Origin of the sequence: Chitinophaga barathri (assembly GCF_003807585.1) — a bacterium.
Classification (GTDB): Bacteria; Bacteroidota; Bacteroidia; order Chitinophagales; family Chitinophagaceae; genus Chitinophaga; species Chitinophaga barathri.
This window is the reverse complement of sequence record NZ_RMBX01000006.1, coordinates 343,797-401,467: the sequence shown is the minus strand read 5'-3', so window position 1 is coordinate 401,467 and position 57,671 is coordinate 343,797. Positions and strand designations below refer to the sequence as shown.

The following is a 57,671-nucleotide window of genomic DNA, read 5'->3' as shown; positions in this document are numbered from 1 at the left end:
CGTGCGCAAATCCACAGAATACGCCATCCTGAACGCGAACTACATGAAGGCGCGCCTGGAGAATGCATATGAGATACTTTATACCGGCGTAAGCGGCACCTGCGCCCACGAGTTCATCGTGGACCTGCGCCCTTTCAAAAACACCGCCGGCGTTGAAGCGGAAGATATCGCCAAACGCCTGATGGACTATGGCTTCCACGCTCCTACGATGAGTTTCCCCGTACCGGGCACCATCATGATCGAGCCGACCGAAAGCGAGGACAAAGCCGAACTGGACCGCTTCTGCGACGCGATGCTGGCCATCCGCGAAGAGATCCGCGCAGTGGAAGAAGGCAAGGCGGATAAGGCGAACAATGTGCTGAAACACGCCCCCCATACCCAGGCAGTGATCACCGCCGACGAATGGACGCGCCCTTACAGCCGCCAGCAGGCAGCATTCCCGCTGGAATATGTAAGCCTGAACAAATTCTGGCCTTCCGTAAGCCGCATCAACAACACTTTCGGAGACCGCAACCTCATCTGCACCTGCGAGCCCGCAAGCTCCTATGCAGAAGCGGAAGCATAATCTGGCATTCACTATTGAAAACATAAAAGGACCGTCGTGGAGACGGTCCTTTTTTTATTTATACCTGGATGGCTATTATAACGAATACCAGGAGCCACGCCCCATTCCATGTTGCTGCAAATGTCTTTTGGCAACAAGGTTTTCGAGATGTTTTTTGACCGTATTGCGGTTCGCGTTTGTAAGGACCACCAGTTCACCGATGGTCACCCTGCCTCTGAATTTCGCCAGTTCGAGTATCTGCAGGGATAACGGCGATAATTGCCCCAGCAGGTACATATCCTGGTCAATCCTGGCTTGAAGGCGGTTCTTTTGCTGCTGCAAAGCACGAAGGAAGTAGATGATCCACGGCGTCCATTCAGGCATATCTTTTTTGAGCGAGCTCTGCGTGCGTCTAAGAGCAAGATAATAAGCCTCCTTGCTTTGCTCAATTACAGCTTCCAGAGAACTGTACGGAACATAGGCATAACCCGCCCTCAGTAACAATAAGGTAGTCAATATCCTGCTCAGTCTCCCATTGCCATCCTGGAAAGGATGGATAGCCAGGAATACCACAATAAAAACACTGATCACCAGTAAAGGATGCAATTCTTTATTGCTTAAAAACCTGTTTGCCCAGTTCACCAATGCTTCCATCTGGCGAGGGGTTTCAAACGGGCTGGTGGTTTCAAAGATTACACCCAGATTTCCCCCGTCCGGGTCAAATGCCTGCACGTGGTTGGAGGAAGTTTTATAATTACCCCTGTGCCAATAATCCTTCTCACTATGTCGTAGCAGGTCACGGTGAAGTTGCCTGATGTGGTTTTCGGTAAGCGGAATATCCTCATAACTTTCAAATATGAGGTTCATAACATCAGCATACCCGGCTACCTCCTGCTCATCACGGGATTCAAATTTCTGAACATCCAGGTTGTTGAGCAGCGACTCGATCTCTTTGTCGCTCAACCTGGCTCCTTCGATACGGGTGGAAGACCCTATGCTCTCCACGGTAGCCACCCGTTTCAGGCCCGACAACTGCTCCGGCGCAAGCCTGCCCAAAGCACGCCACGCGCCCTTAAACTCATCTGTTTCCGAGATCAGGGTCAGCATTTCAGCAGTAATACCTATGGTATGTCTATCCATCATGGGAGAAGCGCTTATGGAATGGCTGTAATATGGTGAATATACCCATATCGATACCCAAATATACCCATTTAATATAACTATACCCAATTATACCCATAAATACTGCAACCTCTCATTTAACCTGGGGTGGCATTGTGAAACTTCAGCCGCCCAACCCTTTTTTCCTCCATTCGACCAGTTTTTAACTATAAAACTCGTCTTTCTACGAAACTTTCGTATTTTGATGTCTGAAACAAATACCCTCCATGTTACGTAATGCAATTCTACTCCTCCTTGTATGTATGACCGGCAGCGCCGCCACCGCGCAGCAGCGCACCCAGCTCAGGGGCACTGTGGCGGATTCCGCCAGTAAAGAAATGCTGGAAATGGCCACCGTTTCCGTGCAGGACAGTAAAGACAGCAGCCTCATTACCTACACCCTTACCAACAACAAAGGCGCCTTCCGCCTCGACGGACTGCCCGCCAACAAACCTGTGCGCCTGCTCATCTCCTATACCGGCTACCGTACCTATACGAAGATATTGGGCACAGACCGGCCGGAAGACCTGGGCAACATCACCCTGGCGGCAGCCGCCACCGAGCTGAATACCGTAGTGGTGGAAGGAGACCGCCCGCCGATCGCTATCAGGAAAGATACCATCGAGTTTAATGCGGCTTCCTTCAAGACCCGGCCGAATGCCGTGGTGGAAGACCTCCTCAAAAAACTCCCCGGTGTGGACATAGACGAGAACGGTAATATTAAAGTGAACGGCAAAACCGTTTCCCGCGTGCTGGTGGACGGGAAAGAGTTTTTTGGCAACGACCCCAAGCTGGCCACCAAAAACCTTCCTACCTCCATTGTGGACAAAGTGCAGGTGATGGATACCAAAACCAAACAGGAAGCCAAACTGGGCATTGAAAAAGACGGGGAAGACCGCACCATCAACCTCACGCTCAAAGCCGATAAAAAACAAGGTTATTTCGGCAGGCTTTCCGCCGGGAGCGGTACAGACAGCCGCTTTGAAACCAGCGGGATGCTGAACGCATTTAGCGGCAAACGCCAGATCAGCGTGCTGGGCTCGTCGAACAACCTGAACAAGATCGGGTTCACACAAAATGAAATGATGACCGCGGCCGAAAGAAAAAGCGGCGGCATGTATATGTCCGTTTCCTCAGACGGCAGTTTTAATATGAACGGCATCAGTTTCGGCGCCAGCGGCGAAGGCATCCGCACCGCTTCCATGGCGGGTTATAATTATGCGGATGAATGGGGCAAAAAAGTGGACGTAAGCAACAGCTACTTTTTTAACAATACAGACGCGCGTTTCACTACCCTTACGAACAACCAGTACAACGACGGGCGAAACGTCATCGGAAAACGCAGCGGCTTCGGGCGAAACTACAGCCACGGCCTGAACCTCGCGATGGATATTGAACTGGATTCCATGACCACCCTGAGCCTTACGCCCCGCTTCAGCTATACCCGCCAGACCTCCAATACCAGCAGTACAGACACCACGTATTTAGGCCCCGGCGATCTAGGCAACACCAATCAAAGCAATAACCTGCTTCGCAGCAACCGTGTGAACTTTGAGAATACCCTCACCCTGAACCGTATCCTCAACAAAAACGGCCAGGCCATCGGCTTCACGTTCGGCAACCTGTACAACACACAGGACGGGAATGCCTTTAATAATTCCACCCAGCAGTTCTTCGAAAACAACCTGCTGGATTCCACGCAGGTACTGGACCAGAAAAATATCATGAACAGCCGCAACGAACGTTACGATATCAGCGTTTATTACGGCCAGCCGCTGACCAGGACCTGGAAGATGCACCTGGACTACAAATATTCCTACGGCATCAGCACGTCCAACCGCGATACGTATAATTTCGATGAGGACATGAAAGGATACACGGACCTGGACAGCCTGTATTCCAACCGCTTCCGCACCATCACCACTACGCAGCAGCCTTCCATACGTTTTGTGCACAACAACAGCAATAAAAAACTGACCGCTACCGTGGGCGCGAACTTATTCTTCACCACGCTGGACAACCGCTCGTACATGGACAATACCAGCCTGCGGCAGAACCAGACGAACTTTTCGCCGAACAGCCGCATTGCCTATACGCTCAAAAACAAAGGCCAGCTGTCTTTTAACTACAACGGCTATATGCAGCAGCCCAGCCTGGAACAATTGCAACCCGTCCGCGATAACACGAACCCGCTGAACATCCGCATCGGCAACGCGGACCTGAGACCACAGTTCACCCACAACCTCGGCCTGCAATATTCCAAATTCTCCCCCACCGGGTTCGGCACCTATTCTTCCATCGGTTTTTCTCCAACCGTGAACAGGTTTTCCACTATCACCCGCGTGAACGAAAGAGGCGGGCAAACCGTGCAGACCGTGAACGTGGATGGCGCTTACAGCGCTTATGCCAACATCAACGCCAGCTACAATAAAAAAGCAAAGGACTGGCAGATGCGCGTGAACGGCAGCCTGTATGCGAACTTCGGGCGGCAGGTGAATTTCTCCAACATCAACAACACGAAGGGAGATACCACGGTGCGCAAAAACGTATCGCAGAACCTGATGTTGGCCCCATTCTTCACTATCTCGTATGCCTATAAAGAAATGGTGGATGTGAATATCATGTACAGGCCCGGCTACAACCAGGTAAAAAGCCAGTTGAATGATGTGACTACAAGCAATTTCACGCAGCGTTTACAGCTGGGCGCAACAGTATATCTGCCGCTCAACTTCTTCGTGGAAAACGACATGCAGTACAACTACAATTCGCAGACAGCGCCCGGTTTCAAAAAAGGCGTCGTATTGTACAACGCCGCCCTTGGCTTCGACTTCCTGAAGGAAAAACGCGCGCAGGTGAAACTTTACGCCTATGACCTCCTGCGCCAGAACAGCAACATCCGCAGGAACGTGACCGAGCTGGGCACATTCGACACACAAACCGACCTGGTAGAACAATATTTTATGGTCACCCTCAGCTACAACATCTCCAAATTCGGCAAGGTGAAACAGTCCAGGCGCTTCAACGGCGGCGGCGTGATGATCTATTAAATTTCGTCTGGAAACAAAAAAGCGGAAGACCCTGTAAAGAGTCTTCCGCTTTTTGTTTCCGCGCAACGCCCGCTGATAGTATATTGTTTTAAAGATATCGTTCCTTTACAATCCCCATGTGATGAATGGCGTGGCCGATCAGGATATAACCGAGGCTGAGCACGCTCACCGGTACGCCGCTGGCAATACCGCTGCGTTTCAGCTCCTCTTCGTTCAGCGATTTGAACAGGTGTTCGGACGAAAGACGCACCAGTTGGAACTCTTCCACCATATCGATCCATTCGCGGTGATCCACCCGCGCTTCCACGGCATATTCATTTTCATCGAAAGGAGACAGCGGGGTATAATCTTTACGGGCAAAACGCAGCGCGCGGTAAGCGAATATCCTTTCCGCGTCTATCAGGTGCTGCAGCACCTGCCTGATGGTCCATTTGCCGGTACCGTAGGCATAGTTCAGCTTCTGATGGGGAATGTTCTCGAAGAAGTCAAGCACCTCCGCCGAATGTCGTTTGAATGCATCGTAAATATCATCTTCCTTTACCTTGCTTACGTAGGTTTCGTAGAATGCGCCATAGTCGCCTTGTGATGGTCTGGCCATAGGTTTATAAATTTACCGGAAGTTAGGATAAATCCCGTTTATCGGCTCAATGGCTTATATTTATCTTCTGATTTGTGAAACCCGGTTTACCTGCTTAACCAAAAGACATGCATAAACAAGTACTCGCCCTGATGCTATTGCTGGCAGGCTGTTTCAGCACATACGCCCAACAAGCGGACTGGTTTTCCGCGCATTACACGAAAAAAGAAATAATGATCCCGATGCGGGACGGCGTGAAACTCTTCACCGCTGTGTACCAGCCGAAGAACAATGCGGAGAAACACGCCATCCTGATGAGCCGTACGCCTTATTCCTGCGCGCCATACGGAACGGATTCGTTCCCTTCGCTGAAAGGATACTTCCACAGCTATGCCGATGAAGGATATATCATTGTATTCCAGGACGTACGCGGCCGCTGGATGAGCGAAGGCCAGTTCGTGGACGTGCGGCCCTTTAACCCAAACAAGACCGGCAAAACAACGGACGAAGCCAGCGATACGTACGACACCATCGACTGGCTCGTGAAAAACCTGGAGAACAACAGCGGCAACGTGGGCGTGCTGGGCACGTCCTATCCCGGTTTTTATTCCACCATGGCAGCGCTGAGCGGTCATCCCGCGCTAAAAGCCGTGAGCCCGCAGGCGCCGGTGACGGACTGGTTCATCGGGGACGACTTTCATCACAACGGGGCGTTTATGCTGAACGATGCCTTCGCGTTTTATTCATCCTTTGGAAAGCCGCGCCCTGCCCCTACCACCAAAGCCCCTACAGAATACGTATATCCCACGCAGGACAACTATAAATTTTATCTCGAAGCGGGTTCCCTGCCCGATATCGCCAAACTGATGGGAGACAGTATCGCCTTCTGGAAAGACCTGTACGCGCATCCCAATTACGACGCCTGGTGGAAAGCCCGCAACGTGCGGAACTTCCTCAAACAGGTGAAACCCGCCGTACTCACCGTGGGCGGCACTTTCGACGCGGAGGACTGTTTTGGCGCCTGGGCCACTTACCAGGCTTTTGAAAAACAAAACCCGGGCGCGGACAACCGCATCGTGATGGGCCCCTGGTATCATGGCCAGTGGGGCACGGCAGATGGCACTTACATGGGGCATATAAAGTTCGGCAGCAATACATCCACCTGGTACCAGCAGAATATCGAAGTGCCGTTTTTTAACTATTACCTGAAAGGAAAAGGCCCGGCGCCGGATATCAGCGAAGCGACCATATTTTTCACCGGTGAAAATCAGTGGAAAAAATTCCCCGCCTGGCCTCCGGCCGACATGCAGGCCCGCGCGATCTATCTTCAGCCCAAAGGCGGCCTGTCCTTTTCCGCGCCCGCGGCCGCAAAAGCGTCCAGCAGTTACACCAGCGATCCTTCCAGGCCGGTGCCCTATACGGAGGACGTGCATCATACCCGCACCATCAGCTATATGACGGACGATCAGCGGTTTGCCAGCCGCAGGCCGGACGTACTTGTGTTCCAGACGGACATATTGCAGGAAGACCTGCGGCTGGCTGGCCCCGTGATAGCGGACCTGCTGGTTAGCATCAGCACCACAGATGCGGATTTTGTGGTGAAAGTGATAGATGTGTTCCCGGACGATTTCAGCTACGGCCCTGATACCGCGCAGGTTGCGCACCGCCGTTATACCTCCTCCAGCTATCCCATGGGCGGCTACCAGATGCTGGTGCGCGGGGAGATCATGCGGGGCAAATACCGGAACAGCTTTGAAACGCCCGTTCCTTTTGTGCCCGGCAAGGTCACGCCGGTGAAATTCACCCTGCCCGACGTGGCACATACTTTTCAGAAGGGCCACCGGCTGATGATACAGGTACAAAGCAGCTGGTTCCCGCTGGCTGACCGTAATCCGCAGGTTTTTACGGATATTTACAAAGCGGCAAAAGAGACATTCATCAGATCAGACATCCGGATATATCACGACGCAGCACATCCGTCGAAGATCATGCTGCCGGTCATACCATAAAAATTCCACCACCACGTAAAACATACGCAAACATGAAAACACTTATTTCCGCAGCGCTGTTGCTGCTCACGCAGTACGGCCTTGCGCAGCAAAACCTGAATGGCGCATGGAAACTCTCGCCTGCCAACGGAGAACCGCAAACCGTGAGGATCATCGAAGACAGTTATTTTATGCAGACCCACTTCGACGAAAAGGGCAAACAATTCCTCAGCACCCATGGCGGCAAACTGGAAGCCTCCGGCAGCAGCGGCCTGAAAGAAACCATCGAGTTTCATACGGCTGATAAAGAAAAAGTGGGCACGGTGAGGGACTGTACTTACCAGTTGAACAACAATCAGCTGGTGATCACCTGCAACGGTCAGGCCAGTACCTGGCAGCGCGTGGACGATGGCAAAGCTCCCCTTGCGGGCGCCTGGCGCATCACCGCGAGGGAAAACGGCGGCTCCATGGTACCCATGCGCCCCGGGCCGCGTAAAACGCTGAAGATCCTTTCCGGCACACGTTTCCAGTGGGCGGCCATCAATACCGAAACCAAAGAGTTCTTCGGCACCGGGGGCGGCACCTACACGTTTGAAAACGGGAAATACACGGAGAATATCACCTTCTTTTCCCGGGACAGTACCCGCGTGGGCGCCGCGCTTTCCTTTGACGGGAAAGTAGATGGCAAACAATGGCATCACAGCGGCAAAAGTTCCAAAGGCGACCCGATCAGCGAAATATGGAGCAGGATTGAATAATATACTATATTGCAGCTCAAATTTTACATATCTGTATGACATTCACAAAATGCCTGTTTATCTGCACATTGAGCCTGCTCAGCCTGCAAACTGCCTATAGCCAGAGAAAAAAGAGCAAAACGCCGCCACCGCCCGCCGGGCCGGTGATAGCCACCACCCTCGATTCCGTAAGCTACGCCATCGGCAACGACATGGGACAGATGATGAAAGGCCAGGGCCTTGACTCCCTGAACCTGAAGCTGTTCACCGCCGCGCTGGAAGACGTATTTAAGGGCAATAAACCCCTTATTTCCGCCGAACAGGGCACACCCGTGGTAAGCTCTTACATCCAGAAAATAAAGGCCGAAAAAGCCGCAAAAAATAAAGCCGAAGGGGAAGCATTCCTGGCGGCGAATAAAACCAAGCCGGGTGTGGCCGTATTGCCCAGCGGCCTGCAATTCCAGATCCTGAAAGAAGGCACCGGGCCCAAACCCACCCTCCAGGACAAAGTGAAAGTGCACTACCACGGTATGCTGATAGACGGCACCACCTTCGACAGCAGCGTTGACCGCGGCGAGCCCATCACCCTGCCCATCACCGGCGTGATCGCCGGCTGGACGGAAGCATTACAGCTGATGCCCGTAGGCTCAAAATGGAAACTCTTCATCCCGGCCAGCCTCGCCTATGGCGAACGCCAGGCCGGCGCGAAGATCACGCCGAACAGCACGCTGGTATTCGATGTGGAACTGCTGGAAATCGTACCCAACACGCCCGCGCAATAAAAACATTTAACAACATTATAACAGGGGGCTGTCTGAATAAGACGGCCCTTGTTGTTTTGTAACTGGCAGGGATATTGCGACCCTTTCCCCAAAACCATTTATCATGGGCAAACTAACACTGCATATGAATACAATGCTCGACGGCGTTGCAAGCATTGAAAGATTGGGTAATAATATGGTCATGAATGCGGAGCTCAGCGAGTACCTGGTCCGCAACCTGGAAGGGAAAGACTATATCCTGCTGGGCAGCAAAACGGCTGAGGAGCTGATCCCTTATTGGGCCAAAGTAGCCGCCAACACCGGGGATCCCTACCACGCCCTTGGCAAGCTGATCACCGATACTCCCAAGATCGTTTTCTCCAACCACCTGCGTAACAGCAAATGGGATAACACTACTTTGGAGAATGGTGATATTACCGAGAAGATAAATGCGCTGAAAGTAAAGAACGACCTGCTCGTATACGGTGGTATTTCTTTCGTCAGGTCATTGATCGGCCACGGCCTTGTGGATGAATATATCATACTGGTACAACCCGCGGCCGGCGGAGGCGGGGATAATATCTTCACTGAAATAAAAGACGCCCTGCCCCTGCAGTTCAAAGAATCCAAAGTGTTCCCCGGAGGCCTGGTTTCATTGAACTATACCAACAAATAAGGAAACCTAACATATGACATGTTAATACAAGTTAATACGAAACTTAATTTTAGAGAAAACCCTATATTTAAAGGAAAGAGTCATGTCATAAACCACTCCAATGCCGAACAAATTATCAGAAGGAGAGGATACCTATATTCAAAAAGCATTGCAGATTGCACCTATTGGAGCCTTCCTGGCGGATATGGAAGGGAATTGTTTTTTCGTCAACAAGGAATGGGAAAAGATCTCCGGTCTTTCTTTCAAAGAGTCGCAGGGAAAAGGGTGGTTGAAGATCATCCTCGAGGAAGACATCCCTGAGGTGGCCGCCATTATGCAGAATGCCTTGCTTTCGCCTCCCAGCGAGCCGCTCAGCTATTCCTACCGCGTTGTAAACGCTGACACAGGTTTGCGTTATTTCAAAGCAAACGTCCGCTCCGTAACGGATACACCCGGCTATAAAGATTATTTTCTCGGTTATGTGCAGGACATTACCGCGGAGAAGCTAACCGAAAGCAAACAGCTGGAACTTACCACCCACCTCCAGGCGCTGATCGCATCATTGGAGGACATCGTATTTGAGATCAATGCGAACCAGGTATTCCTGAATGTATGGGTACAGGATGAAAGCACGCTGTTCATGCCGAAGGAAGCCTTTCTCGGCAAAAAGGTAAGTGAGGTAATGGGCCCGCAGGCCGCTCTGTTCAGCCAGATCATAGAAGAAGTGGTCATGCTGGGTGAAGAACGGGAGATCGTCTACAAACACCTGGATGAATCCGTGGACCAATGGTTCAAAACAAGGATCAAACCGGTGATCAGGTCCGCCGACCGTGATAAATACATCATGATCATCAGCGTAAAGGATTTTACCGCGCAGCGAAGGGCGGAGCAGGAACTGATAGCCGCCAAAAACGCGGCGGAAGAGGCCGCCAAAGCCAAGTCCGACTTCCTCTCCATCATGAGCCACGAGATACGCACGCCGCTGAACGGCATCATCGGCATAGCGAACCTGCTCAAACTGAATTACTCCGAAGAGCAGGAAGAATACGTGACCAACCTGATGTTCTCCGCAGATCACCTGCTGCAGCTGCTCAACGACATCCTCGATCTCAACAAGATCGAAAAGGACCAGTTCGAACTGTCTTTTTCCGTTGTGAACCTGCACGAGCTGCTGAGGAATATCCATAACCAGTTCAAGTCCCTGGCCGATGCAAAAGGCCTCACGCTCATCACGGACATTGATGCGGACATCCCGAAAAAAATACTGGCGGACGTAATCCGGCTAAGCCAGATACTGAACAACCTCGTGAGCAATGCTATTCACTACACGGAGACCGGCGAGGTGATCATATCCGCTCATCTTATCAAAAAACAAACGGAGAAAGTGCTCATTCATTTTTCCATAAAAGATACCGGCATCGGCATTCCGGAAAAATACCACGAAGCCGTGTTTGAAAGTTTCCGGCAGGTGGAGCAACCGCCCGTCAGGAAACAATCCGGTACGGGGCTGGGCCTCACGATCACGCAGAAACTGATAGACCTGCACAGCAGCAGGATATTCCTGAAAAGCAAGCCGGGCGAGGGTACGGAGTTTTATTTCGACATCACCTTCGGCCTGCCCACCAAAAAGAACACTCCTCCCAAACGCTCGCAGATATCGGAGCTTTCCGCGTATGAAAAGAAATTCAAAGGCCTCCGCCTGCTGTTCGTGGAAGACAATCCCATCAACGTAATGGTAGCTAAAAGACAGCTGGAATATTTCGGTATACAGCCGGATTGTGCGCTGAATGGCACGGAAGCGGTAGAGCTGCTGAAAGAGAACAGATACGATATCGCATTTGTGGACCTGCATATGCCCGAAATAGACGGCTACGCCCTCTCTGAGATCATCCGCAACGAATACCCCGAAACACATATCGTGATCTTCACGGCGGACATTATGCCCGAGGTCAGGAGGAAGTTTGCCCGTAAAGGGATTTTCGATATCCTGAACAAACCGTTCTTTCCCCGTGAAATGCTCAGTACCCTGCTGAAGATCGCGCAGGTACGGAAGATGGACATCAAATAAAAAAGGGCTGCTCATTGCTGAACAACCCTTTTAATTATTTTCCGCGGTATCCGCGCATTCAATTCTTCCGTTTCAATACTGCATGCAGTTCATTATTGCTGCCACACTCTCGGCACCCGCATTTCCAGCAGCATAAAGTCCGCCAGCACCATGGCCGTAACGGCTTCCAGCACCACCGGCACGCGCAGCGCAATACAGAGATCGTGGCGGCCTTTTACGGAGAAGGTTTCCACCTGGCCGCTGGCAATGTTTAAGGTTTGCTGTTCTTTTGGTGTGCTGGACGTGGGTTTCACCGCTACGCGGAATACCAGCTGGTTCCCGTTGGTGATCCCTCCCACTATTCCGCCCGCGTGATTGGTAGCCGTTTTACCGGTAGCATCCACGATCGGGTCGTTGTGTTCGAGCCCTTTCATTTTAGCCGCCGCAAAACCCGCTCCAAACTCGATGCCTTTGATGGCTGGAATGGCAAAAGCCGCATGGGCCAGCGCTGATTCCACGGAGTCAAAGAAGGGTTCGCCGAGGCCGATAGGCAGGCCGTCCACCGTACATTCCACGATGCCGCCCACGGAATCTTTCGCTTTAATGGCTTCTTCCAGCCCTTCTTCCGCGTCCGCAAAACCGCCCACCTCTTTGATCACCGCATTTATTTTGATGCCCTCTCCGAGGATCTTTTTGGCGATTACGCCTGCCGCTACGAGATTAAGCGTAAGCCTGCCGCTGAAATGACCACCACCCCGGTAGTCTTCAAAACCGCCAAACTTTTTGGCCGCTACAAAATCGGCATGCCCGGGCCTCGGGAATTCGCGTAGCTTGGCATAATCCGCGCTGCGGGTATTGTTATTTTCAAAAAGGATGGTGATCGGCGCACCGGTGGTACGGTCGTTGAAAACGCCGGACTTCAGGAAAGGCAGATCTTCTTCCTTTCGCGGCGTGGTGCCTCTTGCGCCTCCCTTCCGGCGTTCCAGGTCAGGCAAAAAGTCTTCCTGTTTCAAAGGGATACCGGCGGGGGTGCCGTCTATATTCACTCCTACGCTTTCCCCGTGAGATTCACCGAAAACATTCACCCTGAATATTCTGCCAAAGCTGTTCATGTTACTGTTTTTTACACCGTTTGTTCCACCCGTTGCACGGCCACACCCAGCAATTCCAGGTGATCGTAGAACTCGGGATATGATTTGTTGATGGCTTCCGCATTTTCGATGGTAACGGCTCCGCTGGCGTTCAGCGCCGCCACGGCGCAGGCCATGGCAATGCGGTGATCGTTGTGCGAATGCACCGTAGCGCCTTTGATGCCGGTGCCGCCATGTACGTACATGTAGTCGCCGTCCAGGTCGATCTTAATGCCCATTTTGCCAAACTCCTGCTGCAAGGTGATGCCGCGGTCGCTTTCTTTATGGGCCAGGCGGCTTACGCCTTTGATCTTCGTTACACCCCCGCAGTTGGCGGCCAGGGCCACCAGTGGCGGGAACAGGTCCGGGCAGTCCGTGGCATCCAGCTCAAAAGCTTTCAGCCCGTTTTTCTGCACAATGATGGTATACACGCCCGGCAGTATTTCCGCGCCTGCTTTTTCCAGCGCTTCCATGATCACTTTGTCCGACTGGGCGGACTGTGTGTTCAGGTGATGCACCTCCGCTTTTCCGGCTACAGCCGCTGCTACCAGCAGAAAGGCCGCGCCGCTCCAGTCGCCTTCCACGGTGTATTCCACCGCTTTGTACTGCTGGGGAGCATCGAAATGGAACACTTCGAAATTCTCGTTGCGCACCTTTACGCCAAACAGTTCCATCAGCTGCAACGTGAGTGCTATGTAGGGTTTGCTTTTGAGGTCCTTTACGGTGATGGCCGCTTTGTCCGCCACGCTTCCAAAGGCCATCAGCAGGCCGGTGAGGAATTGGGAGGAAAGGCTGCCGTCTATCGTGATGTTCTTCGCCTGCAAAGGCCCTTTGATCTCCAGGGGCAGCTTGCCGTCCTGGCTTTTGATCTCCACGCCCAGCTGCGGTAGTACTTCTTCAAAGAAGTGCATGGGGCGCGTTACGAGGCTGCCATGACCGTTGATGATGATGGGCGTTTCGGCCAGTGCGGCAATGGGCGTGAACATACGGATGCCCAGGCCGGATTCACCGCAATTGATCTCATCGTAAAAAGGTTTTACGCCATTGCTGGTGATGTGTATCTCCTCATCCACCCGTTTTACCATCGCGCCGAGGTTTTCGGCTACTTCGAGGGCGGCAAGACAATCGTTGCTAAGCCCCGGGTTACGGATGATGGTTTTACCTTTGGCCAGCAGCGCCGCCGCCACCGCGCGCTGCATCGCGCTTTTGGATGGGTTGGCGGTAACGGTGCCGCTTACCGGCGCAGGCAGTATGGTTACTTGCATCATAATTCTTGTAAGATTTGTTTCAACTCATCGAGCAGTATCGGCTGTGTTTTAGCCTGGCCGATCTTTTCGAGCAGCACAAAGTGAATGTGATCCTTCTCCCTTTTTTTGTCCAGTTTGAAGATGGAAAATACCGCCTCTTTGTCCGAGGTCATGGTTACCGGCAGGCGGTAATCATTGATCAAACGGATCAACCGGTTGGTTTGTTCGGCCGGCAGCAAATTGTATTTTTCGGAGATCTTAGCAGCTGCTACCATCCCGATGGCCACCGCTTGTCCGTGTGCAATACTCTCCAGCTTTTCAACGGCATGCCCGAGGGTATGACCGAAGTTCAGCCAGCGGCGTACACCGCTTTCAAACTCATCTTCCAGTACAAATTTTGTTTTGATCTCCACGGAACGCTCCACCAGGAATTGCAGGATATCAACATCCTTGGCCATTGCCTTGTCCTTATTGGTTTCCAGGTAATCGAACAGCGGTGCGTCGTAGATGCAGGCATATTTGATGATCTCCGCAAACCCGTTGCACCATTCGCCGTCCGGCATGGTGGCGGGCAGGGAATAATCGAACAGGATGAAGTGCGGCTGGTTGATGGTGCCCAGCATGTTTTTGTGCATACCGTGGCTGACGCCATTTTTCCCGCCGATAGAAGCGTCCACCTGGGCCAGCAGCGTGGAAGGCACAAACCCGAAGGGAATACCGCGCATATAAATACTTGCGGCAAAACCTGTCATGTCCGTGAGCATACCTCCTCCAATGCCTACCAGCATGGTTTTGCGATCCGCCTCCAGTTCAATCAGCCCGTTTATGATCTGATCCATCACGTCCATGTTCTTGTTCTCTTCCCCATCGGGAACCACGAGCTTTTTCCAGCCCGGGAACATATCTCCATAATGCTGATCGACATTTTCGTCCACCAGCAGGATGGTGCGCGATTTGTCTACAATGTTGCCAAGGCTGGCAAGGCTTTCACCGAGATAATACTCGGTGGTGGCGGTTTGAAAACGGTGCGTCTGTTTGATCATATATTGTACTGAAAAATTGGGCTTAGTCGTTCATCACTTTGTTCTGGCGGTTGATGGATTCCAGGTGCACCGCATCAAAATATTTCAGGATGAAATCTTTGGTGAGGCCCAGCTTTTCGCCGGCGCGGATGCCGCGGTCCAGTATCTCGTTCCAGCGGTTAGTCTGCAGGATCGTGATGTTGTTGTCTTTTTTATACTGCCCGATCTTTTCAGCGATCTTCATACGGTTGCCCAGCAGCAGCAGAATTTCATCATCGATGCCGTTGATCTGGTTACGCAGTTTTTCCAGCGCGGTATTGAAGTCTTTCTGATCGGTACGTTCGTGCCTCCAGGTGATATTGTCCAGCATTTCGCCGAATTTCTCGGGAGTGATCTGCTGTTTGGCATCGCTCCATGCATTGTCCGGGTCCACGTGCGTTTCCAGCATGAGGCCGTCGTAATCCAGGTCGATAGCTTCCTGCGCTACTGCCTGCAGGATGTCGCGGCGGCCGCTGATGTGGCTCGGGTCGCAGATCATGGGCAGTTCAGGATGGCGGCGTTTCAGCTCGATGGCCAGGTGCCACATGGGAGCGTTGCGGTATTCGGTATTACCGTAGCTGGAGAAGCCGCGATGGATCAGGCCGATCTTTTCGATACCTGCTTTGGCGATACGCTCAACGGCGCCGATCCAAAGTTCCAGGTCCGGGTTGATCGGGTTTTTGATCAGCACGGGGATCTTCACGCCTTTCAGCGCATCGGCTACGTCCTGTACGGAGAACGGGTTCACGGTAGTGCGTGCACCGATCCACAGGATGTCCACACCAAAGTGCAGCGCGTCTTCCACCTGTTTGGCGGTAGCTACTTCCACGGTAGTGGGCATACCGGTCAGTTCTCTGGCTTTCTGCAGCCAGGGCAGGCCTTTTGCACCAATCCCCTCAAAAGAACCGGGGCGGGTGCGGGGCTTCCAGATACCGGCGCGGAGCACATCCACTTTACCTGTTTTTGCGAGCGCCAATGCGGTGGCAAGTGTTTGCTCTTCAGTTTCGGCAGAGCAGGGGCCGGAAATGATCAGCGGCTTTTTGTCTGAAGCCGGATCGGCGAATTTTGTTTTTGCTAAGATCTGTTCCATTGTTATCGTGACGTGTTAAGAGTTTACAAATGAATTTTTATTTCAGGATCTTCCTGATCTTATTGCTTTTCTGGATGAGTTTGTAGAAGGTGTCATAATCTTCGGCCTGCAGCAGTTGTTTCATCTGCTGCAGCTGGTTGATATGTTCCTCCAGTACATCCAGTACATTGTTCCGGTTATGTTTAAAGATCGGCACCCACATGTCCGGCGAACTTTTGGCAAGCCTTACGGTAGATTCAAAACCACCGCTGGCCAGTTCAAAGATGCGGCCCTGCTCCTTTTCTTTCTTCAGCACCGTCAATGCCAGCGCGAAGGAAGTGATGTGGGAGATGTGGCTCACATAAGCGGTGTGCAGGTCATGCTCCTCCGCGTTCATGTACACGATGCGCATGCTCAGTTTGTCCACCATCATTTCCACCAGTTCCAGCGCATCTTCGTCGCTGTTCTTTACATCACAGAGCACCATCGTTTTTTGTGCGAACAGGTTGCGCACGGCGGCTTCAGGCCCGGAGTACTCGGTGCCGGCCATCGGGTGGGCGGCTACGAAGCGTCCTCTCTTGGGATGACCGGCAACGAGTTGCAGCAACTTTTGTTTGGTGGAGCCTACGTCCATGACCACATGATGCGGCTTCACTTTGTCAAGAATCGACGTGAGCGTTTGCAGCAGCGCATCCACGGGGATGGCCAGTACAATAAGCTGACTGCGTTCCAGCGCATCTTCCAGCGTGGAGCCTTCGTCTATTATTTTCAGTTCCTGCGCTTTCGCCAGGTTTTCCGTATTGTAATCCACACCAATGATCCAGTTGGCTACCCCTTTTTCCTTGAGGCTGAGTGCCAGGGAGCCGCCTATCAGGCCTACTCCTACTACGGCTGCTATCATATGGCGGCGGTTTGAGGTTGAACAATCGTTTTCCTCACCCGCTCTATCGCTTCGGCGAACACCTGTTCGTCGCGGCAAAGGCTTACGCGGATGTATTGCTGCCCGTTGGCACCGAAGATGCCTCCGGGCGTGATAAACACCTGCGCTTTCTGCAATACCGCGTCGCTCACGGCATAACCGTCAGCATATCCCGCGGGTATCTTCGCCCATACGAACATGCCTACCTGGTTCTGATCAAATTCAGCGCCCAGCAGGTTCAGCAGCTCAAATACTTTTTTGCGGCGGCCGGCATAAATGGTGTTCAGTTGTGCGTACCATTCGGGGCCTAGCTCCAGTGCCGCTACCGCGGCCATCTGCACAGGCTGGAACATGCCCGAGTCCATATTGCTCTTAAAGCGCAGGATGTCGTTCAGGAATTCCGCCTTGCCCACGAGCATGCCTACACGCCACCCGGCCATGTTGCCGCTTTTGCTGAGGGAATTCAGTTCCAGCGCCACTTCCCTTGCGCCCGGCGTAGCCATGAGGCTGGCGGGGTTGTCGTTCAGGATGAAGCTGTAGGGGTTATCATGACAAAGGAGGATATTATGCCTGGTTGCAAAAGCCACCAGTTTTTCGAAAGTTCCTTTTTTAGCCTCAGCGCCGGTGGGCATATGCGGGTAGTTCACCCACATGAGCTTTACTTTGGAGAGGTCGCGTTTTTCCAGCGCGTCCAGGTCCGGCTGCCATTCGTTGGCGGCGTCCAGCGCGTAGGTTACCGGCGTGGCGCCCGAGAGCTGCACGGCGGAGCGGTATGTGGGGTAACCCGGGTCCGGGATGAGCGCTTCGTCGCCTTCCTGGAGAAAGGTCATGCAGATATGCATGATGCCTTCTTTGGAGCCGATGAGCGGCAGCACTTCGGTGTCCGGGTTCAGCGTTACATTGTAGTAGCGGCCATACCAGCCGGCAATGGCCTGCCTGAGGGCGGGAATGCCTTTGTAGCCCTGGTAGGCGTGCGTGTTAGGTTTCGCGGCATGTTCGTTGAGCGCTGCGGTTACAGAGGGGTGCGGGGGAAGGTCCGGGCTGCCTATGCCCAGGTTGATCACGTTTGCGCCCGCTTTGTTCATATCATCTATCTCACGGAGTTTCCGCGAAAAGTAATATTCTTCGGTGTGTTGTAATCGTTTGGCTACGGATGGTTGCATTTGGTTTATGATTTCAGGTATCAGGTATGCGTATTGCCTTTTTTGTAAATGCCCAGCACGGTAAGATGCTCCGTAAGCGGTGTGATCTTTTTCAGCGCCTGCTGGAAATGATCCAGGGATTCAAATTCCATGTCCGCATGGAAGTAATAATGCCACTCTTTCGCCGGGATCGGAAAGCTCTGGATCTTGCTGAGGTTGATGCCTTCGGCTGCTATCCGGGTAAGCACCTTTGCCAGGCTTCCGCTCTCGTTGGAAGTTTGGAAATATACGGAAGATTTGTTTGCATCCGCGGGCGGCTGTACGCCATTTTTGGAAATGGCGAGAAAGCGGGTGTAATTGTTCTTGGCCGTATGAATGTTCCGGGCGATGATATCGAGCTCATAGATCTCCGCTGCAAGGTCTCCCGCAATAGCTGCGGTGGTTTTCAGCTTCTTCTGGCGCACATGTTTCGCACTGAGCGCGGTATCTTCCGTTTCCACCAGTTTGATCTGCGGGTATTTGGCCAGGAAGTCCATGCATTGCAGGAGCGCCATAGGATGGCTGTGCACCTCTTTGATGTCTTCGATGGACTGGCCGGGCATTACCATCAGTTGCTGGTTGATCTGGAGGTAGATCTCGCCGATCACGTGCAGTCCTGAGTTTTTCAGCAGGCTGTAGTTTGGCAGGATGCTGCCGGCGATAGAATTTTCGATGGCCATCATGCCGGCATCAGCGTTTTCGGCATTTTTCACTTTCCTGACCAGTTCGGGGAACGAGGCACAGGCTTCAATTTCGGCTTGTTTCCCGAAGTAGTTCCTTGCGGCGATCTGGTGAAAACATCCTTCAAATCCTTGTATGGCAATACGCATGAGCTGTGAATATGAATAACTGAGTCAATAAAAAAGGGTCCCCTTTTGAGCGGGACCCTTCATTTGTTCGTTTGTGATAAACTGTTGTTACAAGAGAGTCCCGCTTTCCTTCTGGTAAAAGAAAAAGTAAAAGAAATACAGGCTAAAGCTCTTTTGTGACATATAATTTGTTGATCGGATTTCATGTTAATAAGAAAGGCCCCCTTTTCCAGGAGGCCCGTTATATTTTTAAGCATTTTCAGCAAAAACGAACCTCCTATTCCTGGTACCAGAAAAAGTAAAAGCCGTAAAAGTAACCGAAAGTGCGTTGTTGCATTGTTGTTTGTTTGATAGAACAAAAGTAAGTCAGGATTCCAATTATTCAAAGAGGAGCATAAAAATATAAAAAAAATCAAACAAACTAGTCATTATCATAGATTTTATTCAAAAACGAAAGAAAAAAGGTGGAATATTGGCAGCAAAGGGGCTTATTGTGTGCTATAGCAAATAATTTCCGGAAAGAAATTTGATAGTAAGGAAACAGCATTGGACGGAGTTAATCCGTTTTAAATTGGAAGGAAAGCTGTGCCGGCTCCCGGAAGGGAATAAAAAAAGCCTTCCGTTTGCACGGAAGGCTCGGATTTAATATCCTTGCTTGCCTATTAATTAGTGTTTGGCAGAATCAACAGCAGGAGCAGTAGTTGAGTCTACAGGCAGAGCTGTAGTGTCAACGGGAACTACAGTGGTAGTATCAACACCAGAGTTGATAGTGCTGTCGAGAGCGGTAGAGTCGCCAGAGCCAGAAGTACCAGCATTGTTACAAGCTGCAACGAACAGACCGAGGGCGAGTGCTAAGAAACCAACTTTTTTCATTTTGAATGTTTTTAAGGTTTATTTGAAATGAGATTTATACTTTATTCCGGGAATACCGAAAAGGTAACCCGTGATTTAAAAAAAATATTTTTTCCTACTTTGGGTTACTAAAAGCCGCTAATTGTATTAATAAGTGAATAATCTTTTGCACATAGAACGGGATCAGGAATTACTGCACGGACTGGCCGCTAATGACGATAAGTCACTGGAAACGATCTATTTAGAGAATTTCCCGATGATCGCCAAAATGGTCATGCAGAACAACGGATCGGAGGACGATGCCAAAGACATCTTCCAGGAAGCGATGATTGTGCTGTATGAAAAGGTCCAGGAGGGGGGATTTGTGCTCAGTTCACGTTTAAAGACCTTCCTCTATGCCGTTTGCAGAAGGCTGTGGCTCAAGAAGTTACAAAGCTCTGCGCTGAACGGGCCCATTTTCGAGGAACTGGAGGAAACCACCGCCGCGGAAGATGCCCTGGAGGCACACCTGGAGCGGGACCAGCAGTTCAGGCAGATGGAAGAGGCCATGGGGAAGATCGGGGAGCCTTGTAAAACGATCCTTGAAGATTATTACATCCACCGGCAGAGTATGCAGGAAATAGCGGAAAGGTTTGGGTATACCAATGCCGAAAACGCCAAGAACCAGAAGTACAAATGCCTGATGAGACTGAAGAAATTATTCTTTGCACCATATAAATAATAGCCTGGGAGGCTGATGTGATGAACGATATACATTTAATACAGGAAATTGAGCGCTACCTTGACGGTGAGATGAGCGCCCCTGAAAAGGAGGCTTTCGAGTCCCTCCGCCGCAGGGATTCCGCCATAGACCGGCAGGTGACCGAGCACCGGCTGCTGTTGCAGCAGCTCAGGGCAAACGGTATGCGAAAAGACCTGCTCCGCCGCATGGAAGCCATCCATGCAAAAGCTGAGGTCCCTGTCATAACACCCGCCAAAACCCCGGTCGTGCAAATGCGCAACCGCCGTACCTGGCTGAATGTGGCCGCCGCAGCTTCCATCGCCCTGATCACTTCCCTGGCTACCATGGCCATTATGCAGAATAATGCCAAAAGATCCTACACATCTAAATATGAAGACGTCCGCCGGGTGCTGAACAACATCCAGCGCTCACAGAACGCCCTCATCCGTGATATCAACAGTAAAAACAATCCTCCCCTCAACCCCGGTACTTATGGCGGCACCTGCTTTGCCATCAGCCGGAACGGCTACATGGTCACCAATTACCACGTCATAGCCGGGGCGGATTCCATTTATATCCAGAACAATAAAGGAGAAGCCTTCAAAGCTGTCAGCATCTTCGAAGATGTATCCAGCGACCTTGCAGTGCTCCGTGTAGCGGATTCCGGGTTCCGGACCTCCCCGCTTCCTTATTCCCTGAAGCTGCATCCTTCCCGCCTTGGCCAGGAAGTGTTCAGCATGGGCTTCCCCAGGGATGAAATTGTTTTCGGCATGGGTTACATCAGCGCCCAGACCGGTTTTAACGGCGACACTCTGGCCTACCAGGTAAGCATCCCCGTGAATCCCGGCAACAGCGGCGCTCCCCTCCTGGACAACAGCGGGGAAGTGATCGGCATCATCACCGGCAAACAGTCCTCATCAGACGGTATTGCCTTCGCGGTGAAGTCCGGCCACCTGAAACGCCTGCTGGACGAATTGCCCAAAGAAAAATTCAATCGTAAAGACCTGAAACAGAAAAGCCAGCTGAACGGATTAAACCGTGTGGATCAGGCGAAGAAACTGGAAGAATTCGTGTACATGGTAAAAGTGTATAACTAAATCGCAGGTTAAAAATGAAAAATAAAAAGAAAAGGGCCGGAGTGATCCGGCCCTTTCTTTATTGATGGCAAATCATTTTCTTCTTTATTGCAGGTCATTTTCCTTCAGTACCACTTTCGGGTTTTCCTTCCACTGTTTTGCCCTTACGGATATCCAGACGATCAGGTCTTCGTTGGGAATCTTGCGGAGCAGGCCGTAGGAAGGCGTGTATACCCGCATGAACTGCAGCAGTGTATCCCCCGTGAAACCGGTTACCCGGCTTACAAAACTTTTGGAATACCTGTAATCAATATACTGCTGTACTTCATTTTCCTCGTACAGTTTTTTGAACTTCCGGAGGTCCTTCTGCTGTCTGGAACCGCGTGTGAAGGGGCTGAACGTGAGCCCGAAACCGCCGCTGCTGCGTTTGGTAGTATCTACGAGCGTATAATTTTTTTCCTCCAGGAAGGGCCTGAACTCTTCGTAACGGGCGATAGAATCCAGCTGGTAAGGGTTCCATTTGCCGGACACCTCTACCTGCGGCAGGAACCGCTCTTTCATCCGCAGGCGCACATTATACATCTGCGTGCCCGCCACATTGGTCACCACCACACTGTCCGACACATAACCGATGAACGAGATCACGATCTCATCCCCTTTGTCCGCGCCGATGCGATAATAGCCGCCCTGATCAGAGAATACCCTGGCCCCGGAAGCTTTATTGCGGATGGTAGCCGGGTAAAGCACCAATTGCCCGTCTGTACTGGTAATCTGCCCACGGAGGGTAACAGGGTTTTGCGATTGCGCCCGGGCCCCGGTGAACGCGCCTCCCGCAAGCAGGAGGGAAAGCATGGTAACGAATAACAGTCTGCTGGTCATGTATTTACTAACAATTGTGCCTGTGAATAGTTAATACACGAATGTAATATAAAAATCAATTCCCGGGAGTGCACTGTTCTCCCGGGAATTGTCGTTATACTTCTTTTTTTACAAGGACCGGATAAGTGTAATCACCTCATCCCTGGACTTGCCGAGCTTGATCTGGATTTGTCCGATCAGGCGGTCGTCTTTTCCCTGTTCATAGTACAGGTCCTTATCCGTCAGGTCATCAAACATTTGTTTCAGCTTGCCCTTAATCTCCGTCCATCGGTCCTTGATCATCAGGATGTCCATATCATGACATTTTAATTTGTGAAAAATGAGGGGTTATGATATGAAATCCAAAGTTTGTGCCAAACAGCCGTTGCAATTAAAAACAGGCCATGGTGGCTACTTTACACGAACAGCCGTGGTAAAAAGCATGCTCTCCCCCGCTTCCAGGGTTACCAGGCCCATACCGTTATTGAAGGCATTCGGGGCGCCGGTCAGGTTTTCGATGGCAATGCTGTTCCGGTGCGGCGGCGTGTACACCTGCAGTACGGGATAGGTCTGATCGGGGAAAAACTCGATCTGTACACCTTTTACCGGGTCTTTCAGGGTGCAGAGGGGCGCCTGCCGGTTGAAGTCCAGCAGGAAAGAATTGTCCAGGCTCACGCCATCCAGGCTTTTGCCCTGGCTGAAGCCGTCGAAGGGCAGCACTTTGCCGGTGGGGATGAGCTTTTCGTCGAACTCGACGATCTCTTTGGACCAGAATTGCAGTTCCAGCTGGTCCACCGGGGTGCCGGTGGTAAAATATGGATGCCAGCCGTCCATCAGCGGGATGGCTTCGGAATGCTGGTTCAGGATGGCGGTGGTTACCTGCAGCGTCTGATCCGGCAGCAGGCGGTATTGCACCTCACAGCTGTACGGGAACGGATACCCGGCGTCATTGCCCCCATAATGATGTTCCAGGGAAATTTCCGCGTAACTGTCGTTCACTTCTTCTTTGGTAATGGCAAACACCTGGTCGTACAGCAGGCCGTGGATGGGGGATTTTTGCATGGTGTAGCTTTTTCCCTGCCAGCTGAACTGTGCGTCTTTGATCCGGCAGGCAAAGGGGCTGAGCTTCACGCTTTTGAAACTGCCGGCAACACCGGCGTTGAGATCGTTTGCGTCCTTGTAACTATCTATTACATTCAGTTTCCCGACTCCGTTCGGCACAATGAATGCATGGAGGAGCGCCCCGTATGTGGGAATAATATGTATTTCCGCGCCTGCATCATCTTTCAGGGCAATAATGGAGAAACCGTTCTCCTCCAGGTGTTCTATACTAAATCCCATGCTGCTGTCAATTTGCGGTAAAATACAAAATGGCATCAAAAAGTCCATATGCAAAAAGGGCACCGCGGCAAATGCCACAGCGCCCTTCTTTGCGGGACAGCTTTTAAAGAGCCGCCCCTATTGTCCTGGATACGCCCATTCAGCCCGGTGGCTGATGCGGATATGCCGGTTAAATGTACTGGTTGATGATGTTCTCCAGCCATTCCTGCCTGCCGCTGGTCTGCTTCGGCTCACCGTTGGCGAGTGCAAACGCGCGGAGGTCTTCCAGCTGGAGTTTTCCATCCTCAAAGGCTTTACCCTGGCCGCTGTCGAAAGAAGCATAACGGTCCGTACGGAATTTGCGGTAGGGAGATTCCTGTAAGATCCTGTCTGCAACGATGGCTGCGCGGGCAAATGCGTCCATACCGCCGATGTGTGCGTGGAAGATGTCTTCCAGGTCGGTGGAGTTGCGGCGCGCTTTCGCGTCGAAGTTTACGCCGCCGCCTGCAAAGCCGCCGGACTCCAGGATCACCAACATTGTTTCCACGAGTTCGTTGAGGTTCATGGGGAACTGGTCCGTATCCCAGCCGTTCTGGTAATCGCCGCGGTTCGCGTCTATGCTGCCCAGCATACCGGCGTCCGCCGCTACCTGCAGCTCATGCTGGAAGGTGTGGCCAGCCAGTGTGGCATGGTTCACTTCGATGTTCAGTTTAAAATCCTTATCCAGCCCGTACTCACGCAGGAAACCGATCACGGTCGCGCTGTCGTAGTCGTACTGGTGTTTGGTGGGCTCACAGGGCTTCGGCTCGATGAAGAACGTGCCTTTGAAACCCTGCTTACGTGCGTAATCACGCGCCATGGTTAGGAAGCGGGCCAGGTGGTCCAGTTCTCTTTTCATGTTCGTATTCAGCAGGGTCATATAACCTTCGCGGCCGCCCCAGAATACATAGTTTTCTCCACCTAAAGCAATCGTCGCATCCAGCGCATTTTTGATCTGCGTACCGGCATGCGCCACTACCGCAAAATCAGGATTGGTGGAAGCGCCGTTCATATAACGCGGGTTGCTGAACACATTTGCGGTGCCCCAGAGGAGCTTCACGCCGCTGGCTTTTTGTTTTTCTTTTGCGTATTCAACGATCTGCTGAAGATGGCTTTCGTATTGTGAAAGACTGTTTCCTTCATCCACCAGGTCGATGTCGTGGAAACAATAATAAGGCACGCCCAGTTTGGTAATGAACTCAAACGCCGCGTCCATTTTGTCTTTCGCCTGCTGTACCGGATCGGAGGCCGTGAGCCAGGGGAATGCTTTTGTGCCCGGTCCGAAAGGATCGCCGCCGGTGCCGCAGAACGTGTGCCAGTAGGCAACCGCAAAGCGGAAAAGTTCTTTCAGCGGTTTGCCGTTGATCACCTTGGTTTCGTCGTACCATTTGTAGGCAAAAGGATTATCCGATTTTGCGCCTTCAAAGCTGATCTTCCCAACGCCGGGGAAATATGTTTTGTTTCCGGTAATGATATTCATGATCAAAAATTTTACAAAGTTGAGAGTATCTGGCCGAGACGGTTCTTCCAGCTTTCGTACGCTTCGCCATAAGCCCTGCTGGCACTGGCTTCCGGCTCAATTGCGGCAAGGCATTCCATCCCGATGAACGCTTCGGGGAAAGAGCGATACACGCCCGCGCCAACGCCCGCGCCTCTTGCCGCGCCCAGCGCCCCGTCTGTATTGTACAACTCGATGGTAACACCCGCTGTATTGGCAAATGCTTCCCTGAACAGCGGGCTGAGGAACATATTGGCTTTACCCGCTCTGACACGGCTGATCTGCAGGCCCATCTGCCGCATAATGTCCACGCCATATGTGAGCGCAAACACGATCCCTTCCTGGCCCGCACGCAGCAGGTGCTCTCGGTGATGCACGCCAAATTCAAGCCCTTCCATTCTTCCGCCCGGCTGACGGTTTGCCAGTATACGTTCCGCACCGTTGCCAAAAGGAAATATCTGCAGGCCTTCGGACCCGATAGGAGCTTTGGCTGCCAGTTCATTCATGTTTTCGTAAGAAAGTCCGCCTGTAATGCCACGCAGCCAGCTGTTGAGAATACCGGTGCCATTGAGACACATCAGTACACCGTTGCGTATCTCAGTATCCGTCTGGTTCACGTGCATAAAAGCGTTCACCCTGCTTTCCGCATCATAAGCGGCGGCATCATGCACGGCATATACAACTCCTGAAGTACCTGCTGTGGTAGCGGCTTCACCGGGTTGCAGCACATTAAGCGAAAAAGCATTGTTCGGCTGATCGCCTGCGCGGTAGGTAACGGGAATGCCCGCACGTAATCCAAGCAGTTCCGCCGCCTTTTCCGTTACATGGCCCTGCTCACCAAATGTGGGCACAACGGGCGATAACAGGCTACGGTCTATGCCATAATAATCGAGTAAACGTTGCGACACCTGCTGTTCGGCAAAGTCCCAGAAAATACCTTCGGACAGGCCGGAGAGCGTAGTCGCGGGCTGACCGGTAAGACGCATGCCGATAAAATCCCCGGGGAGCATGATATGCCTGATGCGGGCGTATAGTTCAGGCTCGTTGGCCTGTACCCACTTTAGTTTCGATGCTGTAAAATTCCCGGGAGAGTTGAGCAGGTGCGGGAGCGTGTAATCGCTGCCAAGGTCCTGCGCGGCTTTGTCACCGATGGCCACGGCGCGGCTATCGCACCAGATAATGGAAGGGCGCAGTGCCTGCTGGTTTTCATCCACACACACGAGGCCATGCATCTGGTAAGCGATACCGATACCTTTTACGGCGGCGGGATCAAACACATATTGTTCACGGAGCGCGCGGGTGGCTTTGATCACTTCCTGCCACCACATTTCAGGGTCCTGCTCGGCCCAGCCGGAGCGGGGCACATTCATGACCAGCTCGCCGGCGGACCCGGTGGATGCAGCCAGGCAACGGCCTGTAGCGGCATCCAGCAGGGCAGCTTTTATAGAAGAAGACCCTATATCATAACCTATCAGAAACATAATACTGTAGTAATGCGTGGAGCTTTAAAAAAATTGTTTCTACTACCAGAACACGGTATACAATGCCGCCAGTATCCCACAGATGAGGATAGCGCCGATTGTAAATGCCGTATCCAGCCTGAACATCGAACCGTCGATCCTGAGGGCCTTCGGGTTGTCCTTGCTGCGTGGATCCAAAAGGCTGATCACAGCCATTACCGCCACGATGATCAGGAACACCCAGCCCATCCTGTTGATGAAGGGCAGCGCGGTGAACTGGAACTTAAGCCATACTGATAAAGGAATCGCCAGCGCAGCGCCTACCAGTGCGGCATTAGCGGTGGTGCGTTTCCAGAAGAAGCCGAGAATAAATATCGCGAACACGCCCGGAGATATAAACCCGGTGTATTCCTGTATAAACTGGAAGCCCTGGTCCAGGCTCTTGAGCGCGGGTGCCACGATAGCCGCAATGATGCAGGCAACGATGATCGCGATACGGCCAACCTTTACCTGGTCCTGCTCGGACGCTTCTTTTTTGAAGAAGTGTTTGTAAATATCCAGCGTGAAAATTGTTGCGATACTGTTTGCCTTACCAGCCAGCGAAGCCACGATGGCAGCGGTGAGCGCCGCAAAGGACAAGCCTTTCAGACCGGCGGGCAGCAGGTTCAGCAGGATGGGATAAGCATGGTCAGGTTTTACCACTTTCACACCGTCTACCATTCCCTGCATCTCTTCCTGGAACATACCGTTCTTCCACAGCACATATGTTGCGATACCGGGCAACACTACAATGATAGGCATCAGCAGCTTCAGGAAACCGGCGAATAGCAGGCCTTTGCGTGCTGTTTTCAGATCGGCGCCCAGTGCCCGCTGTGTGATGTATTGGTTACAGCCCCAGTAGTTCAGGTTCACGATCCACATACCGCCGATCAGCACTGCAAGACCGGGCAGCTCCATGTAGTTGGGATTGCTTTTGTCGAATATCATATGGAAATGTTCCGGCGCTTTCTGCCTCAATAGTCCAAGGCCATCCATCATCCCGTTGATGGAATAGGAATCGCCGCCGTTGCCCACGTTCTGAGACACAAGGTTCAGTGCGAGGTACGTGGTGGCAAGGCCGCCGAGGATCAGGAAAAACACCTGGATCACATCCGTAAAACCGATCACTTTCATACCGCCCAGTGTGATGATCACCGCAAAGACAGCCAGCCCGATCATACACGCCGTAAAGCTGAAGCCCGAGATCGTGGACACCGCGAGGGCGCCGAGATAGAGAATGGACGTAAGGTTCACGAATACATACAGCAGCAGCCAGAATACCGCCATCACCGTGCTCACCCTCGAATCATACCGTTGCAACAGGAACTGCGGCATCGTGTAGATCTTGTTTTTCAGGTAGATCGGGAGGAAGAAAATAGCCACTACCAGCAAGGTTGCCGCCGCCATCCACTCGTAGGTGCTGATGGCAAGGCCCATTTTAAAACCGGAGCCGCTCATCCCGATGAACTGTTCCGCGGAAATGTTTGAAGCGATCAGCGATGCGCCGATGGCCCACCAGGTAAGGGATCCTTCTGCCAGAAAAAAGTCTTTGGTATCGGCGAGGGCTTTCTTTTTACGGTTATAAATGTAATAACCATAGCCCGCCACGATCACGAAGTAAATGGCGAAGACAAAGTAATCCAGATTCAGAAGCTTATGTTCCATTTTGTATCAGAATAACGTGAAAATTCAATAGCGTGTCAAGATAACAAACTATTTTTAATTGTTAAATCTACAGTTAAAAATATTGGAATAAAAAAGAACGGAAGGGGAACGACCTGCTCCCCTCCCGTTTCAATTCATTCACAATCAATTAAATGACCTTTGTTTTAGTGATTTTAAACGTATACGCATGCTCGCAGGGCGTTTCTTTTACAGTCAGCCGGGGTACTGTCACTTCAATGCCTCCCGGTACCTTTTTATAGGCCAGGTCACGCTTCAGGCCCAGCATCTGCACTTTGGTCCCCGTGGTAGGAACAACGTCCTTAATGAGGATCTTCCCTTCGGGGAGGATGGGCGCAATGGCATATAAGTTGTCTCCGTTGGCGGTAAAGAAAAACTCTTTCCGGGCGAAGCCGGGATCGGGGTCCACCGTTTGTTTCAGCATCACTTCGCCGCTTACATAACCACCATGCGGCGGCTTCCAGTCCTGGCGGCCTTTGGTCCATTGCACATGTGTTTTCCAGGCGCGGGTGTTGTAAATGGCTTCACCGTTCACATCTAGCCATTTGCCGATCTGGAGCAGGCGCTCCTGCATGATAGGCGGGATCTTTCCCTGTGCATCCGGCCCGATATCCAGCAGCAGGTTACCGCCGCTGCTCACGATATCCAGCAGCAGGTAGATCAGCGACTGTGCGCTGTTGTAGTCTTCCACATCTTCATTCCTGTTATAACCGAATGAAAAACCCATGCCGCGGCACTCTTCCCAGGGGCGGACAAACTTAGCGCCTACTTCATATTCGGTAGTGTAATACCCTCCGTGTTTCTGGCGGATGCCTTTGCCCCAGCGGTCGTTCACGGCTATTTTGTCTTTCACGGGCGATTCATTGAAAAGCCAGGTGAGGAACTCACGGCTTTGCCAGAGTGTATCAGACTGCTCCCATTCGCCGTCGGGCCAGATAATGTCCGGTTCGTAGCGGGTCACAAGGTCTTTCAGCTGCGGGATCATATGATCATTCACATATTCTTTGTAGTGTTTGTTTTTGTACAGCGGGTTGTACCATTCATACAGGGAATAATAAAAGCCCATCTTCACCGGCGTTTTACGGACGGCCGCGGTGAGGTCGCCGAGCAGGTCACGTTTGGCGCCTGCGTCCATGGTGTTCCAGGGAGTACCGAATGCCTTCGTGGCTTCTTTGCTGGGCCAGAGAGCAAAGCCGTCGTGATGTTTGGAAGTGAGCACGATGTATTTCGCGCCTGATTTCTCAAAGAGCCTCGCCCATGCATCCGGGTCAAAATCTTCCGCTTTAAACATATCAGCGAACTTGTAATAGGAAAAGTCCGAGCCATACACTTTCGCGTGATGATCGTACACAGCGGTAGGTTTGGGATTGTTGTTTCCCCCTACCTGTTTTGACTGAAGCCAGTACTGGTACCATTCTGAATAAACGCCTTTCGGCGCCCATGCCGGAACTGAATACACACCCCAGTGAATAAAAATCCCAAACTTCGCATTCTCGAACCATGCGGGCACGGGCCTGCTATCCAGCGATTCCCAGGTAGGTTTGTACTGCTGGGCCGCAGCGGTAAACGGTAAGAGTAGCCATAACAAACATTTCAATGATCTCATATCTGATACGTGGTTTTATAACAATTGATCGACGGGCACCACCACTTCTTTTCCTCTTTCAACCGTCAATGGCAGCAAATGCTGGCGGTATTTTAGCACGAGGTTACGGCCTGTTGTGGAGCGGACCTTCACGCCGGAAAGCGTTCCGTTCTCCCAGCTGATATCCAGTATAAAACCGCCGCGGGCGCACAGCCCTTTGATCTTACCGGAAGACCATGCGGCGGGCACCGCGGGCAATAGTTCCACGTAGTCTCCATGGCTTTGCAGCAGCGCTTCCGCGATGCCCGCGGTGCCACCGAAATTGCCGTCTATCTGGAAAGGAGGGTGATTGTCAAAAAGATTGGGTAGGGTAGATTTCGCGAAGAGCGCCTGCAGATGGCTTCTCACACTGTCCGCTTGTTTGAGGCGCGCGTAGAAGTTGATGATCCATGCGCGGCTCCAGCCGGTGTGGCCGCCGCCTTTGGCCAGCCGGCCGGTAAGCGTGCGCAGCGCGCCTTCGTATAAAGCGGGTGTTTGCTCCGTGATCTGTGTACCAGGGTGCAGGCCGAATAAATGAGAGATGTGGCGGTGGCCTGGTTCCACTTCCTGGTATTCCTGCATCCATTCCAGGATGCGGCCGTCTTTGCCCGTTTTGGTGGGTGGCAGCTGCGCGATGATGCCCTCCCAGCGCACAACCTCAGCAGAATCCGTTCTGAGCGCTTTGGCGGCGGCAATACATTTGCTGAGGAACTCGCGAAGTATCTGGTTGTCCATCGTCGGGCCGTAAGTAAGACCGGTGGGTTTGCCTGTCACCGGGTGTACAAACTGGTTTTCGGGAGAGCTGCCGGGCGATGTAACGAGGAAACCCTCGGGGCTTTTCACGAGGTAGTCTTCCACGAACAAAGCATGCTCTTTCATGATAGGGTACGCTTTGTTTTTGAGGAACGTATAATCCAGTGTAAACGCAAAGTGTTCCCAGAAATGCAGGCACATCCAGCTGGCGGCCATCGGGAAAGTGCCCCATGCCACGCCGTTCTGCACGCCGGTTTTACCGAATGCATCGGTACAGTGATGCACGACCCATCCACGGGCGTTGTACATCTTTTTTGCCGTAATGCGGCCCTGCGGCCGGATATAATCCATAAAATCAAACAAAGGCGTGGTGGTGAAGGAGATATTGGTCACTTCAGCCGGCCAGTAGTTCATCTGGAGATTGATGTTGGTGTGAAAATCCGCATTCCAGGGCGCATCCATATGCTGGTTCCAGATACCCTGGAGATTCGCGGGCAAAACGCCCGGCGCACGTGAACTGGACACCAGCAGGTATCTGCCGTATTGAAAGAAAAGGCTGATCAGGTGCGGATCTTCAATGCCCTGTTTGGTTCTTTGCAGGCGTTCGTCTGTAGGGATATCATCCGCATGCTGGCCGTTGATCTCCAGGCTCACCCTTTCCATCACCGGCTTAAGGTCCTGGATATGACGGGTGGAAATAGCAGCGTAACTCCTGGCTGCGGCCGCCTGCATCAGTTTTTTACATTTATTGAGCGCGGACACCGCGTCTTCAAAATCCTGTTTCGTATAGTTGTAATTGGTAGCACCCTGGATGTAGAGCGTCACCGAATTTGCATTTTTCACCTGTATGGCTTGCCCGCCTGCGGTTTTGGTACCGCCTGTATTGGCTACCTGGAGCATGCCGGCAAACTTCATATGCAGGCCTTCCGGGCCATGATCTTCTTTCCCGTTCCTGTCGTTGATCTGCCCGTTCAGGATCAACTGGTTGTTGCCGGCGGCGGTTACTTTACAGTCGGTGAAACGGGAAGCGGTGTCGCGGATGTTTGGCCTGTCTATACTGAACGTGGCATTGAGAGAGCCCGGTTTTGACGTACTGATCTGTACCACGATCACATTGTCCGGCGCGGAAGCAAGCACTTCCTGCTTGTATTCCACCCCATTCACTTTGAAAGTGGTGGCAGCAATACCTGTTTCGAGGTTGAGGCTGCGTTTGTAATCGTCGTACGCGGTAACACCATAGTCGATATTCACGTTCATCAGGGTCTGATAAGAACGGAAGGCGCGCGCGGTCTTGTTGGAATTCTCGGCATCTACGGCAAGGAAGTTCGCATTCGCAATGGTAAGGGCTTCCTGGTTTTTGCCTTCAAAAATGAGTTTACGGATGGTATCCAGCACTTTATAGGCGTTGGGGTTCGCATCGTTGAACTTGATGCCGGCCCAGACGCTTTCTTCGTTGACCTGGAGTATTTCCTTTTCAGGACGGCCATATACCATGGCGCCCATACGGCCGTTGCCTACGGGCAGCGCTTCCTCCCATCTGCGGGCGGGCTGTTTGTACCACAGCTGCATTGGTTGTTGTGCGATGGCCGCATTGGTTGACAGTAACAGTAGTACAAGGAACTTTTTCATAACTGTAAACGATATAGGATAAATATAATGAATGAGGTGCTGGCTTACAAGAGGCCGTTAATTAAATACCACTATTTGAGATTATTGGTTAGTCCTGCATCATGCCGGCCAGCGTTCTGCCCACTTCGGAGCCTATGGCAACGCCCATGCCGCCCATGCGTACGGCCAGCCAGATGCGGGATGAATGCGCTTTCACAATGGGCTGCTTCGTTTTTCCGAACGCCATAATGCCCGCCCAGCGGTCTTCTACGGTAAATTGATGATGGGGAAGGATGATGTTGTGCAGTTTGTCTTCCAGGTCCTGCTGGATACGCCGGTTCAGTTCAAATTCTGTAGTGGTTTCGCCTTCGAAATCAAGGTTGCGGCCGCCGCCGAACAATACGCGGCCGTTCAGTTCACGGAAATAATAATACCCCTGGTTGAAGTGGTAAATGCCTTTAAAAGGCAGTTTTTTGACGGGAGCGGTAATCAATATCTGTCCGCGGCCGGGTGTAACGTCCAGCCTGGGGATCAGGTTTTTCGCAAAAGCATTTGTGCATATGGCGAGGCGCGGGGCTGAGAAGGTGAGCTCGTCGTTCACTGTTACGTCCACCCTGTCCGCTTTTTCTTCGAAGTGTGTGACGTCGCAGCCTGTTTTAATTTCGATGCCGCGTTCTATGGCTACATCGATGAGCGTGCGCATCATTTTGCCGGTGTTCAGCTCGCCTTCGTAGTTATTTTGTACAAGGTGTTTGGTAACAATGCCTTTCTCCGCAATCTTCTGGTCTGCAAGGGAAAACGCGGGACCGGGAAGGATATCGAACAACAGTTCATTGACTTTCACCAGTTGTTCCAGCGCGGGCGCTTCGGCTTCACTGATGAGCTCAAAGCTGCCGTTTTCGCGGTATTCCATGCGGTCGTCCCCGATGCGGCTGCGGAGGAGCTGGAGGCCTTTTCTACGCATTTGCACGAGGGCTACCACGTCTTTCGCTGGCATATGCTGCAGGTCGTCCAGTATTTCGGTGAGGCTGCCGATGCAGGCAAATCCTGCATTGCGGGTGGATGCGCCGGTGGGGAGGAGGCCTCTTTCGAGTACGAGGATTCGCTGGCGGGGAAAACGTTCTTTGAGGCTGATAGCTGTGGACAGGCCGACAATACCGCTTCCGAGGAGGATGCAGTCGTATTGCAGAAGGCTTTGTTTTTCCCAGTAGCTGAGCATAACACGAATGTATTAAAAATCCGGGATATTTTTTTGGGGTGCGTAAGTGTAAAGTGTAACTTTACGCTTTACACTGTTCCTTGAAAAGGATATCTTCGACATAGTGAAAAATGTTATTAGGACGGGTGAATTTTTATTGTTTATTACGCAGAAAAATTCCTCTCTGGAATACTGAGAAATGCTATCGTAGAGCGGAGATATTCTCAGGGTTTTTATCCCCCCTTTTTGCATCGTTTTGGGCTCTTTATAAGAGTAAAATTAAAACGATGATAAAAAGTTTTAGAAGTAAAGCGTTGAGAGCTTGCTGGGTAGATGACAACTGTTACAAACTCCCACAGTCAATACTCAACAAAATCAGGTGGATATTACAAATAGTGGATTTGGCACAGGCCGTTCCGGATGACCTGTGCCAACTTGATCTTCATCCGCTCAAAGGAAATTATAAAGGCTATTGGAGTGTGAAGGTGAACGGCAACTACAGGATTGTTTTCACTTTTATAAATGGAAATGCATACGACGTAGACTATATTGATTATCATTAAACAGTTTTTATGAAACGTAAAATGAAACTTGAACATCCCGGCATCATCATCAAAGAACTTATCTTCGATGAAAAGGGCCTCAGCATCACCGATGCCGCAGGGTTGCTGGGAGTAACCCGCACCGCCCTTTCCAATGTAGCGAATGGTAAAGCCGATCTCTCCGTTGATATGAGCCTGCGAATGGAATATGTATTTGGCGGCACCGCCGAGTTCTGGCAGCGCATGCAGGCGGCATATAACGTAGAACAAGCCCGCCCGCATATCGCTAAACTCAAGCTCAAACGCTACAAACCAAAACTAAAAAAATCCCTGCCCGTAAAAGAAACAACGAGCAGGGACCGCAAAACAAAAAAAGTTGCATGAGCTAGTTGACCATCGGCTTCAGGCCTCTCACCCCCATATCCACCACCTTCTCCCCTTCCAGCGGATCATATTTGCCGTTGCCGTTGGTGTCCTGCCATTCAAAGCTCTTGTTCACAGACAATGATACCGTGATCACAATATCCTGTTTCTCCTGCCCCGTGATCTGCAAAGCAGCATTAAACGGCCCTGTCACCACGCAGGAACCCGGCGGAATGGGCGATGTGGCCGCGATAGGATTCGGTACCGTCGTAGCTCCCGCAGGCGCCTGGCCGCTCACCACGCTGTATTTCGTTTCCAGCGCCCAATAACCCTGCTTGCGGTTCGCGTTTACCGACAGCGTACTGTCTTTGATCTTATAACTCGTGATATAGCTGTTAAAACCTATAAAAGAAGCCAGCGAGCCTGTCCATTCCTGGCCCAGGGCGCTGAACCGGATATCGTAATTCTGGTAAGCCAGCGAAACCCGCAGGTACTCATATCTCCCGGCCGGCACGTCTTTCAGCGGCACTTCATAAAACACCTCCCCGTCACCGGCCTGTTTGGCGCTGGCAAAATCTATGGCTGTTTCCCCGCCTTTGGTGGTCTCCTCGTGGCGGTACAGCACCGCTCCTTTGCCCAAAGCCGTCAGCGCTGTAGGCGCCAATTCGAGGTAATGCGAGCTCATTGCCCTGAAAGTAGGGCTCTGCGCGGCATTTCCCGCCGGCACGGATACCGGCTGGCCAAGGTTGCCCAGGCGTTCCTGATTAGGATCGAATTTGTATTTAAAAATGAGTTTTGGCCCCTTCCCTTCCGCAGAATCTTCGTTTTTGGAACAGGCGGAGAAAATGGAAAGCGCCACAAGGCAGCCCGACAGCAGTAGGTTTTTCGACATAGACCGGATTTTGGATATTAATAACGCCGGCAACTTACTAAATATTGGCGGATAAAAAAGAAAGCCCCGGACCAGGATGGCCGGAGCTTTTTGTACTACTATAGGTTGAACCAATACTAAACCAGGTAACCAAAAAGATTGTCGTCTTTATTCAGCTCGGTGTAATGGACATTATACTTCGTCATATTGGTGAGCAGCACATCGTAATCCTCCCTGTTTTTCAGCTCAATCCCCACCAGTGCCGGGCCGGTTTCTTTGTTGTGCTTCTGGATAAATTCGAAGCGGGTAATGTCATCCCCGGGGCCTAATACATGGTTCACAAATTCCTTCAAAGCGCCCGGCCGTTGGGCAAAGCGGACGATGAAGTAATGTTTCAGGCCTTCGTATAAAAGAGACCGTTCCTTGATCTCCTGCATACGGTCAATGTCATTGTTGCTGCCACTTACCACGCATACAACCTTTTTCCCTTTGATCTCTTCCGCAAAATCTTCCAGCGCGGCGATGGACAGTGCTCCGGCCGGTTCCACCACGATCGCGTCTTCGTTGTATAATTTGAGAATAGTGGAACAAATACGCCCTTCCGGCACCAGGCTCATCTTATCAAGCACGTCTTTACAGATCCGGAAAGTCAGTTCCCCTACCCTTTTTACTGCGGCTCCGTCAACGAACCTGTCTATTTCAGGAAGTGTCACAGGACCGCCGTTTTCCAGCGCTTTTAGCATGGAGGGGGCTCCTTCCGGCTCAAGGCCGATGATCTTTGTTTTGGGGCTGTAAATACGGAAATAAGTGCCTGTTCCGGAGGCCAGCCCTCCGCCGCCCACGGGCACGAAGAGAAAATCCACTTCCGGTTGTTCTTCGAGTATTTCCAGCGCTACGGTTCCCTGGCCTTCAATGATCTTCGCATCGTCAAAGGGCGGGATGAATGTCATGCGCTGTTCGCGCGTAAAGGCCTGCGCTTCCGCGGAGCAATCGTCGAAAGTGTCTCCTATGAGCCTTATTTCGATGTTGTCTCCGCCGAACATTTTGACCTGGTTGACTTTTTGTTTCGGTGTAATGATGGGCATAAATACCACACCTTTCACTTTCAGCAGGCGGCAGCTGTAGGCAAATCCCTGTGCGTGATTGCCCGCGCTTGCGCAGGTAACGCCGTTGGCCAGCTGAAGCGGGGTAAGGCTGCTCATCAGATTGTATGCGCCACGCAGTTTGTAGGAACGGACCACCTGCATGTCTTCTCTTTTGAGATAAACATCACACTGGTACCTGCGGGAAAGATTGACGTTATAGGTTAACGGGGTGCGGTTCACTACGGATCGCAGTCTTTCGGCTGCTTCCTTTATCTGGTTGGTATCGATGGTTGGGAGAACTTCAGTCATTTCAATTGAGTTAAAAAATAAAAAAGAAAAGTACCAGGAAAAGCGGCGGCGTCAAATCAAACACACTCCTCCACAACCGCTGCCGATATCTATCCTGGTACCTTTCATATTCTATTTTTTATAGCTTATTATTTGCCGGGGCGAAGCTGTCTTACAGCCGCGCCTGCCTGCCACATTTCGCTGTTACGCAGCTCTTCGAGCTCTGCATTCAGCTTGGGGCGGTAATCCGCCTGGCCGTTCAGGTCGATGGAGCGCTGTGCTTCTTTACCTGCCGCTACGGAAGCGTACAGTTCGTCAAATACAGGCTGTGTAGCTTCTTTGAATTTTTTCCACCAGTCGAGCGCGCCGCGCTGAGCAGTAGTAGAGCAGTTCGCATACATCCAGTCCATACCGTTCTCTGCTACCAGTGGCATCAGGGATTGGGTCAGTTCTTCAACGGTTTCGTTGAATGCTTCGGACGGGGAGTGGCCGTTGTTGCGCAGTGTCTGGTACTGTGCAGCAAAGATACCCTGGATAGCGCCCATCAGGGTGCCGCGTTCGCCGGTGAGGTCGGAATACACTTCTTTTTTGAAGTCTGTTTCGAACAGGTATCCGGAACCAACGCCGATACCCAGCGCGATTACACGATCGCGTGCTTTGCCGGTGGCATCCTGGAAGATAGCGAAGCTGGAGTTCAGACCCTGGCCTGCGAGGAACAGTCTGCGGAGTGAAGTACCGGAGCCTTTGGGAGCCACCAGGATCACATCTACGTCTGCCGGGGGAATGATATTGGTCTTTTCTTTGAAAGTGATACCGAAACCATGTGAGAAATACAGGGCTTTACCTTTGGTGAGGAAAGGCTTCAGTGTAGGCCACAGCTGGATCTGACCGGCGTCGGACAGCAGGTATTGGATGATAGTGCCTTTCTGTGCGGCTTCTTCGATTTCGAACAGCGTTTCGCCCGGTACCCAACCGTCTGCAACGGCTTTATCCCAGGTTTTGGAATCTTTGCGCTGGCCGATGATCACGTTGAAACCGTTGTCTTTCAGGTTCAATGCCTGACCGGGGCCCTGCACGCCGTAACCAATGATCGCAATTGTTTCATTTTTCAGCACTTCTCTTGCCTTTTCCATGGGGAATTCTTCTCTGGTTACTACGTCTTCCAGTACTCCGCCAAAATTGATGGTTGCCATGTTTTGATAGTGTTTTTTTAAAAAGTTTTAAGTTCTAGGTTATTGCATTCTGGTGCCGTATCAGTCTTTCAGGCTGTCCGCTTCGATGAGGGACAGGTCTTTCAGATGTTCGTGGAAACGGCGGCTCCATTTCACGATCGCTACGCGGCCGCTTTTGGAATATTCTATGAGACCGTATGGTTCCAGCTTCTGGAGCATTGCGATAAGCTCCTGCTGGTGGCCTGTTTTTTCGAGTACAAAGTAATCCGGCGTGATGGTGAGGATGCGCGCATTGTTATCCCGGATGATCTTCTCAATGTCTCCATTGTGAAGGCTTTTGGTGGATATTTTATACAATGCCAGCTCCTGGTACACGACCTCATCTTCGTCATGCACAAATGCACGGTGTACTTCGATGAGTTTTTCGATCTGGCCGATCACTTTTTCCAGCCTGTCGCGGGTGGACATCACGGTGATGATGAATTTGTACACCCCGGTTATTTCCGTCTCCGCGGTGGTCAGGCTGGTGATGTTGATACCACGGCGCGTGAAGATCACCGAGATGCGGTTTGTGATCCCCACCCTGTCTTCCGTGTATACCGTAACTGTATATTCCTTTTGCATGTTGTGTCTGATTAATGGTGTGATGAACTGCTACTCGAGGCGGATGGATGAGATCGGCGCGCCGGCCGGTACCATCGGGAATACGTTGTCTTCCTGCTCCACCACCACTTCCAGCAGATATGCGCCTTTGGTGTCCAGCATTTCTTTTACGGCGCCTTCCAGGTCCGCGCGCTCGGTCACCTTGCGGCCCGGCACGTAAAAACCTTTTGCGATCTGCACAAAATCAGGGTTGATCATCACGGTGGAAGAATAACGTTTGTCGAAGAACAGCTGCTGCCACTGGCGTACCATGCCCAGGAAGTTGTTGTTCAGTATCACGATTTTCACGCCTATTTCAGACTGGTAAATGGTGCCCAGCTCCTGGAGCGTCATCTGGAAACAACCATCGCCGATGATGGCCACCACTTCTCTTTCAGGCGCGCCTACTTTTGCGCCCATAGCCGCGGGAAGGGCAAAGCCCATGGTACCCATGCCACCGCTGGTGATATTGGTATTCGGGTCTTCGAAGCGGTAGTAACGGGAAGCTACCATCTGGTGCTGGCCTACATCTGTTACCAGGATCGCTTTTCCTTTGGTCTGTTCTGAAATGATGCGGATCACTTCCGCCATTTTGATCTGTCCTTCTGTGGGGTACAGTTCGCGGTGGCGTACTTTTTCGTCTTCTTTTTTATCTGCTTCCTTGAACAGCTGCAGCCATTCAGGGTGTTTGGCTTCTTTGATGAGCGGGAGCAATGCGGTCAGCGCTTCTTTTGCGTCCGCGTGCACAGCTATGTCGGCGGGGATGATCTTATTGATCTCCGCTTTATCGATCTCGATGTGGATCACTTTCGCCTGGCGGGCAAACTCGTTCACGTCGCCGGTGATGCGGTCGTCGAAACGCATGCCTACCGCGATGAGCACGTCGCATTCGTTCGTATTGATGTTCGGACCGTAGTTGCCGTGCATGCCGGTGTAACCAACATAACAGGGGTGATCTACGGGAACGGCGGAGAGGCCCAGTAAGGTAGAAGCGATCGCGATGTCTGCTTTTTCGGCTACGGCGAGCAGTTCCTTTTCAGCACCGGAGATCAGTACGCCGTGGCCGCAGAGGATGTAAGGGCGTTTGGCGTTGTTGATCAGTTCCGCGGCTTCTTTCACAGTATCCAGGTTCAGCACCGGGTGCGGGTGATAGCTGCGGATGTTTTCGCAGGCTTTGTACTGGAAATCCAGTTTGCCGAACTGCGCATTTTTGGTAATGTCCACCAGTACGGCGCCGGGGCGGCCGCTGCGGGCAATGTAAAATGCTTTGGCAATGGCGCCGGGTATATCTTCAGGCCTGGTGACCTGTATGTTCCATTTGGTGATGGGGGTGGTGATGCCGATCACGTCTGTTTCCTGGAAAGCGTCCGTGCCCAGCAGCGCGGCGGCTACCTGGCCGGTGATGCATACCATGGGAGTAGAATCCATCTGCGCGTCCGCGAGACCTGTTACCAGGTTTGTAGCGCCGGGGCCGGAGGTGGCGAATACCACGCCTACTTTACCGTTTGCACGGGCGTAACCCTGTGCCGCGTGTGTAGCGCCTTGTTCGTGACGTACCAGGATATGATGAACCTGGTCCTGGAAATCGTAGAGAGCATCATAAATGGGCATAATAGCGCCGCCGGGGTAACCAAAAATGGTTTCCACACCTTCCGCAATCAGTGACCGGATCACAGCTTCCGCACCGGTAATGATCTCGGGGGTAGCCGTGGCCCGCTTGTCAGACTCATCAGTCTTCATCGGTAACACATCCTTCTGTTGCATTTTTTACTTGTTTTGCGTACTTGAATAATATCCCGTTTTTTGCCTTCAGAGCCGGTTGTTTCCAGGCTGCTTTACGCTCGGCCAGCTCTTCGGGTGTCAGGTTAACCTTGATGATATTGTTAACGGCGTCCAGCTCAATCACGTCATTGTCTTTTACCAGTGCGATGGTGCCGCCTTCGTAAGCCTCCGGTACGATATGCCCTACCACAAAGCCGTGGGTACCTCCGGAGAATCGGCCGTCTGTAATGAGGGCCACGCTTTTACCCAGGCCAACGCCCATAATGGCGGAAGTGGGTTTGAGCATCTCTGGCATACCAGGGCCGCCTTTGGGGCCTACGTAGCGAATGACGACGACGTCTCCCGCCTTCACCTTGCCGGACTGTATGCCTGCGATCAGTTCAAACTCACCGTCGAATACGCGGGCCGGGCCTACGAATTTTTCGCCTTCCTTACCGGTGATCTTCGCCACGGAGCCCTGCTCGGCAAGGTTTCCGTAGAGTATCTGGATGTGCGCGGTGGCTTTCAGCGGCTGGTCCAGCGGGTATATAATGTCTTGTTTTGTAAAGTCGATGTCGGGTACGGATTCCAGGTTCTCCGCTATGGTCTTGCCGGTAACGGTGAGACAGTTTCCGTGAAGCCTGCCTTCTTTCAGCAGGTATTTCATCACCAGGGGAATGCCGCCGATGTTGTGGAGGTCTTCCATCAGGTATTTGCCGCTGGGCTTCAGGTCCGCCAGCAGCGGTGTGGCATCGCTCAGGCGTTGGAAATCCGCCATGGTGATGTTTACGCCAACGGATTTCGCGATGGCGATGAAGTGCAGTACCGCGTTGGTGCTGCCACCGGTAGCCATGATCACGGTGATTGCGTTCTCAAACGCCTCACGGGTCATGATGTCCTTCGGTTTAATATCTCTTTCCAGCAGCAGGCGGATGTATTGACCGGCTGCCAGGCATTCTTCTATTTTGTCTTTGCTCAGTGCGGGGTTGGAAGAGCTGTACGGGAGGCTCATACCCAGTGCTTCGATAGCGGAGCTCATGGTATTGGCCGTGTACATACCGCCGCAGGCGCCCGCTCCGGGGCAGGAGTTCTGTACGATGCCTTTGAAATCCCCTTCATCGAGGTTGCCGGCCATTTTCTGGCCCAGCGCTTCAAACGCGGATATGATGTTTAAGTCTTTTCCTTTGTATTTGCCGGGCGCGATCGATCCGCCGTAAACCATGATAGCGGGGCGGTTCAGGCGGCCCATGGCTATCAGGGAGCCGGGCATGTTTTTGTCGCAGCCGGGCACGGTGATCACCGCATCGTAGTACTGTGCGCCGCATACAGTTTCGATAGAGTCGGCGATCAGGTCGCGGCTTACGAGGGAATAACGCATCCCCTCCGTACCGTTGCTGATCCCGTCGCTCACGCCGATGGTGTTAAAAATAAGCCCTACCAGGTCATTTGCCCAAACGCCTTTCTTTACTTCTTTCGCAAGGTCATTCAGGTGCATGTTGCACGTGTTGCCATCGTAGCCCATGCTCACAATGCCTACCTGTGCTTTTTTCAGGTCTTCCTCTGTCAGTCCTATCCCGTACAGCATGGCCTGTGCGGCTGGCTGGGTGGGATCTTGCGTAATCGTCTTGCTGTATTTGTTTAACTCCATAATAATGTGGTCGTTAGTACCGGGTCACGGCTATCTGAATTTCTAATTATCGTACAAGTTATTCCCGGTGCGGCTCATATTCAAACCAATAATCGGGCTGTTCCCGGTCTTCAAAAGGCAGGCCTGGTGGCCAAAATCCGCTATGGGTGTGAGTTAGGGATAAAAGCGTTTACGCCATTCAACGGGCTTGCGGCACGCTTTTTTTTAAGAAATCCCCCCTTCCGGCGCAACGGCGGAAGGGGGAGCTTCCGGGTATTATCAGGCAGGAATTGCCTCGCGTTTGAATTCTTTATTCAGCACTTTGGCTTTGTAAGCCTGCTGGATGACTTTACCGAGTGAGCCGGCCCAGGGTTTGGAGAAACCTTCGCCATCGAGGCTGTCCCATCCGATCACTTCAGCTGCGGTACCGCAGTAGAACACTGCTTCGGCTCCTTTCAGTTCTTCCACCGTGATCTGTTTCTCTACTAATGGAATACCCAGCTCGCCGCAAATCTCAATCACAGTGGCGCGGGTAATGCCGGGCAGGATATTGCCGGTGGCGGGGGTGTAAATGGTGCCTTCTTTCTCATAGAACAGGTTAGCACCGGGGCCTTCCGCTACGAAACCATTGATATCCAGCAGCAAAGCCTCGTCGTATCCTTTTTCTTTCGCTTCCTGCGAAGCCAGGATGGAGTTCACGTACAGGCCGGCGGCTTTGGATTCGATCTTAAAGGCCTGGGGGTTCGGGCGCTGGTATGACGAAATGCATACACGCAGCAGTTTTTCTCCCAGGTAAGCGCCCCAGTCCCATGCGCAGATGAGCAGGTGGGTATCGGTGGCGGCTTTCAGGGTCATGTTCGGCGGGCAGAATACCAGCGGGCGGATGTATGCTTCCTCCAGGTTGTTCAGCTCCAGCACTTTATAGCAAGCGGCGATCAGCTCGTCGTTGTTGTACTTGTAAGGTATATGTATCAGCTCGCAGGAGCGTTTGAAACGTTCGAAGTGCTCCTTCGGTTTGAAGATTTTCACTTCACCACTGGCGGTCTTGTAAGCGCGGATGCCTTCAAATACCGCGTATCCATAATGCAGCGACTGACCATACAGGTCAATTTTGGCTTCTGTGGCTTTCGTGTAAGCCCCATCAAAGTAAAGAATCGTGTTTTCGTTGTAATAGCTATACATATAATTGGAATTTGCACATAAAAAAAGCCTTCCTGGTGGAGGAAGGCGTTTATTTTGAGTTGATATTATACACGCGTTTTATCCTCCAATCGGCTGGCGGGTGATAATGACAACGACGATCACGACGAGCGTAATAGCCCAATTGAGCTGCGGCACGATATGACTTATTTTGTTATTGTCTTTATTTACCCACATGGAGGCTCTGTTGATTTTTATTATCACTACAAATGTATTGGTGAATAAAGTAAAAAACAATACAGGAGGCAATTTTTTGAGAAATATCAACCCAATAAGGGATTTTTTAAAATATCGAAAAAAGAAGCGTCCTGATTGAATAATATTCAACAAACAACAGTTTCACCCTACTCCCATCAAACGTAAAAGGCCCCCTTCCGGAGGCCTTTTGTATTCTTTTGGTGTAAGCGTGTCAGTTTTTCAGGCAATCGTCTATCACCGCCTGCAGCGCAGTTTCTTTCTCAATGAGCTTTTCCAGCAGTGTGAGCTGGTTTTTCGCCCGGTTGAAGTTGTGCTCGGGGTACTTGATCGGGTAATATACATCCCCATTCAGGTAGTCCGTGAGGAAACGGATGCCCTGCATGTAGATCATGAACTTGCCGGCGTAGAACAGGTGCGCCTTTTCAGTATCTGAAAGTGTACCACCTACTTCGGAAAGATAACCTTTCATGAGTGCTTCGTAATATTCCTCCCGTACATGGATCTGCGAAAAATCACGTTCTTCCTCGGATACCGGGCATACGTAGGTACGCACCATATCCCCGAGGTCGGAGATGATCTTGCCGGGCATCAGCGTATCCAGGTCGCACACGCAGATGCCTTCATAACTGTTTTTACGCAGCAGCACGTTGTTGATCTTGGTATCGTGATGCATCAGGCGGTCGCTGAATTCCGGGTTGGTCTTCAGCGCTTCGAAGGTGACCGCGATGTCGCTGTAGCGGAGGAACTGCTCGATCAGCGTTTCCGCAAACTGTTTCCGGTCTTCTTTCGCCTGGCGGATAGCCTCCTGGAAGGAAGCATAACGCAGGGTGAGATTGTGGAAGTTGGGAATGCTGGCTTTGAAGTCGTGCAGGTCTATGCCGTGGAACATCCTGGCCATGAGCCCGAACTGGCGGGCTGCTTCGAATGCCTGTTTGGGCGTATCCGCCTGGTCTACCGAAGTGGAATCCGGTATGAAGGGGATCATGCGCCAGTACTCATCATTCAAATGAAAGAGCTCATCCCCTGTTGTAGTCGGGATGGGAGTAATAAAGAGGTAGCTTGGGTGGGTCTCGGCCAGGAATTCGGCCGCCAGCCTTTGGTTCCGGGCTATTACACCCGGTTCCTTAAATACGTACGTATTGATCTTCTGGAGGATGTATTTTTCACCGTTCCGGCCACTTAAAAGAAAAGTGTTGTTGATGTGGCCACTCCCGAATTTCTGTACGTCAAAGCTGGCAGGCTCCAATCCGAAGGCTCGGATTACGTCTGTATTCATTATGTATTATTTCCAGAGATTGTCCGGGTATTCTCCTTTGCTGACGAGGGCGGACAGGCTTTCCTGCACACCGGGCGCGTCTTCTTTGTAAGTTACACCGAACCACTGGCTGCTGGTGGGGATCACTTTTACGGAACCCAGGCCTGCCGCAATGAACTGGTCTACTACAATCGGGATAAAGAATTCGGATTTGGGATTGCTGATGTTCTGCTCCAGGAACTGGCTGAACAGTTTTTCACTGATCGGGAACACAGAAGGTGCAAAACCCCAGAAGTTCATGGATACAGGGGTTTTAGGGCCCAGTTCCACTTTTTTGTCGCCTTCTTCGTAGGCGATCTTGCCGTCTTCCACGGTGATCTTGGTACGTTCAGTGATGCCGGCCAGGTTGCCGTTGTCGCTCACCTGGCATACGCCGCGGCTTACGAAACCGTAGTCGCTCACGGTTTTGCCCAGCTCATACCCTACCACGCTGTATTTGTCATCAGCGCATTCGTTCTTCAGGAACGCTGCCATTTTTTCAAATGCATCGCGGCCATAGAAGTCATCCGCGTTGATTACGGCAAAAGGCTCGTTGATAGCGCCTTTGGCACATAATACGGCATGGGCGGTACCCCAGGGTTTGGTACGGTCAGCGGGGATCTCAAATCCGTCCGTGAAGGCGTCCATGTTCTGGAAAACATATGCTGTCTCTACTTTTCCCTTCAGTTTGGGTTCAAATATTTCTTTGAACTCCTCGGCAAAGTTCTCGCGTATGATAAACACGATCTTGCCAAAACCCGCGCGGATAGCGTCATAGATTGAATAATCAATAATCGTTTCTCCGCTGGGGCCAAACTGCTGGATTTGTTTTAAACTTCCGTACCGGCTGGCCATACCGGCTGCCAGGATCAATAATGTCGGTTGCATTTGTTGATATTAGTTTATAAATTTCACTCAGATTAATATCGGGGGCTAAAATTAAACATAAATTTTTCCCAATCCGGCTAAATCCTTAAATTTTAAAATACTGGCCAAATTTAGGGGGAATTTAAACTTTACGAGCTACTTAAACCAGTAAAAGAAATGTTTCAGTAAACGGTAATTTCTTTACTTTTATTTTTTCGATCCAACGTCTACCCCCATACACCGGCACTTCTGTATGATAAGCTTTTGCCGGCATTTAACTTAATTAAATTTAGTTCAACAAAACAAAGCAGATGAAACGAATCGTAGTGGCGGGAGCCATGGTATTGCATTTTATGATGCCCGCCAGGGCGCAGCAGAAAACCAGCCCGGAAGAGATCAAATCAAAAATGCAATGGTTTGCAGACGCCAAACTGGGCATATTTATCCATTGGGGCATCTATTCCGTGAATGGTATCGATGAAAGCTGGAGCTTTCATAATAAAAAAATATCTCATGCGGACTATATGGCCCAGCTCAAAGGCTTTACCGCGGATAAATACGATCCACAGGCCTGGGCCGACCTTATCAAAGAATCAGGCGCCCGCTATGCCGTGATCACCACCAAACACCACGACGGCGTTGCCCTCTGGGATACGAAGTTCAATAAACTCAGCACCGCCAAAAGCACACCCGCCAAGAGGGACGTGCTCACCCCTTTCTTCGCCGCATTACGCAAAGACGGCATCAAAGCCGGCGCTTACTTCAGCCTGCTGGACTGGACCTCGCCCGATTATCCCGGTTTCCTGAAAGACAGCAGCCGCTACAAGATCAGCGAGCAGCCCCAGCGCTGGGCTAAGTTCCAGGCCTTTTACCAGGGGCAGATGGCCGAAGTGATGAAACAGTTCAACCCGGACCTCTGGTGGTTCGATGGCGACTGGGAACGCAGCGCGGACGAATGGCAGGCCGTAAAAGTGCGCAACATGCTCACCACCTTCAATCCCAATACCATCATCAACGGCAGGCTCACCGGTTACGGCGATTATGACACGCCCGAGCAGAACTTCCCCGTGGAGCGCCCGCATTACAACTGGTGGGAGCTTTGCATGACGATCAATAACAACTGGGGCTGGCAGCCGCAGGATACCAACTGGAAAACACCTTATGAGATCATCACCATATTCGCGGACGCGATCAGCAACGGCGGCAATATGCTGCTGGACATCGGTCCCAAGGCAGACGGCACCATCCCGCCCGAACAGGTGAATGTGTTAAAAGAGCTCGGAAAGTGGAATAAAAAACATGAAAAAGCTATCTTCAGCACCCTCGGGGGTATACCGCAGGGGCATTTTTACGGGCCTACCACTCTCAGCAAAGACAGCAGCACCCTGTACCTTTTCCTGCCCGGCAAAGTAACGGGAGAGATCATGGTGAAAGGCCTTGACAACAAAATACAGGACATCACCGTTGTAGGCAACGGCACAAAGCTGCAACACAAAATTGTAGGTAAAATATCATGGAGCCCCGTGCCAGGGCTGGTATACATCACTGTGCCCGCCAACGTGCAGGATGAATATATGACCGTACTGGAACTGAAGCTGGATAAACCCGTGAAGCTCTACAGGGGCAAAGGCGGGCTGAACGGCTAAACGACACAGCATTATAAGCACATCATCAAATATGAAAAAAACGCTCCTATCCGCTTTTACGGCGCTTGCTTTTCTTACAGGCAGCGCGCAGAAAAAGTTACCCTCGATCAGCATCATACCCGAACCGCAGTCTGTACAGCAAATGGACGGCCAGGTACTTATTACCCCGCGCATGAAATATTTCACCAACAGTGAAGGCGCGGAAAACGCAGCGAAATTGTTCAATACCTTCCTGGAAGCCAACTATAACATGAGCCTCGAAAAAGGCACCATGCAGAACAGTACCCTCATTTTTTCGGATGATGAGGTATTGCCCGCGGAAGGTTACCAGCTCACGGCCACGCGCAACAAGATCGTGCTGCAGGGCCATGAGGCCGGTTTGTTTTACGGCGTGCAAACGCTGCAACAATTGCTGGGCACCCGCACCACGCTGGGCGTACCCGTGCGCGCCGTTACCATCAAAGACGCGCCCCGCTTTGCTTACCGCGGCCTGATGCTGGATGTGGGGCGGCATTTTTTTCCGGTGGCTTACATCAAACAGTACATCGATGTGATGGCCCATTATAAACTCAACCGTTTTCACTGGCACCTCACCGAAGACCAGGGATGGCGCATCGAGATCAAAAAATATCCCCGGCTGCAAAGCGTGGCCTCCAAACGGAAAGAAACCATGATGGGGCCTTACCGCGACGGGAAATATGATGGCAAGCCTTACGGCGGTTTTTATACGCAGGAAGAAGTGAAAGATGTCGTGAAATATGCGGCCGAACGTTTTATCACCGTAGTGCCCGAGATTGAAATGCCCGGTCATGCGCAGGCGGCGCTGGCTGCTTATCCAAACCTGGGTTGCACCGGCGGGCCTTATGAAGTGGTCACCAAATGGGGCGTTCACAAGGAAGTGTTCTGCGCGGGCAACGACAGCGTGTTCACTTTCCTGGAAGACGTGCTCAATGAAGTGATGCCGCTTTTCCCCGGCCAGTACGTGCACATCGGCGGAGACGAATGCCCGAAAGACCGCTGGAAAACATGCCCCAAATGCCAGGCCCGCATGAAAGCGCTGGGCCTCAAAGACGAGCATGAACTCCAGAGTTATTTTATCCAGCGCATGGAAAAATACCTCAACGGCAAAGGCAAAAAGATCATCGGCTGGGACGAGATACTGGAAGGCGGCCTGGCCCCTGACGCCACCGTGATGAGCTGGCGCGGCGAAGCTGGAGGCATTGCGGCGGCAAAACAAAAACATGATGTGATCATGACGCCAAACACGTATCTCTACCTCGATTATCACCAGGGCAACCCTGCAACGGAACCGCTTGCCATCGGCGGATACCTGCCGCTGGAAAAGGTGTATAGCTACGAACCTTATCCCGCTTCGCTGAGCGCGGAGGAACAAAAATATATCAAAGGCGTGCAGGGCAATGTGTGGACGGAATATATCCCCGACCAGAAAAGCGTGGATTATTTCACCTACCCGCGCGCGCTGGCGCTGGCCGAGATCACCTGGAGCCCCACGGCGAAGAAAAACTACGCGGCTTTCCTCGCGAAACTTCCCGCAGCCCTCGCCGACCTCGACAGCCGTGGCGTGAACTTCCGCATACCCGAAGCAAAAGGCGCGGAAAATATGGTCCTGTCCGCCGGCACAACGGTCAGCTTACAACCATCTGTGCCCAACGGGAAGATCTATTACACCATCGATGGCACGCAGCCTTCCGCCAGCAGCACACCGTCCCTGAAGCCGTTCAACGTTTCGCCCGCACCCAACCAGACCATTACGTTGAAATATATCATCGTAATGCCTTCCGGAAGAAGCAGCGCGGTATATACGAACACGTACGTACGAAAATCATATAAAAACGCGCTGGGCGTGAATCCTGTGAACAAAGGCGTTCAGTTCTCCGCTTATTACAGGGCCTTCACTCAGGCGAAACAAACCGCCAATGCGGGCAAAGCGGATACTTCCGGCGTACAACCCGATTTTTCCATCCGGCCCTTCATTCACAAGACGGAGTTCGCCGTGAATTTCGAGGGATATATCAAAGTGGAGGAAACCGGCCTGTATGAATTCAAGGTTAATTCCGACGACGGCTCCGTACTGACGGTTGACAACGAAGTGATCATCGACAACGACGGAGAGCACGCACCTACGGAGCTGACGGGCATGATCCCCCTGATGAAAGGTTTTCACAAGGTCCGCCTCCAGTATTTTGATGCGGGCGGCGACCAGCAATTGCAGGTGAGCTTTGGGCTTAAAGGCAAACAAAGCATTAACTTGCGGAATGCACTTTTCCACTAAGGACATATTACAACATTTCCATACCACATGGCTGCCCGGCGATATCCAGGCAGCCATGTTACGTTTGGACCTGATCCATCCACTGGTGCAGGGGAATAAATGGTTCAAGCTGAAATATAACCTGGAAGCCGCGGGCAACACCAAGATCCTCACCTTCGGCGGCGCTTACTCAAACCACATTGTGGCCACGGCCGCGGCCTGCAAACTGTACGGGCTGAAATCCATCGGCATCATCCGCGGCGAAAAGCCCGCCATACCCGGGCATACCTTGCAAAAAGCGGCGGAACTGGGCATGGAACTGCATTACGTAAGCAGGGAACTATACAATGAACTGAAAAGCGGCGGGGAAATGGCCAGGCTCATGCAGCACCTTCTCAGCGATGCCTACGTGATCCCCGAAGGCGGGCACAATGCGGAAGGCGCCAGGGGCTGTGAGGACATCCTATCGCTGACGGACACTTCCGCCTTCACCCACGTCCTTTGCGCAGTAGGCTCCGGCACCACGCTGGCGGGCCTCGTGAACGCCAATACCCAACAGGAGATCATCGGCATTTCTGCATTAAAAGGCGCATTCTCCCTGGAAGGAGAAGTGGAAAGCCTGCTGAAAGAGCCCTCCTCCCACTGGCAGATCCTCCACGACTTCCACGAAGGCGGGTATGCAAAATTTACACCCGCTCTCCTGGACACGATGAATGATTTTTACAGGGAAACAGGCATCCCTACAGACAGGGTGTACACCGGCAAAATGGTGCTGGCTTTCAGGCAATTGCTGCAACAGCCGTTTTTCCCCGCCGGAAGCCGCGTATTGCTGATACATTCTGGTGGTTTACAGGGCAATGAATCTTTAAAGCCGGGCGTTCTATGCTTTTAAAATGTTGAACCGTATATTTGATCTTCAGATCGTATTTTTGCCAACTTAAGACGTTTTTGATGTACTGTATGAAGCAGACTGTTAGAAGCATTATTGCCACCGTGATTTTTATAGGTACCATCACCATAGCCAAAGCGCAGGATGCCGTACCGGCAGGGCCTCCCGTTCCGGTATTACCTGATTTTTCCGCCCTGATCAAAACAGGAAAGATCCAGTTGGACTGGATATCCGGCTTCCCGAACGCCGTGCAGATAGGCGTTCAGCGCTCACTGGACAGTGTGCTGAACTTTACCACCATCGGCTATGCCAGCTACCCTGAACAGACACGCAATGCTTACCTGGACAACAAACCGGCGCCCGGTAAAAACTACTACCGCCTGTTCATCCTGTTCAAAAACAACCGGTACATGTACAGCAAAACCGTACTGGCCGTAACAGACAGTACGATTGCCGCCAATACCAAACTGGGCGCGCAGGACGTAGTGACCTCCAATACCAATGCCACCGGCACCAAGGAAGTAATTCCCTGGAAACCATCCAATTACGTTTACACCACCGCGGACGGGAATGTGAACATCCGCCTGCCGCAGGCCGCGCAGAAAAAATATGCCGTAAAGTTCTATGAGCCCACCGGCGCCTTCCTGTTTGAAGTGGAGCAGGTGCTGGAACCTTTCCTGATACTGGAAAAGGCCATTTTTATGCACGCCGGCTGGTTTAACTTCGAAATATACGAAGATGGGAAACTGCTGGAGAAGTGGAGTCTTTATATTCCGCTCAGTTACCGTTCATAACCATCTCAGCCTCAAACACCTGGGCGAAATGATATAATATCCGGGCCTGTACTTCCTCCAAAGGAATGACATGCCCGGTTTCTTTTTGCAGGGAAGTGACCGCCTTATCCTGGATACCGCAGGCCACGATATTGGAGAAATATTCCAGATCTGTATTCACATTGATGGCGAAGCCGTGCATGGTCACCCAGCGGCTGCAACGCACCCCCATAGCACATATCTTACGCGCACGGCCCGGCACGTCAGGCTCCAGCCACACGCCCGTTTCCCCTTTCGAACGTTCCCCTTTCAGGCCGTAATCCGCCAGGGTACGGATGATCACTTCTTCCAGGAAACGCAGGTAACGCCCGATATCGGTGAAAAACTGCTCCAGGTCTATGATGGGGTAACCCACGATCTGGCCCTCGCCGTGAAAGGTAATGTCCCCGCCACGGTTCGTATGCACAAAACCAATGCCTTTCTGAGCCAGCAGCTGGTCATTTACCAGCAGGTGTTCCAGGTGGCCGCTTTTGCCGAGGGTATATACGGGAGGATGCTCGCAAAAGAGCAGGTGATGCTGTACGGTTGCGCCCGGCGCCGCCAGGCCGCTGCGGAGGTCTGCCTTCAGGGCCACACTTTCCTGCAATAACCGCTCCTGCAGGTCCCATGCTTCCTGGTAAGGGATCACCCCCAGGTTGCTCACTTTAATCTGCTTGTCCATCTGTTCACAAAGATAACTATAAGCTATCTTTGCAAAAATTTTTACTGATGACCGATCAAATCGTGGAGCTGGAAGATGAACTGGAAAACGGGGAAGGCAGCGAGGAAATGTACGAACGGGTGAACCTGGTGGTGGATAAAGGCCAGGAGCCCCTCCGCATCGACAAATTCATCCAGGCCCGGATCGAAGGCGCTACCCGCAACAAGGTACAGCAGTCCATCGAAGCCGGTATGGTGCTCGTGAACGATAAACCCGTAAAGGCCAACTACAAAGTCCGCCCGCTGGACCGGCTGATCGTGTATTCCACCAAAAACCCCGAAACCACCGAGGTTAAACCGGAAAACATCCCGCTGAACATCGTTTTTGAAGACGAAGACATCCTTATCATCAATAAACCGCCCGGCATGGTGGTACACCCCGGCTGCGGCAACTATACCGGCACCCTGGTGAACGCACTGGCATATTACCTCAGCGACGACAAAGAAACTGCCGTGGAGCCGGAGATCCCCCGCTTCGGGCTGGTGCACCGCATCGATAAAAACACCAGCGGCCTGCTGGTAGTGGCCAAATCGGACAAAGCGATGACGGACCTGGCCAAACAGTTTTTTGACCATACCGTTCAGCGCCGTTACCTGGCCCTCGTATGGGGTGATTTTGAAGAGGAAAACGGCACCGTGGTAGCCCATGTAGGCCGCCATCAGCGCCTCCGCAAGATCATGACCGCCTATCCTGACGGGGAATACGGCAAAGAAGCCATCACCCATTACGAAGTGCTGGAACGTTTTAACTACGTGAGCCTCATTGCCTGCAAACTGGAAACCGGCCGTACCCACCAGATCCGCGTGCACATGCAGTACATCGGCCATCCCCTCTTCAACGACGATACCTATGGCGGTGACCGCATCGTGAAAGGCACCGTGTTCGCCAAATACAAACAGTTCGTGGACAACTGCTTCGAAATAATGCCCCGGCATGCCCTTCATGCCCAGACCCTTGGTTTTATCCACCCGCGCACCCGCAAACCAATGCTTTTTGAAAGCGAACTGCCCGCGGATTTTACCGGCGTACTGGAAAAATGGCGGAGGTATAAAAGAAAAGAAGAGTAAGGATGCGGGTTAACTTTTCACGCCGCCCATACTTTCATGGTTATTTTCCCGTTTAGTTATTCAACCAAATCGACGCTGCGGGCTACCGTCCCGCGAGCCCCAACTGTGCCGCCATCCTATGCTTGTTAACGATTAATTATTTTATTAAAAACATTCTACATATCAATATTTCTACTAATTTAGTGCTACCATGGTTCCGAAGAAAAACCTAGCCAGGCTCCAGGCACTTATCCTGACTTTTCTGCTTACAGCGTCTGTATCTGCTGTAGCAAAAATCCGCCCCCTGCTGACAAACTTTACATATAGTACCACCTGCCTCAACGATTCTGTTAAATTCGTGATCACAGACGATATCACGGTGATCGATTCCGTGAAATGGTATTTTGTGAGCCCTCCCCTTGTGGACGAGGATTCATCCGATCTCATCGAAGACGCTTTTCACATCTATACCACGCCCGGCACCTACACCATTACGCTGAAAGCGTACCGCAACGGCGTGGAAGACATTACCACTCAAACGATTACCATCGTGCCGCGCCAGGGCGTCAATCTCGGGCCGGATCTTACGCTCTGCGAGAACGGCAACACCGTCATAACGGCGCCGCCTATACCGGGCGCTACCTACACTTGGTATTTCCTCGAGGATACAGTATCCACCGGCAACGTCAATACTTTCACCGTTACGGAAATGGCCACGTATCATGTGGCGATCAACGGGTGTACGGAAATTGATTCGGTGAATATCTTCTACTCTCCCATCCCTGACTTCGACCTTGGCCCTGACCGAACGTTATGCACCGGCGAACTCATGACGCTGGACGCAACCGCGCAGAACGCCACATATACCTGGAGCACCGGCGAAACAACGCCCACCATCCTTACCACCGGCGTCACGCAAACCTATTCGGTAACGGCGCATGTAGCGGGCTGTGGCGACTTCACAGACCAGGTGACCATCACTTTCACCGGTACGCCTTATCCTTTTAATCTTGGCCCCGATACACTGCTTTGCCCCGGAGAATCCGTAGTACTGGACGCTACACGCCCTGAAGCCACCCGTTATCAGTGGAACACCGGCTCCAACGCTCCCCGGATCAATGTGGCCCGCAATGGCGACTTCTCCGTATTTGTCACCATCAACGGCATCTGCGACGTGCTCGATACCATCGGCGTACGTTACAGCCGCCTCCGCCCGATCAATCTCGGCAATGATACCACGCTCTGTTACGGAAATTTCCTCGTACTGACGGCGGACTTCGGCACGGGCAACTATCTCTGGCAGGACGGATCGGACCAGGCAACGTATCACGTGGACAGCTCGGGATATTATTACGTCCGTGTACAGATTGGCCGCTGCGTGGAGATGGATACCATCCGCGTGGATTTCCAGGATTCACTGCATGTGTCCCTGGGTATGGATTCCGTGCTCTGCGCCGGTGAAACGCTCCGCCTGATGCCGAGAGGCGCGGGCATGGATTACAAATGGCAGGACAGCAGCTCCGTAGCCAGCTTCCTCGTTTCGCAGCCCGGCATCTATGCCATTGTAGCCGAAAACGTTTGTAACCGCGCAACGGATTCCGTGAATATCTGGTATCAGAACTGTGACTGCCAGTTATTTTATCCCACGGCCTTCTCGCCGAACGGGGACGGTATGAACGATCTCTTCAGACCCAAGTACCGGTGCCAGATAGGCCAGTACAAGCTCAGCATCTACAACCGCTGGGGTGACTTCATTTTTTACACCACAGACCCCGGCGTGGCCTGGAACGGCAAACACAACGGGGAGCCCGCATCACTGGGCACTTATGTGTGGGTGGTGGAATATATAGACGAACTGAACGCGAAGTATTACCGCAAGACGGGGACGGTTACGCTTTTAAGATAAACATCAAAACACTGCATATAAAAAGGGGCGCTGGTTAGCGCCCCTTTTGCATTATATGAAAAACGCAAACAATTATTTCGCGAAGTCGAAGAATTTAGCGGTGAATACAGCCGTCTCTCTTTTCTTGAAAGGTACATTCCAGGTGCCGTCGTAAGTGATGAGCGCGGGCAGCAAAAGATCGTCCAGCTTGGTCATCTGTACATTCATGCGGACGTTAAAATCAAACACAAGCGTTTTATACGAAAGGGAATATTTACGCCCCACGATCTCCATGGTTTCTTTGTTGAAATAAGTGATCAGCTCGTCGTATACGATCTCCGCGCGGTCTATCCCGCTGAGGTTTTTCCGCATCACGGCGCTGAATACATAACAATCGGTGCCGGTGAAGTTTTCCGAAGTGATGGAAAAATCGTAGAACCGCATGAGGTTACGGTCAAAAATGGCGACTTTATTCCCCACTACGGGCACACCGGATATCGGTTTTCCCGGGTTGAATATCAATTGTTTGAGCTGCGACTTGTGCCGGGCGAGGCTGCCTTTATCCGTGCCGCCGCCATCGTCGCATACGGTGCCTTTGGTAAAAAACAGGTTCGCATACAGCTCAGCAGTGTAATAATTGTAATCGCCTTTGCGGTTGTAGAAGTTGCCCGTGGTCTTTTCCTCCAGCACTTCCATTTTGCGGCAGTTGCCGCTCATGATCTGTTTGGTGCGGGATTTCAGCGAGGCAATGGTTTTCCCTCCTTTTTTGTCCGTTACCCTGATATCGTTGTCTGAAGTGAAATTGATGAGGCGGAGGTTTTTGAATGCACGGTAAAAAGTGGTGTCTTCTTCCACTCTTTTTATAAATCCATTCACGTCAAAGCCTATACGTTTGGCTTTCACCACATGTTCGTCAAGGTTAACCGTCATTCCTTTATATCGCGCGGTATCCTGCGCCAATGCGGGAATGCAGGGGAAAAGGTATAACAGTAGCAGGAATTTACGCATCGGGCAAATTTAAGCAATTCATCTTGTTATGAAAATGCAATATTCAGGCCAGAAGAGCAGCTGGGAGAGCATATAACACAACGCTGCCCGGCATTTCTGCTCATGGGTGCAACATCATAACGGTCATGTTTAACGGAAAAATAAGATTGATCAGCCGGAAACCTTACCCGCCACGTACATGGCTGTAAGCGTAGGCGTGGGAGAGCCGCCTTTTTTCTCCAGGGTGATGGCGAACATCTGCGCGCCGGCCACCATTGTTTTCATCTTTGCAAAACCTTTGGAAGCCTTGTCCATGTCGAACACGCCAGCATCCACAGGTTTCCCGTTCACGATGCCCCACAGCTGGTATTGCTGATCCGGAGCGGGTGCGGGAAGATTATTCACGGTAAGGAGTACTTCTTCTGATTTCGGGTTCCAGTATACGGTTGCCAGCAGGCCCGGGCGGGTGGGCGTTACCGTGTACATGGGCACCATCTTCATGGTACGGAGGGTGGACAGCATCTTCTCGGATTCATCCATGCGCGTCTGCATCACCTGGTTGTCCGCCATCATTTTATCTTTATCAGTCAGCAAGGCCTGGTATTTACCCTGCCATTCGTTACTGCTGTTAAAATACTGAACATTCATCCATACGCTCGCCAGGAGGCCAATGATGGCCGCGGCTGCTACATATTTCCATACGGGGCTCACCAGCTGCACCACTTTCGGTTCGTCAGGATAACCTGATTCTTCCTCTGAGTAGCTGCCGCCGCTTACGGGCACCGCGGTTTCCACACCTTCGTTGTTGATCAGCTGGAATACGCGGTCTTTCACCACTTCCGGCGGCGTTACGCTTTGCATGTTGACATAACGCTCCATATCAAGCTGCACGGCTTCCACCGCAGCTTTTATTTCCGGGAACTGAACCATCGAAGCCTGGAGCTCACGGACCTCCTGGTCCGTAGCTAAACCAGCTACGAAGCTTTCAATGATACCGGATGATATGTAACGTTGTACGTCCACTTTGCTTACAATTGTTTTAAAATATTTCTCAATTGTATAATTGCGTTTCGCATTCTGGTCTTTACTGTACCCAAAGGAATATCCAGCACCCTGGCAATTTCTTCCTGGGTACAACCTTTATAATAGGCAAGGTCAATAATAGTCCGCTGTTCTTTGTTGAGCTTTTCCAACACCTTCGAGAGGCCCAGGTGATCAACGGCCGGTTGAACCGTTAACTGACTTGTTTGTAGATATACGTCGTTATTGAGCTCCTGGATTTTCTGTTCGAGCTTATGCCCTTTCGAGCGGAGTGAATCTATTGCGGTATTCCTGGCAATGTTGAGCATCCAGGTAAAGAGACGCCCTTTTTCTGTGTCATATTTATCAATGCTCCGCCAGATCTTCAGGAAGACTTCCTGGAGCACATCACTTGCAGTATTTTCATCGTTGAGGACTTTGAGAACCACACCGTAGAGAGCGGGAGAATAGTGGTCATACAGGTACCCGAATATCTGCTGGTCACGAGCCTTAAGGCCCTGGACGAGTTCTTGTTCGGTATATGTATTTGCAGTTCCCAAGTGTTCTTTATTCGGAAAATAGTGGCACTAAAATAATGAAAAAACTTACAATATGAAACTCTTAGGCATATTTATTTTTTATAATGCCCGGAAAAATTGTAATTATTTGGGGAATACCATCTTGTAATCCACCCTGATCTTTCCTTTGGAAATGTCTTCCAGCTTGCCTTTGATCATTCTTTTCTTGAGGGGTTTCAGATAGTCTATAAAAAGTTTCCCTTCAATATGATCATATTCATGGAAAATCACACGTGCGGTAAT

General features: G+C 51.8%; 50 protein-coding genes (2 of these 50 cut by a window edge). 17 read left to right on the top strand and 33 right to left on the bottom strand.

Annotated elements, in window-relative coordinates; genetic code table 11:
- On the top strand, positions 1-565 hold the 3' portion of the coding sequence (gene gcvP / locus EG028_RS13370) for an aminomethyl-transferring glycine dehydrogenase (RefSeq protein ID WP_120516668.1). Its footprint begins 2,318 nt before the window's first position; 565 of the gene's 2,883 nt are visible here — the last part of the coding sequence; its start codon lies beyond the left edge, outside the window; its stop codon occupies positions 563-565.
- A 75-nt stretch (positions 566-640) separates the two neighbouring features.
- On the opposite strand, the gene EG028_RS13365 is transcribed toward gcvP, so the two are convergent.
- Positions 641-1,687: a Fic family protein gene (locus tag EG028_RS13365; protein ID WP_120516669.1), complete on the bottom strand. Its 1,047-nt coding sequence runs from the start codon at positions 1,685-1,687 to the stop codon at positions 641-643.
- Between the two features lie 245 nt (positions 1,688-1,932).
- On the opposite strand from EG028_RS13365, the gene EG028_RS13360 reads away from it, so the two are divergent.
- On the top strand, positions 1,933-4,752 hold the full coding sequence (locus EG028_RS13360) for an outer membrane beta-barrel protein (RefSeq protein WP_120516670.1): 2,820 nt from the start codon (positions 1,933-1,935) through the stop codon (positions 4,750-4,752).
- Between the two features lie 88 nt (positions 4,753-4,840).
- On the opposite strand, the gene EG028_RS13355 is transcribed toward EG028_RS13360, so the two are convergent.
- Positions 4,841-5,350 (bottom strand): DinB family protein, encoded by a 510-nt coding sequence (locus tag EG028_RS13355; RefSeq protein ID WP_120516671.1) that lies wholly within the window; start codon positions 5,348-5,350, stop codon positions 4,841-4,843.
- A 107-nt stretch (positions 5,351-5,457) separates the two neighbouring features.
- Here EG028_RS13355 and EG028_RS13350 point away from each other — a divergent pair, with 107 nt between their 5' ends.
- From EG028_RS13350 to EG028_RS13330, 5 genes are all read left to right on the top strand, one after another.
- Positions 5,458-7,338 (top strand): CocE/NonD family hydrolase, encoded by a 1,881-nt coding sequence (locus tag EG028_RS13350; RefSeq protein ID WP_120516672.1) that lies wholly within the window; start codon positions 5,458-5,460, stop codon positions 7,336-7,338.
- A gap of 32 nt (positions 7,339-7,370) precedes the next feature.
- Positions 7,371-8,075 carry a membrane or secreted protein gene (locus EG028_RS13345; RefSeq protein WP_120516673.1) on the top strand — a complete coding sequence of 235 codons (705 nt, stop codon included), beginning with the start codon at positions 7,371-7,373 and terminating at the stop codon, positions 8,073-8,075.
- A 35-nt stretch (positions 8,076-8,110) separates the two neighbouring features.
- Positions 8,111-8,836, top strand: coding sequence for an FKBP-type peptidyl-prolyl cis-trans isomerase (locus tag EG028_RS13340; RefSeq protein ID WP_120516674.1), 726 nt, complete (start codon positions 8,111-8,113; stop codon positions 8,834-8,836).
- A gap of 103 nt (positions 8,837-8,939) precedes the next feature.
- The gene (locus EG028_RS13335) at positions 8,940-9,491 is read left to right on the top strand and encodes a dihydrofolate reductase family protein (RefSeq protein ID WP_120516675.1); all 552 of its coding nucleotides are present in this window, start codon (positions 8,940-8,942) and stop codon (positions 9,489-9,491) included.
- A 100-nt stretch (positions 9,492-9,591) separates the two neighbouring features.
- Positions 9,592-11,538 (top strand): ATP-binding protein, encoded by a 1,947-nt coding sequence (locus EG028_RS13330; RefSeq protein WP_120516676.1) that lies wholly within the window; start codon positions 9,592-9,594, stop codon positions 11,536-11,538.
- 92 nt (positions 11,539-11,630) lie between these two features.
- Here the strand turns inward: EG028_RS13330 and EG028_RS13325 are convergent, their stop codons facing one another.
- From EG028_RS13325 to EG028_RS13290, 8 genes are all read right to left on the bottom strand, one after another.
- Positions 11,631-12,629 (bottom strand): chorismate synthase, encoded by a 999-nt coding sequence (locus tag EG028_RS13325; RefSeq protein WP_120516677.1) that lies wholly within the window; start codon positions 12,627-12,629, stop codon positions 11,631-11,633.
- Between the two features lie 11 nt (positions 12,630-12,640).
- Positions 12,641-13,915, bottom strand: coding sequence for a 3-phosphoshikimate 1-carboxyvinyltransferase (gene aroA, locus EG028_RS13320; RefSeq protein ID WP_241559111.1), 1,275 nt, complete (start codon positions 13,913-13,915; stop codon positions 12,641-12,643).
- Positions 13,912-14,937 carry a 3-dehydroquinate synthase gene (gene aroB / locus EG028_RS13315; RefSeq protein WP_120516679.1) on the bottom strand — a complete coding sequence of 342 codons (1,026 nt, stop codon included), beginning with the start codon at positions 14,935-14,937 and terminating at the stop codon, positions 13,912-13,914. Before aroB ends, aroA begins: the two co-directional genes overlap by 4 nt.
- Before the next feature lie 22 nt (positions 14,938-14,959).
- Complete coding sequence (locus tag EG028_RS13310) at positions 14,960-16,045, bottom strand: chorismate mutase (RefSeq protein ID WP_120516680.1); 1,086 nt, start codon at positions 16,043-16,045, stop codon at positions 14,960-14,962.
- A 37-nt stretch (positions 16,046-16,082) separates the two neighbouring features.
- The gene (locus EG028_RS13305; protein WP_120516681.1) at positions 16,083-16,925 is read right to left on the bottom strand and encodes a prephenate dehydrogenase; all 843 of its coding nucleotides are present in this window, start codon (positions 16,923-16,925) and stop codon (positions 16,083-16,085) included.
- Complete coding sequence (locus EG028_RS13300; RefSeq protein WP_120516682.1) at positions 16,922-18,106, bottom strand: pyridoxal phosphate-dependent aminotransferase; 1,185 nt, start codon at positions 18,104-18,106, stop codon at positions 16,922-16,924. The genes EG028_RS13305 and EG028_RS13300 overlap by 4 nt, the downstream gene beginning before the upstream one ends.
- A gap of 20 nt (positions 18,107-18,126) precedes the next feature.
- The gene (locus tag EG028_RS13295) at positions 18,127-18,954 is read right to left on the bottom strand and encodes a prephenate dehydratase (protein ID WP_120516683.1); all 828 of its coding nucleotides are present in this window, start codon (positions 18,952-18,954) and stop codon (positions 18,127-18,129) included.
- A 645-nt stretch (positions 18,955-19,599) separates the two neighbouring features.
- The gene (locus EG028_RS13290; protein WP_120516684.1) at positions 19,600-19,806 is read right to left on the bottom strand and encodes a hypothetical protein; all 207 of its coding nucleotides are present in this window, start codon (positions 19,804-19,806) and stop codon (positions 19,600-19,602) included.
- 133 nt (positions 19,807-19,939) lie between these two features.
- Here EG028_RS13290 and EG028_RS13285 point away from each other — a divergent pair, with 133 nt between their 5' ends.
- Together EG028_RS13285 and EG028_RS13280 are read left to right on the top strand one after the other, a co-directional pair.
- Positions 19,940-20,506 (top strand): RNA polymerase sigma factor, encoded by a 567-nt coding sequence (locus EG028_RS13285; protein ID WP_120516685.1) that lies wholly within the window; start codon positions 19,940-19,942, stop codon positions 20,504-20,506.
- Between the two features lie 20 nt (positions 20,507-20,526).
- A complete protein-coding gene (locus tag EG028_RS13280) occupies positions 20,527-21,603 on the top strand; it encodes a trypsin-like peptidase domain-containing protein (RefSeq protein ID WP_120516686.1) in 1,077 nt (358 codons plus the stop codon).
- Between the two features lie 84 nt (positions 21,604-21,687).
- Here the strand turns inward: EG028_RS13280 and EG028_RS13275 are convergent, their stop codons facing one another.
- From EG028_RS13275 to EG028_RS13235, 9 genes are all read right to left on the bottom strand, one after another.
- On the bottom strand, positions 21,688-22,461 hold the full coding sequence (locus EG028_RS13275; RefSeq protein ID WP_120516687.1) for a peptidase associated/transthyretin-like domain-containing protein: 774 nt from the start codon (positions 22,459-22,461) through the stop codon (positions 21,688-21,690).
- A gap of 108 nt (positions 22,462-22,569) precedes the next feature.
- On the bottom strand, positions 22,570-22,755 hold the full coding sequence (locus EG028_RS13270; RefSeq protein WP_120516688.1) for a CsbD family protein: 186 nt from the start codon (positions 22,753-22,755) through the stop codon (positions 22,570-22,572).
- Between the two features lie 96 nt (positions 22,756-22,851).
- Positions 22,852-23,781, bottom strand: coding sequence for an aldose 1-epimerase (locus EG028_RS13265; protein ID WP_162946465.1), 930 nt, complete (start codon positions 23,779-23,781; stop codon positions 22,852-22,854).
- A 169-nt stretch (positions 23,782-23,950) separates the two neighbouring features.
- Positions 23,951-25,279 (bottom strand): xylose isomerase, encoded by a 1,329-nt coding sequence (gene xylA / locus EG028_RS13260; protein WP_120516690.1) that lies wholly within the window; start codon positions 25,277-25,279, stop codon positions 23,951-23,953.
- 11 nt (positions 25,280-25,290) lie between these two features.
- Complete coding sequence (locus EG028_RS13255) at positions 25,291-26,778, bottom strand: xylulokinase (protein WP_120516691.1); 1,488 nt, start codon at positions 26,776-26,778, stop codon at positions 25,291-25,293.
- Positions 26,779-26,820: 42 nt separating this feature from the next.
- Complete coding sequence (locus EG028_RS13250; RefSeq protein WP_120516692.1) at positions 26,821-28,461, bottom strand: sodium/sugar symporter; 1,641 nt, start codon at positions 28,459-28,461, stop codon at positions 26,821-26,823.
- Positions 28,462-28,609: 148 nt separating this feature from the next.
- The gene (locus tag EG028_RS13245; protein WP_120516693.1) at positions 28,610-30,085 is read right to left on the bottom strand and encodes an alpha-L-fucosidase; all 1,476 of its coding nucleotides are present in this window, start codon (positions 30,083-30,085) and stop codon (positions 28,610-28,612) included.
- A gap of 15 nt (positions 30,086-30,100) precedes the next feature.
- Positions 30,101-32,485, bottom strand: coding sequence for a glycoside hydrolase family 95 protein (locus EG028_RS13240; protein WP_120516694.1), 2,385 nt, complete (start codon positions 32,483-32,485; stop codon positions 30,101-30,103).
- Between the two features lie 88 nt (positions 32,486-32,573).
- A complete protein-coding gene (locus EG028_RS13235; RefSeq protein ID WP_120516695.1) occupies positions 32,574-33,683 on the bottom strand; it encodes an NAD(P)/FAD-dependent oxidoreductase in 1,110 nt (369 codons plus the stop codon).
- A gap of 110 nt (positions 33,684-33,793) precedes the next feature.
- Between EG028_RS13235 and EG028_RS28070 the strand changes: the two genes are divergently transcribed.
- Together EG028_RS28070 and EG028_RS13225 are read left to right on the top strand one after the other, a co-directional pair.
- Positions 33,794-34,225: a type II toxin-antitoxin system RelE/ParE family toxin gene (locus EG028_RS28070; protein WP_394364020.1), complete on the top strand. Its 432-nt coding sequence runs from the start codon at positions 33,794-33,796 to the stop codon at positions 34,223-34,225.
- Between the two features lie 9 nt (positions 34,226-34,234).
- On the top strand, positions 34,235-34,588 hold the full coding sequence (locus EG028_RS13225) for a HigA family addiction module antitoxin (RefSeq protein ID WP_120516697.1): 354 nt from the start codon (positions 34,235-34,237) through the stop codon (positions 34,586-34,588).
- Position 34,589: 1 nt separating this feature from the next.
- Here the strand turns inward: EG028_RS13225 and EG028_RS13220 are convergent, their stop codons facing one another.
- The 9 genes from EG028_RS13220 to EG028_RS13180 all read right to left on the bottom strand — a co-directional run bounded on the left by EG028_RS13220 (position 34,590) and on the right by EG028_RS13180 (position 45,593).
- A complete protein-coding gene (locus EG028_RS13220) occupies positions 34,590-35,459 on the bottom strand; it encodes a hypothetical protein (protein ID WP_120516698.1) in 870 nt (289 codons plus the stop codon).
- Positions 35,460-35,575: 116 nt separating this feature from the next.
- On the bottom strand, positions 35,576-36,832 hold the full coding sequence (gene ilvA, locus EG028_RS13215; RefSeq protein WP_120516699.1) for a threonine ammonia-lyase IlvA: 1,257 nt from the start codon (positions 36,830-36,832) through the stop codon (positions 35,576-35,578).
- A gap of 128 nt (positions 36,833-36,960) precedes the next feature.
- Positions 36,961-38,004 carry a ketol-acid reductoisomerase gene (gene ilvC / locus EG028_RS13210; protein ID WP_120516700.1) on the bottom strand — a complete coding sequence of 348 codons (1,044 nt, stop codon included), beginning with the start codon at positions 38,002-38,004 and terminating at the stop codon, positions 36,961-36,963.
- Between the two features lie 60 nt (positions 38,005-38,064).
- A complete protein-coding gene (gene ilvN, locus EG028_RS13205; RefSeq protein ID WP_120516701.1) occupies positions 38,065-38,607 on the bottom strand; it encodes an acetolactate synthase small subunit in 543 nt (180 codons plus the stop codon).
- Positions 38,608-38,637: 30 nt separating this feature from the next.
- A complete protein-coding gene (ilvB, locus tag EG028_RS13200) occupies positions 38,638-40,389 on the bottom strand; it encodes a biosynthetic-type acetolactate synthase large subunit (protein WP_317127234.1) in 1,752 nt (583 codons plus the stop codon).
- Positions 40,355-42,034, bottom strand: coding sequence for a dihydroxy-acid dehydratase (ilvD, locus tag EG028_RS13195; RefSeq protein WP_120516702.1), 1,680 nt, complete (start codon positions 42,032-42,034; stop codon positions 40,355-40,357). Before ilvD ends, ilvB begins: the two co-directional genes overlap by 35 nt.
- Before the next feature lie 258 nt (positions 42,035-42,292).
- Complete coding sequence (locus tag EG028_RS13190; RefSeq protein ID WP_120516703.1) at positions 42,293-43,195, bottom strand: branched-chain amino acid transaminase; 903 nt, start codon at positions 43,193-43,195, stop codon at positions 42,293-42,295.
- Between the two features lie 427 nt (positions 43,196-43,622).
- Entirely contained in the window at positions 43,623-44,687 is a 1,065-nt protein-coding gene (locus EG028_RS13185) for a phosphotransferase enzyme family protein (protein ID WP_120516705.1), read from the bottom strand.
- A gap of 6 nt (positions 44,688-44,693) precedes the next feature.
- Positions 44,694-45,593: a nucleotidyltransferase family protein gene (locus EG028_RS13180; RefSeq protein WP_120516706.1), complete on the bottom strand. Its 900-nt coding sequence runs from the start codon at positions 45,591-45,593 to the stop codon at positions 44,694-44,696.
- A gap of 290 nt (positions 45,594-45,883) precedes the next feature.
- Here EG028_RS13180 and EG028_RS13175 point away from each other — a divergent pair, with 290 nt between their 5' ends.
- The 4 genes from EG028_RS13175 to EG028_RS13160 all read left to right on the top strand — a co-directional run bounded on the left by EG028_RS13175 (position 45,884) and on the right by EG028_RS13160 (position 51,173).
- On the top strand, positions 45,884-47,218 hold the full coding sequence (locus EG028_RS13175) for an alpha-L-fucosidase (protein WP_120516707.1): 1,335 nt from the start codon (positions 45,884-45,886) through the stop codon (positions 47,216-47,218).
- Positions 47,219-47,249: 31 nt separating this feature from the next.
- A complete protein-coding gene (locus EG028_RS13170; protein WP_120516708.1) occupies positions 47,250-49,511 on the top strand; it encodes a family 20 glycosylhydrolase in 2,262 nt (753 codons plus the stop codon).
- Positions 49,495-50,382: a 1-aminocyclopropane-1-carboxylate deaminase/D-cysteine desulfhydrase gene (locus EG028_RS13165; RefSeq protein WP_120516709.1), complete on the top strand. Its 888-nt coding sequence runs from the start codon at positions 49,495-49,497 to the stop codon at positions 50,380-50,382. The genes EG028_RS13170 and EG028_RS13165 overlap by 17 nt, the downstream gene beginning before the upstream one ends.
- A 68-nt stretch (positions 50,383-50,450) precedes the next feature.
- Positions 50,451-51,173, top strand: coding sequence for a hypothetical protein (locus EG028_RS13160; protein WP_120516710.1), 723 nt, complete (start codon positions 50,451-50,453; stop codon positions 51,171-51,173).
- Here the strand turns inward: EG028_RS13160 and lipB are convergent.
- Positions 51,157-51,873 carry a lipoyl(octanoyl) transferase LipB gene (gene lipB, locus EG028_RS13155; protein ID WP_120516711.1) on the bottom strand — a complete coding sequence of 239 codons (717 nt, stop codon included), beginning with the start codon at positions 51,871-51,873 and terminating at the stop codon, positions 51,157-51,159. The genes EG028_RS13160 and lipB overlap by 17 nt on opposite strands.
- A gap of 47 nt (positions 51,874-51,920) precedes the next feature.
- Here lipB and EG028_RS13150 point away from each other — a divergent pair, with 47 nt between their 5' ends.
- Together EG028_RS13150 and EG028_RS13145 are read left to right on the top strand one after the other, a co-directional pair.
- The gene (locus EG028_RS13150) at positions 51,921-52,979 is read left to right on the top strand and encodes an RluA family pseudouridine synthase (protein ID WP_120516712.1); all 1,059 of its coding nucleotides are present in this window, start codon (positions 51,921-51,923) and stop codon (positions 52,977-52,979) included.
- A gap of 190 nt (positions 52,980-53,169) precedes the next feature.
- On the top strand, positions 53,170-54,864 hold the full coding sequence (locus EG028_RS13145) for a gliding motility-associated C-terminal domain-containing protein (protein ID WP_120516713.1): 1,695 nt from the start codon (positions 53,170-53,172) through the stop codon (positions 54,862-54,864).
- A 72-nt stretch (positions 54,865-54,936) separates the two neighbouring features.
- Here the strand turns inward: EG028_RS13145 and EG028_RS13140 are convergent, their stop codons facing one another.
- The 4 genes from EG028_RS13140 to def all read right to left on the bottom strand — a co-directional run.
- Positions 54,937-55,851 carry a hypothetical protein gene (locus tag EG028_RS13140; protein WP_120516714.1) on the bottom strand — a complete coding sequence of 305 codons (915 nt, stop codon included), beginning with the start codon at positions 55,849-55,851 and terminating at the stop codon, positions 54,937-54,939.
- A gap of 150 nt (positions 55,852-56,001) precedes the next feature.
- On the bottom strand, positions 56,002-56,853 hold the full coding sequence (locus EG028_RS13135) for an anti-sigma factor (RefSeq protein WP_120516715.1): 852 nt from the start codon (positions 56,851-56,853) through the stop codon (positions 56,002-56,004).
- 5 nt (positions 56,854-56,858) lie between these two features.
- The gene (locus EG028_RS13130) at positions 56,859-57,410 is read right to left on the bottom strand and encodes an RNA polymerase sigma factor (protein WP_120516716.1); all 552 of its coding nucleotides are present in this window, start codon (positions 57,408-57,410) and stop codon (positions 56,859-56,861) included.
- 102 nt (positions 57,411-57,512) lie between these two features.
- Positions 57,513-57,671, bottom strand: partial view of a peptide deformylase gene (gene def, locus EG028_RS13125; protein ID WP_120516717.1) — the 3' portion only. It continues 420 nt past the right edge of the window; only the last 159 of its 579 coding nucleotides appear in the window; the start codon falls outside the window, past its right edge — the gene reads right to left on this strand; its stop codon occupies positions 57,513-57,515.

Excerpts from the sequence above, each read along its gene's own strand:
- EG028_RS13365 (WP_120516669.1), bottom strand. The coding sequence starts at position 1,687 with ATGATGGATAGACATACCATAGGTATTACTGCTGAAATGCTGACCCTG.
- EG028_RS13360 (WP_120516670.1), top strand. The coding sequence starts at position 1,933 with ATGTTACGTAATGCAATTCTACTCCTCCTTGTATGTATGACCGGCAGC.
- EG028_RS13355 (WP_120516671.1), bottom strand. The coding sequence starts at position 5,350 with ATGGCCAGACCATCACAAGGCGACTATGGCGCATTCTACGAAACCTAC.
- EG028_RS13350 (WP_120516672.1), top strand. The coding sequence starts at position 5,458 with ATGCATAAACAAGTACTCGCCCTGATGCTATTGCTGGCAGGCTGTTTC.
- EG028_RS13345 (WP_120516673.1), top strand. The coding sequence starts at position 7,371 with ATGAAAACACTTATTTCCGCAGCGCTGTTGCTGCTCACGCAGTACGGC.
- EG028_RS13340 (WP_120516674.1), top strand. The coding sequence starts at position 8,111 with ATGACATTCACAAAATGCCTGTTTATCTGCACATTGAGCCTGCTCAGC.
- EG028_RS13335 (WP_120516675.1), top strand. The coding sequence starts at position 8,940 with ATGGGCAAACTAACACTGCATATGAATACAATGCTCGACGGCGTTGCA.
- EG028_RS13330 (WP_120516676.1), top strand. The coding sequence starts at position 9,592 with ATGCCGAACAAATTATCAGAAGGAGAGGATACCTATATTCAAAAAGCA.
- EG028_RS13325 (WP_120516677.1), bottom strand. The coding sequence starts at position 12,629 with ATGAACAGCTTTGGCAGAATATTCAGGGTGAATGTTTTCGGTGAATCT.
- aroA (WP_241559111.1), bottom strand. The coding sequence starts at position 13,915 with ATGATGCAAGTAACCATACTGCCTGCGCCGGTAAGCGGCACCGTTACC.
- aroB (WP_120516679.1), bottom strand. The coding sequence starts at position 14,937 with ATGATCAAACAGACGCACCGTTTTCAAACCGCCACCACCGAGTATTAT.
- EG028_RS13310 (WP_120516680.1), bottom strand. The coding sequence starts at position 16,045 with ATGGAACAGATCTTAGCAAAAACAAAATTCGCCGATCCGGCTTCAGAC.
- EG028_RS13305 (WP_120516681.1), bottom strand. The coding sequence starts at position 16,925 with ATGATAGCAGCCGTAGTAGGAGTAGGCCTGATAGGCGGCTCCCTGGCA.
- EG028_RS13300 (WP_120516682.1), bottom strand. The coding sequence starts at position 18,106 with ATGCAACCATCCGTAGCCAAACGATTACAACACACCGAAGAATATTAC.
- EG028_RS13295 (WP_120516683.1), bottom strand. The coding sequence starts at position 18,954 with ATGCGTATTGCCATACAAGGATTTGAAGGATGTTTTCACCAGATCGCC.
- EG028_RS13290 (WP_120516684.1), bottom strand. The coding sequence starts at position 19,806 with ATGAAAAAAGTTGGTTTCTTAGCACTCGCCCTCGGTCTGTTCGTTGCA.
- EG028_RS13280 (WP_120516686.1), top strand. The coding sequence starts at position 20,527 with ATGAACGATATACATTTAATACAGGAAATTGAGCGCTACCTTGACGGT.
- EG028_RS13275 (WP_120516687.1), bottom strand. The coding sequence starts at position 22,461 with ATGACCAGCAGACTGTTATTCGTTACCATGCTTTCCCTCCTGCTTGCG.
- EG028_RS13270 (WP_120516688.1), bottom strand. The coding sequence starts at position 22,755 with ATGGACATCCTGATGATCAAGGACCGATGGACGGAGATTAAGGGCAAG.
- EG028_RS13265 (WP_162946465.1), bottom strand. The coding sequence starts at position 23,781 with ATGGGATTTAGTATAGAACACCTGGAGGAGAACGGTTTCTCCATTATT.
- xylA (WP_120516690.1), bottom strand. The coding sequence starts at position 25,279 with ATGAATATCATTACCGGAAACAAAACATATTTCCCCGGCGTTGGGAAG.
- EG028_RS13255 (WP_120516691.1), bottom strand. The coding sequence starts at position 26,778 with ATGTTTCTGATAGGTTATGATATAGGGTCTTCTTCTATAAAAGCTGCC.
- EG028_RS13250 (WP_120516692.1), bottom strand. The coding sequence starts at position 28,461 with ATGGAACATAAGCTTCTGAATCTGGATTACTTTGTCTTCGCCATTTAC.
- EG028_RS13245 (WP_120516693.1), bottom strand. The coding sequence starts at position 30,085 with ATGAGATCATTGAAATGTTTGTTATGGCTACTCTTACCGTTTACCGCT.
- EG028_RS13240 (WP_120516694.1), bottom strand. The coding sequence starts at position 32,485 with ATGAAAAAGTTCCTTGTACTACTGTTACTGTCAACCAATGCGGCCATC.
- EG028_RS13235 (WP_120516695.1), bottom strand. The coding sequence starts at position 33,683 with ATGCTCAGCTACTGGGAAAAACAAAGCCTTCTGCAATACGACTGCATC.
- EG028_RS28070 (WP_394364020.1), top strand. The coding sequence starts at position 33,794 with ATGTTATTAGGACGGGTGAATTTTTATTGTTTATTACGCAGAAAAATT.
- EG028_RS13225 (WP_120516697.1), top strand. The coding sequence starts at position 34,235 with ATGAAACGTAAAATGAAACTTGAACATCCCGGCATCATCATCAAAGAA.
- EG028_RS13220 (WP_120516698.1), bottom strand. The coding sequence starts at position 35,459 with ATGTCGAAAAACCTACTGCTGTCGGGCTGCCTTGTGGCGCTTTCCATT.
- ilvA (WP_120516699.1), bottom strand. The coding sequence starts at position 36,832 with ATGACTGAAGTTCTCCCAACCATCGATACCAACCAGATAAAGGAAGCA.
- ilvC (WP_120516700.1), bottom strand. The coding sequence starts at position 38,004 with ATGGCAACCATCAATTTTGGCGGAGTACTGGAAGACGTAGTAACCAGA.
- ilvN (WP_120516701.1), bottom strand. The coding sequence starts at position 38,607 with ATGCAAAAGGAATATACAGTTACGGTATACACGGAAGACAGGGTGGGG.
- ilvB (WP_317127234.1), bottom strand. The coding sequence starts at position 40,389 with ATGCAACAGAAGGATGTGTTACCGATGAAGACTGATGAGTCTGACAAG.
- ilvD (WP_120516702.1), bottom strand. The coding sequence starts at position 42,034 with ATGGAGTTAAACAAATACAGCAAGACGATTACGCAAGATCCCACCCAG.
- EG028_RS13190 (WP_120516703.1), bottom strand. The coding sequence starts at position 43,195 with ATGTATAGCTATTACAACGAAAACACGATTCTTTACTTTGATGGGGCT.
- EG028_RS13185 (WP_120516705.1), bottom strand. The coding sequence starts at position 44,687 with ATGAATACAGACGTAATCCGAGCCTTCGGATTGGAGCCTGCCAGCTTT.
- EG028_RS13180 (WP_120516706.1), bottom strand. The coding sequence starts at position 45,593 with ATGCAACCGACATTATTGATCCTGGCAGCCGGTATGGCCAGCCGGTAC.
- EG028_RS13175 (WP_120516707.1), top strand. The coding sequence starts at position 45,884 with ATGAAACGAATCGTAGTGGCGGGAGCCATGGTATTGCATTTTATGATG.
- EG028_RS13170 (WP_120516708.1), top strand. The coding sequence starts at position 47,250 with ATGAAAAAAACGCTCCTATCCGCTTTTACGGCGCTTGCTTTTCTTACA.
- EG028_RS13165 (WP_120516709.1), top strand. The coding sequence starts at position 49,495 with ATGCACTTTTCCACTAAGGACATATTACAACATTTCCATACCACATGG.
- EG028_RS13160 (WP_120516710.1), top strand. The coding sequence starts at position 50,451 with ATGAAGCAGACTGTTAGAAGCATTATTGCCACCGTGATTTTTATAGGT.
- lipB (WP_120516711.1), bottom strand. The coding sequence starts at position 51,873 with ATGGACAAGCAGATTAAAGTGAGCAACCTGGGGGTGATCCCTTACCAG.
- EG028_RS13150 (WP_120516712.1), top strand. The coding sequence starts at position 51,921 with ATGACCGATCAAATCGTGGAGCTGGAAGATGAACTGGAAAACGGGGAA.
- EG028_RS13145 (WP_120516713.1), top strand. The coding sequence starts at position 53,170 with ATGGTTCCGAAGAAAAACCTAGCCAGGCTCCAGGCACTTATCCTGACT.
- EG028_RS13140 (WP_120516714.1), bottom strand. The coding sequence starts at position 55,851 with ATGCGTAAATTCCTGCTACTGTTATACCTTTTCCCCTGCATTCCCGCA.